53 protein-coding genes (1 of these 53 running past the window's edge) are annotated in these 57671 nt (G+C 51.5%); 32 read left to right on the forward strand and 21 right to left on the reverse strand.

Features of this window, described 5'->3' with window-relative positions; all coding sequences use genetic code 11:
- Window positions 1–140: 140 nt before the first annotated feature.
- From H8K47_RS07990 to H8K47_RS08025, 8 genes are all read left to right on the forward strand, one after another.
- Complete coding sequence (locus H8K47_RS07990) at window positions 141–605, forward strand: RidA family protein (protein WP_186880886.1); 465 nt, start codon at window positions 141–143, stop codon at window positions 603–605.
- Window positions 606–958: 353 nt separating this feature from the next.
- A complete protein-coding gene (locus tag H8K47_RS07995) occupies window positions 959–1294 on the forward strand; it encodes a darcynin family protein (RefSeq protein ID WP_186880887.1) in 336 nt (111 codons plus the stop codon).
- 335 nt (window positions 1295–1629) lie between these two features.
- Window positions 1630–1938 carry a hypothetical protein gene (locus H8K47_RS08000; RefSeq protein ID WP_186880888.1) on the forward strand — a complete coding sequence of 103 codons (309 nt, stop codon included), beginning with the start codon at window positions 1630–1632 and terminating at the stop codon, window positions 1936–1938.
- A 69-nt stretch (window positions 1939–2007) separates the two neighbouring features.
- A complete protein-coding gene (locus H8K47_RS08005; protein WP_186880889.1) occupies window positions 2008–2439 on the forward strand; it encodes a GNAT family N-acetyltransferase in 432 nt (143 codons plus the stop codon).
- Between the two features lie 92 nt (window positions 2440–2531).
- The gene (locus tag H8K47_RS08010; RefSeq protein WP_186880890.1) at window positions 2532–2990 is read left to right on the forward strand and encodes a hypothetical protein; all 459 of its coding nucleotides are present in this window, start codon (window positions 2532–2534) and stop codon (window positions 2988–2990) included.
- A 143-nt stretch (window positions 2991–3133) separates the two neighbouring features.
- Window positions 3134–3571, forward strand: a complete 438-nt coding sequence (locus H8K47_RS08015) for an SRPBCC family protein (RefSeq protein ID WP_186880891.1) — start codon at window positions 3134–3136, stop codon at window positions 3569–3571.
- Window positions 3572–3610: 39 nt separating this feature from the next.
- Window positions 3611–4009: a DUF6678 family protein gene (locus tag H8K47_RS08020; protein ID WP_186880892.1), complete on the forward strand. Its 399-nt coding sequence runs from the start codon at window positions 3611–3613 to the stop codon at window positions 4007–4009.
- Window positions 4010–4128: 119 nt separating this feature from the next.
- Entirely contained in the window at window positions 4129–4449 is a 321-nt protein-coding gene (locus H8K47_RS08025) for a DUF1330 domain-containing protein (RefSeq protein ID WP_186880893.1), read from the forward strand.
- A gap of 71 nt (window positions 4450–4520) precedes the next feature.
- Here the strand turns inward: H8K47_RS08025 and H8K47_RS08030 are convergent, their stop codons facing one another.
- Complete coding sequence (locus H8K47_RS08030) at window positions 4521–4763, reverse strand: hypothetical protein (RefSeq protein ID WP_186880894.1); 243 nt, start codon at window positions 4761–4763, stop codon at window positions 4521–4523.
- A 519-nt stretch (window positions 4764–5282) separates the two neighbouring features.
- On the opposite strand from H8K47_RS08030, the gene H8K47_RS08035 reads away from it, so the two are divergent.
- The 7 genes from H8K47_RS08035 (at window position 5283) to H8K47_RS08065 (ending at window position 14354) form a co-directional block, all read left to right on the forward strand.
- Window positions 5283–5699, forward strand: a complete 417-nt coding sequence (locus H8K47_RS08035; protein WP_186880895.1) for a DUF2946 domain-containing protein — start codon at window positions 5283–5285, stop codon at window positions 5697–5699.
- A 266-nt stretch (window positions 5700–5965) separates the two neighbouring features.
- Entirely contained in the window at window positions 5966–6172 is a 207-nt protein-coding gene (locus tag H8K47_RS08040; RefSeq protein WP_186880896.1) for a hypothetical protein, read from the forward strand.
- A gap of 60 nt (window positions 6173–6232) precedes the next feature.
- Window positions 6233–7204 carry a hypothetical protein gene (locus tag H8K47_RS08045; protein ID WP_186880897.1) on the forward strand — a complete coding sequence of 324 codons (972 nt, stop codon included), beginning with the start codon at window positions 6233–6235 and terminating at the stop codon, window positions 7202–7204.
- A gap of 31 nt (window positions 7205–7235) precedes the next feature.
- Window positions 7236–8192, forward strand: a complete 957-nt coding sequence (locus H8K47_RS08050; RefSeq protein ID WP_186880898.1) for an MbnP family copper-binding protein — start codon at window positions 7236–7238, stop codon at window positions 8190–8192.
- The gene (locus tag H8K47_RS08055; RefSeq protein ID WP_222612752.1) at window positions 8192–9367 is read left to right on the forward strand and encodes a methanobactin export MATE transporter MbnM; all 1176 of its coding nucleotides are present in this window, start codon (window positions 8192–8194) and stop codon (window positions 9365–9367) included. The genes H8K47_RS08050 and H8K47_RS08055 overlap by 1 nt, the downstream gene beginning before the upstream one ends.
- A gap of 50 nt (window positions 9368–9417) precedes the next feature.
- Window positions 9418–10032 carry a Crp/Fnr family transcriptional regulator gene (locus tag H8K47_RS08060; protein WP_186880899.1) on the forward strand — a complete coding sequence of 205 codons (615 nt, stop codon included), beginning with the start codon at window positions 9418–9420 and terminating at the stop codon, window positions 10030–10032.
- A 287-nt stretch (window positions 10033–10319) separates the two neighbouring features.
- Window positions 10320–14354 carry a Pls/PosA family non-ribosomal peptide synthetase gene (locus tag H8K47_RS08065; RefSeq protein ID WP_186880900.1) on the forward strand — a complete coding sequence of 1345 codons (4035 nt, stop codon included), beginning with the start codon at window positions 10320–10322 and terminating at the stop codon, window positions 14352–14354.
- A 153-nt stretch (window positions 14355–14507) separates the two neighbouring features.
- Here H8K47_RS08065 and H8K47_RS08070 read toward each other — a convergent pair whose 3' ends face one another.
- From H8K47_RS08070 to smc, 5 genes are all read right to left on the reverse strand, one after another.
- Complete coding sequence (locus H8K47_RS08070) at window positions 14508–14735, reverse strand: hypothetical protein (protein ID WP_186880901.1); 228 nt, start codon at window positions 14733–14735, stop codon at window positions 14508–14510.
- Window positions 14736–15001: 266 nt separating this feature from the next.
- Window positions 15002–15877, reverse strand: a complete 876-nt coding sequence (gene galU / locus H8K47_RS08075) for a UTP--glucose-1-phosphate uridylyltransferase GalU (protein WP_186880902.1) — start codon at window positions 15875–15877, stop codon at window positions 15002–15004.
- Window position 15878: 1 nt separating this feature from the next.
- Entirely contained in the window at window positions 15879–18263 is a 2385-nt protein-coding gene (ligA, locus tag H8K47_RS08080; RefSeq protein WP_186880903.1) for an NAD-dependent DNA ligase LigA, read from the reverse strand.
- A 5-nt stretch (window positions 18264–18268) separates the two neighbouring features.
- Complete coding sequence (locus tag H8K47_RS08085; protein ID WP_186880904.1) at window positions 18269–19387, reverse strand: cell division protein ZipA C-terminal FtsZ-binding domain-containing protein; 1119 nt, start codon at window positions 19385–19387, stop codon at window positions 18269–18271.
- Window positions 19384–22908, reverse strand: coding sequence for a chromosome segregation protein SMC (gene smc, locus H8K47_RS08090; RefSeq protein WP_186880905.1), 3525 nt, complete (start codon window positions 22906–22908; stop codon window positions 19384–19386). Before smc ends, H8K47_RS08085 begins: the two co-directional genes overlap by 4 nt.
- Before the next feature lie 359 nt (window positions 22909–23267).
- Between smc and dapC the strand changes: the two genes are divergently transcribed.
- The 8 genes from dapC to H8K47_RS08130 all read left to right on the forward strand — a co-directional run bounded on the left by dapC (window position 23268) and on the right by H8K47_RS08130 (window position 33029).
- A complete protein-coding gene (gene dapC / locus H8K47_RS08095) occupies window positions 23268–24491 on the forward strand; it encodes a succinyldiaminopimelate transaminase (protein WP_186881056.1) in 1224 nt (407 codons plus the stop codon).
- A 202-nt stretch (window positions 24492–24693) separates the two neighbouring features.
- Window positions 24694–25521, forward strand: coding sequence for a 2,3,4,5-tetrahydropyridine-2,6-dicarboxylate N-succinyltransferase (gene dapD / locus H8K47_RS08100; RefSeq protein ID WP_186880906.1), 828 nt, complete (start codon window positions 24694–24696; stop codon window positions 25519–25521).
- 172 nt (window positions 25522–25693) lie between these two features.
- Window positions 25694–26836, forward strand: a complete 1143-nt coding sequence (locus H8K47_RS08105) for a PilT/PilU family type 4a pilus ATPase (protein ID WP_230405265.1) — start codon at window positions 25694–25696, stop codon at window positions 26834–26836.
- Window positions 26837–26891: 55 nt separating this feature from the next.
- Window positions 26892–27278: an arsenate reductase gene (locus H8K47_RS08110; protein ID WP_186880907.1), complete on the forward strand. Its 387-nt coding sequence runs from the start codon at window positions 26892–26894 to the stop codon at window positions 27276–27278.
- A 5-nt stretch (window positions 27279–27283) separates the two neighbouring features.
- Window positions 27284–28411, forward strand: a complete 1128-nt coding sequence (gene dapE, locus H8K47_RS08115; protein WP_186880908.1) for a succinyl-diaminopimelate desuccinylase — start codon at window positions 27284–27286, stop codon at window positions 28409–28411.
- Between the two features lie 79 nt (window positions 28412–28490).
- Window positions 28491–29393: a 50S ribosomal protein L3 N(5)-glutamine methyltransferase gene (gene prmB, locus H8K47_RS08120; protein WP_186880909.1), complete on the forward strand. Its 903-nt coding sequence runs from the start codon at window positions 28491–28493 to the stop codon at window positions 29391–29393.
- 229 nt (window positions 29394–29622) lie between these two features.
- Entirely contained in the window at window positions 29623–31605 is a 1983-nt protein-coding gene (locus tag H8K47_RS08125) for an ATP-binding cassette domain-containing protein (RefSeq protein WP_186880910.1), read from the forward strand.
- A gap of 152 nt (window positions 31606–31757) precedes the next feature.
- Entirely contained in the window at window positions 31758–33029 is a 1272-nt protein-coding gene (locus H8K47_RS08130; RefSeq protein ID WP_186880911.1) for an O-acetylhomoserine aminocarboxypropyltransferase/cysteine synthase family protein, read from the forward strand.
- Between the two features lie 81 nt (window positions 33030–33110).
- Here the strand turns inward: H8K47_RS08130 and H8K47_RS08135 are convergent, their stop codons facing one another.
- The gene (locus H8K47_RS08135) at window positions 33111–33926 is read right to left on the reverse strand and encodes a M90 family metallopeptidase (RefSeq protein ID WP_222612753.1); all 816 of its coding nucleotides are present in this window, start codon (window positions 33924–33926) and stop codon (window positions 33111–33113) included.
- Window positions 33927–34199: 273 nt separating this feature from the next.
- Between H8K47_RS08135 and H8K47_RS08140 the strand changes: the two genes are divergently transcribed.
- Window positions 34200–34616 carry an OsmC family protein gene (locus H8K47_RS08140; protein WP_186880912.1) on the forward strand — a complete coding sequence of 139 codons (417 nt, stop codon included), beginning with the start codon at window positions 34200–34202 and terminating at the stop codon, window positions 34614–34616.
- 29 nt (window positions 34617–34645) lie between these two features.
- Complete coding sequence (locus tag H8K47_RS08145; RefSeq protein WP_186880913.1) at window positions 34646–35545, forward strand: pirin family protein; 900 nt, start codon at window positions 34646–34648, stop codon at window positions 35543–35545.
- A 90-nt stretch (window positions 35546–35635) separates the two neighbouring features.
- Here H8K47_RS08145 and H8K47_RS08150 read toward each other — a convergent pair whose 3' ends face one another.
- Together H8K47_RS08150 and H8K47_RS08155 are read right to left on the reverse strand one after the other, a co-directional pair.
- On the reverse strand, window positions 35636–36274 hold the full coding sequence (locus H8K47_RS08150; RefSeq protein WP_186880914.1) for an NAD(P)H-dependent oxidoreductase: 639 nt from the start codon (window positions 36272–36274) through the stop codon (window positions 35636–35638).
- A gap of 297 nt (window positions 36275–36571) precedes the next feature.
- Window positions 36572–37219: a hypothetical protein gene (locus H8K47_RS08155; RefSeq protein WP_186880915.1), complete on the reverse strand. Its 648-nt coding sequence runs from the start codon at window positions 37217–37219 to the stop codon at window positions 36572–36574.
- A gap of 166 nt (window positions 37220–37385) precedes the next feature.
- On the opposite strand from H8K47_RS08155, the gene H8K47_RS08160 reads away from it, so the two are divergent.
- Window positions 37386–37553 carry a hypothetical protein gene (locus H8K47_RS08160; protein ID WP_186880916.1) on the forward strand — a complete coding sequence of 56 codons (168 nt, stop codon included), beginning with the start codon at window positions 37386–37388 and terminating at the stop codon, window positions 37551–37553.
- Window positions 37554–37568: 15 nt separating this feature from the next.
- Here the strand turns inward: H8K47_RS08160 and H8K47_RS08165 are convergent, their stop codons facing one another.
- Window positions 37569–39593 carry an ATP-dependent DNA helicase gene (locus H8K47_RS08165; RefSeq protein WP_186881059.1) on the reverse strand — a complete coding sequence of 675 codons (2025 nt, stop codon included), beginning with the start codon at window positions 39591–39593 and terminating at the stop codon, window positions 37569–37571.
- Between the two features lie 46 nt (window positions 39594–39639).
- Window positions 39640–39840 (reverse strand): YdcH family protein, encoded by a 201-nt coding sequence (locus H8K47_RS08170; RefSeq protein WP_186880917.1) that lies wholly within the window; start codon window positions 39838–39840, stop codon window positions 39640–39642.
- Between the two features lie 83 nt (window positions 39841–39923).
- Here H8K47_RS08170 and H8K47_RS08175 point away from each other — a divergent pair, with 83 nt between their 5' ends.
- Complete coding sequence (locus H8K47_RS08175; RefSeq protein ID WP_186880918.1) at window positions 39924–40724, forward strand: PP2C family protein-serine/threonine phosphatase; 801 nt, start codon at window positions 39924–39926, stop codon at window positions 40722–40724.
- Between the two features lie 150 nt (window positions 40725–40874).
- On the opposite strand, the gene H8K47_RS08180 is transcribed toward H8K47_RS08175, so the two are convergent.
- Both H8K47_RS08180 and H8K47_RS08185 read right to left on the reverse strand, forming a co-directional pair.
- Entirely contained in the window at window positions 40875–42776 is a 1902-nt protein-coding gene (locus H8K47_RS08180; protein WP_456243331.1) for a type IV pilus assembly protein FimV, read from the reverse strand.
- Between the two features lie 253 nt (window positions 42777–43029).
- A complete protein-coding gene (locus H8K47_RS08185; protein WP_186880920.1) occupies window positions 43030–43788 on the reverse strand; it encodes an RNA methyltransferase in 759 nt (252 codons plus the stop codon).
- Between the two features lie 165 nt (window positions 43789–43953).
- On the opposite strand from H8K47_RS08185, the gene H8K47_RS08190 reads away from it, so the two are divergent.
- The 3 genes from H8K47_RS08190 (at window position 43954) to mutS (ending at window position 49325) form a co-directional block, all read left to right on the forward strand.
- Window positions 43954–44748, forward strand: coding sequence for an inositol monophosphatase family protein (locus H8K47_RS08190; protein ID WP_186881060.1), 795 nt, complete (start codon window positions 43954–43956; stop codon window positions 44746–44748).
- Window positions 44749–44873: 125 nt separating this feature from the next.
- Window positions 44874–46253 (forward strand): DEAD/DEAH box helicase, encoded by a 1380-nt coding sequence (locus tag H8K47_RS08195; protein WP_186880921.1) that lies wholly within the window; start codon window positions 44874–44876, stop codon window positions 46251–46253.
- A 441-nt stretch (window positions 46254–46694) separates the two neighbouring features.
- Window positions 46695–49325 (forward strand): DNA mismatch repair protein MutS, encoded by a 2631-nt coding sequence (mutS, locus tag H8K47_RS08200; RefSeq protein ID WP_230410172.1) that lies wholly within the window; start codon window positions 46695–46697, stop codon window positions 49323–49325.
- A gap of 126 nt (window positions 49326–49451) precedes the next feature.
- Here mutS and H8K47_RS08205 read toward each other — a convergent pair whose 3' ends face one another.
- The gene (locus tag H8K47_RS08205) at window positions 49452–49988 is read right to left on the reverse strand and encodes an FKBP-type peptidyl-prolyl cis-trans isomerase (protein ID WP_186880922.1); all 537 of its coding nucleotides are present in this window, start codon (window positions 49986–49988) and stop codon (window positions 49452–49454) included.
- A 78-nt stretch (window positions 49989–50066) separates the two neighbouring features.
- Here H8K47_RS08205 and H8K47_RS08210 point away from each other — a divergent pair, with 78 nt between their 5' ends.
- The gene (locus tag H8K47_RS08210; protein ID WP_186880923.1) at window positions 50067–51203 is read left to right on the forward strand and encodes a cupin domain-containing protein; all 1137 of its coding nucleotides are present in this window, start codon (window positions 50067–50069) and stop codon (window positions 51201–51203) included.
- A 305-nt stretch (window positions 51204–51508) separates the two neighbouring features.
- Window positions 51509–51736, forward strand: a complete 228-nt coding sequence (locus tag H8K47_RS18335) for a hypothetical protein (protein WP_230405161.1) — start codon at window positions 51509–51511, stop codon at window positions 51734–51736.
- 161 nt (window positions 51737–51897) lie between these two features.
- Here the strand turns inward: H8K47_RS18335 and bamC are convergent, their stop codons facing one another.
- The 7 genes from bamC to H8K47_RS08250 form a co-directional block, all read right to left on the reverse strand.
- Window positions 51898–53064: an outer membrane protein assembly factor BamC gene (bamC, locus tag H8K47_RS08220; RefSeq protein ID WP_186880925.1), complete on the reverse strand. Its 1167-nt coding sequence runs from the start codon at window positions 53062–53064 to the stop codon at window positions 51898–51900.
- A 76-nt stretch (window positions 53065–53140) separates the two neighbouring features.
- The gene (gene dapA, locus H8K47_RS08225) at window positions 53141–54025 is read right to left on the reverse strand and encodes a 4-hydroxy-tetrahydrodipicolinate synthase (RefSeq protein WP_186880926.1); all 885 of its coding nucleotides are present in this window, start codon (window positions 54023–54025) and stop codon (window positions 53141–53143) included.
- A 94-nt stretch (window positions 54026–54119) separates the two neighbouring features.
- A complete protein-coding gene (locus H8K47_RS08230) occupies window positions 54120–54701 on the reverse strand; it encodes a class I SAM-dependent methyltransferase (protein WP_230410173.1) in 582 nt (193 codons plus the stop codon).
- Between the two features lie 3 nt (window positions 54702–54704).
- Window positions 54705–55361 carry a site-2 protease family protein gene (locus tag H8K47_RS08235; RefSeq protein ID WP_186880927.1) on the reverse strand — a complete coding sequence of 219 codons (657 nt, stop codon included), beginning with the start codon at window positions 55359–55361 and terminating at the stop codon, window positions 54705–54707.
- Window positions 55362–55395: 34 nt separating this feature from the next.
- Window positions 55396–56019 (reverse strand): L-threonylcarbamoyladenylate synthase, encoded by a 624-nt coding sequence (locus H8K47_RS08240; protein WP_186880928.1) that lies wholly within the window; start codon window positions 56017–56019, stop codon window positions 55396–55398.
- Between the two features lie 160 nt (window positions 56020–56179).
- Window positions 56180–57034 carry a 3',5'-nucleoside bisphosphate phosphatase gene (locus H8K47_RS08245; RefSeq protein WP_186880929.1) on the reverse strand — a complete coding sequence of 285 codons (855 nt, stop codon included), beginning with the start codon at window positions 57032–57034 and terminating at the stop codon, window positions 56180–56182.
- Between the two features lie 82 nt (window positions 57035–57116).
- Window positions 57117–57671, reverse strand: partial view of a TonB-dependent receptor plug domain-containing protein gene (locus tag H8K47_RS08250; RefSeq protein WP_186880930.1) — the 3' portion only. Its footprint extends 1677 nt past the window's final position; the window shows 555 of its 2232 coding nt (coding positions 1678–2232); its start codon lies off the right edge, out of view; its stop codon occupies window positions 57117–57119.

Below are 57671 nucleotides of genomic sequence, written 5' to 3' on the forward strand. Positions count from 1 at the left end.
TGTGCCGCCGACGCCGTCTTGGCGTATTGATTCCATCGTCCATCATGTACAAGTGTCCACTTATTAAGTGGACACGATCATCTACGCTTACGCACTTAACTTCAAGATGACTTCACCGGATGCTTACGAAAGGCACAGCCATGAATGCGGAACAACGACTCATCGCCCTTGGCATTCATCTTTCAGTCGGAAGTGGCCCTGCAGGAAATTATGCAACGGCTGTCCAATCAGGCAAGCTTCTCTTTCTTTCTGGCAAAGCCCCTCCTCCGGTCAATGGCGAGCCACCGAAGGGCCGCCTCGGAAGTGACTATTCAGCAACAGAAGGCTATGAACTCGCACGCTCCGCTTGCATTGATTTGCTGGCCACGCTCAAGAAAACACTTGGCTCTCTGGACAAAGTCGCCCGCATCGTGGAACTTCACGGGTCGCTCTGCACCACGCCAGAATTTGAAGACCATGCGAAGGTCTTAGACGGCGCTTCAGATCTATTGGTGGAAGTTTTTGGCCCTTCGGGCTTGCACGCTCGCTCGGTCATCGGCGTCTACTCGCTACGAAATGGCGTCCCACTAACGCTCAAAGCGACCATTGAGGTGGAGACTGAGTAGTCATGCAAGCGCCCAACCCCTCGTCAGTCAAGGGGACGTCCCGCACGCGGCTCTCATCTTACGTCAAATGTTAGGCACATCGTATTGATTGAGTGAGTTGTTAGACCTTCAGTCAACACACTAGCCGGAATCTTTCACACCAGACTCGCCTCAGTTTTGACGCAGGCAAAGTACTGACCCTTTGTTTCTTTATTGCCAATTTCATCGACCCACTTTACAATCAGTCATCAATTCTTATCAGGGTCAGCGTGCGTTATGTCTCAACTCTCAACAAACAGCCTAACGCGTCGCTGAAGCGGATCTTCTGCGACGCACGCTGAACTTAAACGTTAGGCATTCATCGGAGCAATCACTTGAACCAGCACCCATTCACAATCTTTGTCCATCTCAAAGCAGATATCAGTTGGCTGGCGCTAAACCGCCAGGAACGGAAGGAATTCACACAGACCAAGGTTTTCCCTATTTTAAAAAACTATCCTGACATCCGTCATGCACACTTTGACGCTGAAGCCTTCAGCGGTATTACCTCAGACATTGAAATGTTTACCTGTGATGACATTCGTCGTTTCTATTCCTTCTTCGAAGAATTCCGTGATTCCGAATTGATCTCCAAAGGATTTTTTTCAATCGTGAATATCTTTCCAACCATCGCTGATGGATATGTCGAATTTGAAGCAGCAAAAACCTAACACTACGGTGTAGCGAGGCTGGCTAAAAAGCGGGCTTGGTTTGCCCCACCAGCCAGCCCCTTTACCCTGAACGTTTGGAATATCGTAGTGATTGAGTGTGTTTTGAGACCCAAAGTCAAAGCACTACCCGGATTTTGCGCATCAAGCTCACCTTAGTTTTGATACAAGCAAACGCCGATAGTCTGTTTTTTATTGTCAATTTAATCACCAAAATTTATAATTGGCCATCATTTTTTGATAAAGCCCTATGCTTTATATTCCATCGTTTGACCACCGATGAGGCATCGTTGCAGCGAATCGCTTGCTGCGTCCGCTAAACTGATAAGCTGGCACATATGAAGAACATCCTGATTATCGACGGCGCAGACAACTGCGTGTACGACATCTTCGCCGCCACGGATAGCGAGTTCGACCTTATTTTTCCGACGGGACAGGACATTGCCTTCATCGACGAAGTCATGACGCGCGGTCCGAGAGCTGAATTGAATGCAGCCTTCAATCGGATTTGGCAGCGTCCGATACGGAAGGAAGAAGCGATGGGAATTCGTGGCACCCTCTTCTACGAGTTAGAGCACAAGAAGCCGTATTATCCAACCCGACGCGATGAGGATGCGAGGAATCCAGATGGCACTCGGCTGCGTTAATTGGGCACACCGACGCGGCGCCTGACAGCGCCCTTTAATTTGGGCATTAAATTTTACAAGGAACACCCAATGTCATTAGTCTGGTCATCCTCAATCGACAATCTCGACTGGGCAGAGCTTGCCGCGCTGTATCGTGCCGCACCGCTAGGAAACAAGACGCCTGAAGGGCTGAGAACTGCGTTCACGAACAGTATGTTCAAATGCTTCGTCTACGAGGATGGTAAGCTGGTGGGTGTTGGCCGCGCCCTGGCGGATGGGGTTGATTGTTCGTATATTTGCGACGTCGCGCTGCTGCCTAGTCATCAGGGACTGGGTCTGGGTAAGCAAATCGTCGCTAAGCTGGTCAGCTTATCCAGTGGTCACAAAAAAATGATTCTGTACGCAGTGCCGGGTAAAGAGCCGTTCTACCAGAAATTCGGTTTCAGACGCATGAGTACCGCGATGGCAATCTTTGAAAATCAAGGCGACGCCCTGGAGCGAGGGTACCTGAATGAAACCTGAGTCAGCGCTCAGGCGAAATCCCTTTATTCACTGGACAATTTACCGTAAAACCGGGTGTTGCCACTTCGCTCAACAACAAGCCTGGCAAACTAATGTACATACAGACACTGATTCCGGACCCTGGTTCGCCATGGTTCTTCATTTTCTTCTTAGCCATGTGGTTCGCGATCACCGGACTCCTGAGCACGTTATCGGGTTGGCGCAGCATGGCCACCCACTGGCGGGCGCGGGGGCAAAATTCAGGCAATACCTATCGCTTCGTATCGGGAACAATGGGCGCCAAGTCATTTCCGGTCGGGTACGGCAGTTGCCTGACGATCACGGTATCGGAACAAGGTCTGGGCCTTGCGGTTCTCCTCCCTTTCCGCTTCATGAGCCCGCCGATTTTCATTCCGTGGTCGCAAATCACCAGTGTCACTGAAGGGAAAACATTGTTCATCCGCCATGTACTGATTCAGCCACACAACCACTGGACACGCATCAAATTGCACGGCCAAGTCGTCGAGCAGATACTGAGTTCGAGTTCTGGACACTTAGGAAATGCGGCATAAGTTTTAGTATGGCCGTCTCTGATTGCAGCAAGTTTAACGGTGGCGCAACTCGATGTACGCGCATCGATCTGGATCAAGTAAGTATAAAGTTTATGTAAAATCCCAAGCCAGTCACGCCACTTTACTCCTTTCTGAAAGCTAACATGCAGGTTGAACACCGAATCACAGTCAATGCATCCCCCGGGACAGTCTTCCAGATTTATGAGGATGTCCAACATTGGCATACCTGGGACCCGGACACCAGGCAAGCCTATATTGAAGGGCCATTTCGCGTCGGTAGCCGAGGTCGAATCACGCCTCCTAAGGGAATGACAGTTCCTATGCTTCTTACTCAAGTTGAGCCTGGTAAGTGTTTCACGGTTGAATCAAAGATTCCCTTATTTCGTATGCTATTCGAGCATGAGCTCGTTCCCGTAAACGGAGCGACAGAGGTCATACACAGAGTTACTTTCTCAGGTTTTCTGTCCGTGGTTCTAGGTCCTATGCTCTCTAAGCAACTTAACTCAGGCCTTCCTGTCACACTGCGCAATCTAAAGACGCTCGCTGAGGCAGCGCGTGCTGACCCTGTCGTCCATCAATAAGGGTCTGCACGGTGAAGCTGCGCCACGTCAGACACGATTATGTACGACGAAGATAAACACAAGCGCGCTGTCAAGGCAGCGTTGACAAAACGAGGTCTGGGCTCGCTCATGAATGACACAAAATGGCGCGAGCTGCTTGCTGAGATAAACAAGCTGCCCTTTCCACCGCCTTACCAAAGAAAGGACCTGCTGCATGCTGAGCCCGCTCCAGCCAGCTTTGACTCAGATGTTTGCTACCACGGGGATTGGGATGAAGGAACGCGTCCTCTGTTTTCTGTCGAATGGATACGAATCCGTCCCAGGTATCTAAACCATGTCGCGAACTTGCTGCCAAAAGTTACGATTAGTTGTGAGGCTGAACTTGAGCGAGCATTGCAGTCGATTGGACAGGCTTATGAAAAAGTAGATGATTCAATCTGGATTTATGCTTATCGATGACGTAATGGTCGGCCTCTGATCTGAGCTTTCGGTCAATCGGATTCGCCTTACCGTATGTAAGCTACGGAGAATATTTTTGTTGCCTCCCACGTTCAAGCAACTCACTTTAGGAGATATCTATGTCACAGCCTATGTTGGTCCTCGTGCAGTTCAACGTAAAGGATTTCCCCAAATACGTCGAGCACTACGCCTCATTGATGAGTGCAGTCGCAGGCAAATTCGGTGGTCAGTTTCTTGCTGCCACGCGGGATGTCATTGTCAAAGAGGGTCAGACTAGCGGAAATTTCACGGCCATCATTCGCTTTCCGTCCAAAGAAGCGGCGAATGACATGTATGAGTCTGCGGAATACGCACCATTGAAAGCGAGACGTATTGGCGAACTGACCGATGGCGGCAATCTCATTTTCATACCTGGCCTAGAGCTACCTCAGACAAAATAAGTTGAGCCGAGTATGAGAAATGACCAAGGCTTTGGATTTGAATTGCAAATGATGTTTGCCCGCCCTCCCCATCACGAAAAGCTCAAATCCAGGCCTATCATCCTGCAAAAAAAATAGGTCGCGAACCCCAGCGCCAGCAGGCTTAGCACGAAGATGACGGTGACTTTGCGGCCCGCACGCAGTATGGCGCGCTTCTCATCTGCCCACTCCTTCTCTTTTGTTCCTTGATCGTAATGCCACTTGATGGCGAAGTACATGCCCGTGCCGAGCACGAGTAATTTGAACGTCACGAGGACGATAGGGGTCCATTCCATTTGCGTATTTCCAAACTGGGTTAACACTAAATTCTATAGGCGCAAGCGCTACGAACGCGACATCAGCAGTAGTATTTTCTGCCCATTCTATTTGCTCAGGCGTGTGGCCTGAATCTGCATTCACTCCGCCAGAACATATGCATGGCATTCGGCACAAATAAGAGAAAAACCGGGCACGACAGCCATGCCAGCATGATATCGCTACACGGTCTGAGGCATACTACTTGAAAGCACTATCGATACATAGTGACAAAATGTCCCAGCCAAAATACATACCAGGAGACGATACGCCCATCTGGTTGCCGCGCTTAGCCGTGCATGGCGGGCCGCGTTTTTTACAGATTGCGGATGCCATACTGTTGCAAGGCCTACGCGAGGAATCACGCACTCTCGTCAAGCGCGACTCCCTATCCAATCCGGCCAAATGTAAATAGACACAGATCAACTTAGAATCAAAAATTCAACCAATCTGCGCAGCATATCCCCAAGCATGACTGACTATTCGATATAATTCAGACCATGCATCCCTCATTTTTTCTCCGTCAACTGATTTCCTGGATAGCTTGCTTTGCCTTGCTGTTCAATGGATTTGCGCCCGCACTGGCGGCTGCTTTTCCTAGGAAGCAAGCAGATGGCTTGTGGGTGGAAATTTGCAGTGCCAACGGCAATAAAGCGCTCAAGCTGATTGCGGTTAGCACGGATGCGGATCAGAAGACGCAGACAGATCAAGTGCAGAGTTCGCCGAGTAAAGCGCATAAAGGGCATTGTGCCAACTGTCTGCCGCATGCCGATCATGCCGTGTTGATCAATACCTCGCTCAGCGATATTCAACCTGCCAACATTAGCGCATCGTTCCCGCCACTTTTTTACCATTCCCCCAAACAGCTTTTTTCCTGGGCCAGTGCGCAACCCAGGGCACCGCCTTTCCTGGCCTGAGTCCTTCAGGCTTCTGATTTCACATTGTGTCTTTGCATAAGCTGCTGACAGCGCGGTCTGCTGCTGTCTTTGCGCGCGGCCATACCGGCATTTGTACCCACATTTTCGCTGTGTTCTGCATTTGCACTGCCATGTGAGTCCATGTGAATCACCCTGCCTGCAGGCTACCCTGATCTCCTGATTGTTTCATTTATCGATAGCGCCGTGCATGGTGCTCGCCTGTCTGCAGGCGGCATCCGTCACTGCGATGCCGCACAGAGGGAAATATGTCTGCTTCTTTAAAAAAGTCTGAAGTCTGTTTACTGGCGCTGCGCTGCTTTAACGTGGCGGCGATTTGTGCTTTGGGGGTGTGGCATGCCTATGCCTTGATGAGCGTCTCCAAAGCTGCACAACAAGGTATACACCTGGCGCCGTTGAAGCTGATTCCGGCCGAGGTGCCCAGCCCTGCGTTCAAGGCCCCGACTCGAATCTGAGTATGTATTTTGTTTTGTTCCTATTTCGTTCTTATTTTGTTCCATTAAAAAGAAATATCCATGTCTATTTCGAATTTATACAGCACAGTCAAGCGTCCTGCTTTTCTGATGCTGTCCACACTTACGTTTCTCGCTGCCAGCAATGCGCAGGCATCTTGCGGCAGCAGTTTTTGCCTGGTCAATACCGACTGGTCAGTACAGGGTGCCTGGCTGGAACGCGGTACCCGGCTTGATTTGCGGTTTGAGCAGGTGAATCAAAACCGCTTGATGTCCGGTGCAGACAAAGTCACGCCATCGAATGCCAATGAGGTCGAGCTGGAAACGATCAGCCGGCGCTGGGTGTTCAATCTGGATCATGCGTTTCATGACAACTGGGGCGTATCCCTTGCCCTGCCCTTTATTGATCGTTCCCATGTGCATACCGAAAGCGGTGAAAGGGTCAACTGGACGTATCGTCAGTTAGGTGACGCGCGCGCAGCCTTACGCTACCAATCCGACATACAAGAGTCAGCGAGCGGTAAAAACGCTGTCATGGGTGCGACGCTGGGGCTCAAACTGGCTACCGCGAAAACCAATATCGCGAACAACACCGGCACACCCGCTGAGCGCAGTCTGCAAGCGGGCAGCGGCACCACTGACCTGATCGGCAGCGCCTACTACCGGCGCGTGTTGCCAGATCTGGCAAGCACCTGGTTTGTGCAGCTCAATACGGAAATTCCGCTCAATGAAAAAGATGGCTATCAGCCGGGTGCCACTGTAGGTGTGGATCTGGGGCTGCGTACCGAATGGAAGTATGGCATCTCGCCCATGCTGCAACTGAATTTCCAGCATAAGAAACGCGACTCGGGCGTTAAGGCCGAGCCAGACAATTCTGGTGGCCGCTCTTTCTCGATCAGCCCCGGACTGAGTTACCGCATCAATGCGCGCAGCCATCTCTACGGCTTCGCACAGCTGCCTGCCTACCAATACGTCAATGGCGTGCAACTCGCACCAAAATGGGCATTGACTTTGGGCCTGCAATCGTCTTTTTAATCTTTTTAATTTCTTAATTTAGGCAATCAATATGAAAACAATCCAAACATCACGCCCAGCAGCACTGTCTTTGCTGGCCTTGTCTGCGCTGACATTGCTCAGCGCTTGCGGTGGCTCCAGTGGCAGCACGGCACCTGTGGTGACCTACCCGGCAGTGATGCCGGTGTCGATTAACTTTGAGTTGCTTGCCAATGGCCAACCCGTGAAATGCGGCTCCAGCATCACCGGCTTAGGCAGCAAAGCCAGCACTGCGGAATTGAAAGATGCGCGCTTTTACATCTCCAACGTCAAGCTGATCGATGCCAACGACCAGCTGGTACCTGTCTCCCTGACTGCGAACGACTGGCAAAATGATCAGGTCAGCCTGATCAGCTTTAACGATGGCAGCACCACTGCCTGCGGCGGCACCTTATTGCTGACCAATAACGTGATCAGCGGCACTGTTCCTGGCGCGGCATACAAGGGCATCAGCTATGAAATCGGCGTGCCGGAAACGCTGAACCATACTGACTACGCGACAGCGACTAAACCAATGAATGTGGCGGCGATGGCATGGAGCTGGACCTCGGGCCGCAAGTTCCTCAAGCTGGAATTAAATCCTGTCGGCGGTGTGAATGTCACCCGCGTCAACAATACCACCGTGCCACCGACCACCACCAATAGCGTGTCTTCAACCTGGAATCTGCATTTAGGCTCAGTCGGCTGCACGACCAATGCAAGTAGTGGCGCCTATAGCTGTACGAATTCGAATCGTATGGTGGTCAAGCTCGCAAACTTTGACGCTGACAAACAAAAAATCTCGCTGGATCTGAATGCCTTGTATGCGGCGAGCGATCTGAGCAGCGACACCAGTGGTGCGGTCGGCTGTATGTCGGGTGGCACGGATCAGGAATGCAAAGGAATATTTGACAGCTTTAAAATTGATCTGAGCACCGGCAACCCAACGACCGCCGGTGTGCAATCAGTCTTTGTAGTTCGCAATAAATAATGGCAGCCATCGTCAGCCGTTCCATGCTGTCTGGACTCACGCTATTGGCAAGCACTGTGATGCTGTTGGCCTGTGGTTCAGGTGGCGTTGGTGGAGGTGGCCCCTCCTCAACCCATAGTCATTCAACACCAGTCACCCCGGCGCTGAATGGATTTCCGGCAGCCATCATTCCGGCATCCAATCCCTATACCGAGGAAAAAATGCAGCTCGGGCGTCAGTTGTTCTATGACACCCGGCTGTCCGGTAATGGCAGCCAGTCTTGTGCCTCTTGCCATCAGCAAGACAAAGCATTTACCGATGGCCGGCCGCTGGCGATCGGTTCAACCGGCGAAACCCATCCGCGCAATTCGCAAGGTCTGGCCAATGTGGTGTACCACGCGACGCTGACCTGGGCGAATCCGGCACTGACTGAGCTGGAACGGCAGATGGAAGTACCGATGTTTGGCGAACATCCGGTAGAAATGGGGATCAATGACCAGAATAAAAACACCGTGTTGTCGCGCTTCCGGCAAGACCCGGCAGTGATGAAGCAGTTTCAGGCAGCGTTTCCCAAAGATGCAGATCCCGTCAGTTTTGCCAATATCATTGCAGCGATTGCGAGTTTTGAACGGGCGCTGGTATCTAGCGATTCGCGCTATGACCAGTTCCTGCAGAAAAAAGCGACGCTGAGCGCATCCGAATTACGCGGCATGAATCTGTTCATGGGAGAAAAGGCCGAGTGCTTCCATTGTCATGGCAGTTTTAACTTCAATGATCAGGTGAAATTCCAGGGGCTATCGCAAGTTGACACGCCTTTCCACAACACAGGGCTATATAACATTGATGGTAAAGGCGGCTTTCCCTTCCCTAACCGCGGCTTATTTGAAAGCACTTTACGGGCGCAGGATATGGGTGCATTCCGCGCCCCCAGCTTACGGAATGTGGCCGTGACTGCGCCGTATATGCATGATGGCTCCATCGCGACACTGAAGGATGTGCTGGATTTTTATGCGGCTGGTGGGCGGCATATCACTAGCGGCATTTACGCCGGAGATGGCAGGACGAATCCGTATAAAAGCGATTTGATTACCAGAATTAACCTGAGCGAGCAGGATAAATCGGATCTGATCGATTTCCTCGGCACGCTGACGGATGAGAAGTTTCTCAAAAATCCAAGATTCTCGAATCCAAACTGAAGCCTGAACACCATCAATTCCGGGGCCAGTCCCCGGGTTCTGGAGTATGCATGAATTTCCCTATTTGCAATCATACAGCCATCTTTCTGGCGGCACGGACAGAAATGACAGAACAGCAGGCGGCAAAGCTCTGGTGTGTAAAAAGTGGCGCGATCCGGATTGATACCCTTGCGCCCGAAGCTACGACCGCCAAGCCCAGCTTTCTGAGGCTGGCATTGAAAGGAGACCTGCTCGGTGTTGAGCGTCTGGCGGCGGTGCCGGATCAGCTAAGACTCACTGCAATTACCCCAAGCTGTCTGAGTCCGGTGAATTTGGCCGAAGAACAGCAATGGCAGCAATGCGTATTGCAGGCGCTGCTCAGCGCGCACCAGCGCCATCGTGAAGCGATAGCCTTACGTTGCGGCACGGTCGAGGAAAGGGTGCGCCGCTTACTGCAGTTACTGGCGGATGCAGAGCAAGATCAGGCTGGCACCGATTTAGCATGTACCTTGCCCAGTCTGGGAAATATGGCGGACATCCTGCTATCCACCCGTGAAACTATTTGCCGTGCATTGACGCATTTACGAGATACGCATTTACTGGAGGATCAAAATCCATCCCACATGAAAAGACGCAGGCTGGAAAACCGCTCTCACCTGATCCGTAATATACAAGCGCTGCAATAAACCTCTTTCCTACATCCGAATTTTTACTTTTTGGGTTCAACGCAGACATCCCCAGCGCCTCTAATGTAGCTACGCTGGGGATTTTATCGATTTATGTTGAATTTCTGAACTGAATGTGACGTTTTACTACATTCCAAGCTTATCAGGATGATAAACTTGCCGACAAGCTCAATTCGCGGCTCTGGCAGCGTATTCAGTATTGGAATCAGCTCCTCTCCAGTAGTAAAAGAAACAAAATCTGTTGAGAAAAGCCGGTTCTGTGATGGTGGTTCCCAAATTTAAAATTTATGTCTTTATCCAGTAGTCCGAACACAGTTAATCCGATTTTATCCGGCGATATCCGCCCGGATCTGCTCCGCCAGGAAGTACTGGCAGATATCCTTGAAGCAACGGCCAAAGCAAGGCCAGAGCAAATCGCGCTGATTTGCGGCGACCTGAGCCTGAGCTATGCCGAGTTCAATGCGCGCGCTGATCTGGTCGCTCATCACTTATTACAAGCGGGTGTCGTTCCCGGGCAAATTCTGGGTTTGTGGTTACCCCGTGGAATAGATCTGCTGGTAATGCAGGCCGGAATCGCCAAGACGGGTGCTGCCTGGTTACCCTTTGATGCCGATACACCACTGGAGCGGGTCTTGGTTTGCCTGCAAGATGCACAGGCATTTGGTTTATTGAGCACCCCGGCTATAGCGCAGTCCTTGACTGACGCCAGTTTGACGACCTGGGATGCCGCTGACTTGTTAGCCCCGGTACAGACTACCCTACAAAGGCGACAGGGATGCGCGCCCAATGATCCGGCCTATGTGATTTATACCTCAGGTTCTACCGGGAAGCCGAAAGGCATCCTGGTCAATCAAGGCAGTATTTGTCATTTCTTACGCAGTGAAAATGCAGTACTAGGCATACAAGCCAACGATAAGGTGTACCAGGGCTTTTCCGTTGCGTTTGACATGTCCTTCGAAGAAATCTGGATCAGTTATCTGGTTGGCGCCAGCTTGTGGATAGCACCCAAGGAAATCACTGGCGACCCCGACGCGTTGCCGCTGGCGCTGGCCGCAAACCAGATTACGGTATTGCATGCGGTCCCTACCCTGCTCGCCTTATTTACCCAAGATGTACCCAGCCTGCGCTTAATCAATCTGGGTGGTGAAATGTGCCCGGAATCGCTGGTGGCGAAATGGAGTCGCACTGGCCGCCAGATGTTTAACACCTACGGCCCGACCGAGGCCACGGTCTCTGCCAGCCTGGCTCAGTTGTATCCAGACCAGCCTGTTACGATAGGCAAGCCGCTGCCTAACTATTCCATGATGGTGATTTCCACCGAACTAGAACAAGGCCTGCGTTTATTGGATATAGGTGAAACCGGTGAACTATGTATTTCCGGACCTGGTGTTGCATGCGGTTATCTGGGCCGCCCTGATCTGACGACGGAAAAATTCCTGAGCAATCCCTGGTCGCAATCTGAGCACGATCAGCGCCTGTATCGTACCGGCGACCTGGCAGTTATTCAGAACGACGGCAGTATTCAATGCCTGGGCCGCGCCGATGATCAGGTGAAGATACGCGGATTCCGCGTTGAACTGGGTGAAATCGAAACCCTGCTCGCGCAACAGTCAGGTGTAGGGACTGTGGCGGTCGTACTGAGAAAAGATCAGGATATGGATCAGATCGTCGCCTTCATCGTGCGCGAAACTGCACATGTCGACGATGAAGATGATACTGCCTTTGTGATCCGTTTGCGTCAGCAACTGGCAAGCAGCCTGCCACCCTATATGCTGCCTGCGCGTTTCGAATTACTGGATGCCGTGGTGCGTCTGACCTCAGGCAAGATAGACCGCAACCATTTAAAACGTCTGGAACTGAGCGCAGCTGTCGCGACTGGTGAATCAGACCTTCCTGAAAATCCGGCTGAAGCATGTCTGTTCCCGGCTCTGGCCCGTTTGTTTCCCGGCCAAGCCATCTTGCGCTCAGCAGATTTTTTCCGCGATCTGGGCGGTCACTCCTTATTGGCGGCACGTCTGGTGTCGGCCATACGACAAGATCCACGCTTTGCCTATTTTAAGATTGCCGATATTTATCAGTTACGCCGTGTCGGCGCGATTGCTGACGTACTGGCCGCGTCTATGCAACAGCCAGCCAGCACCAGTGCACGCGCAGCACGTCGCTTTGCCCCGGACTGGAAACGTTATGCATGCGGAATTGCACAGGCGGCGAGTATCCCCTGGCTAGTCGCTATGCGTATGGTGCAATGGCTGGCACCGTTTTTTGCCTACCATTTCTTTACCGGCGATGCGGATGACTCCATCCCGCGCGCTGTCGCTTTATCTGTTGCCTCCTTTCTGTTACTCACACTGGCAGAATTCGGGATTGCGATTCTGGGCAAACGGCTGATCGCGGGCAATCTGAAGCCGGGTCATTATCCCTTGTGGGGAGTCATATATTTCCGCTGGTGGCTGAGTGACAGACTGATAGAGGCCGCGCCAGTGTATATGCTCAGTGGTTCTTCACTCTACAACTGGTGGCTGCGCGCACTGGGTGCGCGTATAGGTCGCGATGTGATCATAGGTTCAATGACGATACGGGCGCCGGGATTGCTGCACATCGGTGATGGCGTCAGTGTAGGCAATGCCTGTAACTTTGAAAATGCCAGAGTACAAAATGGTGAACTCATCCTGGGTAAGATAGAACTGGGCAAAGATGCCTGTGTTGGTTCTTATGCGGTATTGGAAGGAAATGTGAGTCTGGCCGAAGCGGCCCATCTGGAAGGCCAGTCAGCACTGGCTGAAGGGCAGCATATTCCGGCTTTTCGTGTCTGGGCTGGTTCCCCGGCGCGCGATACCGGTGCATTTATGCCTGACCCTGAGTCGCCACGGCCTGCGCTGAGTTCCTTGCGTGCCGCATTGGAAGCGTGCTTTTTCATCTGCGGCTCGCTGTTTATCTGCGCTTTGTTTTTTATGCCAGTCTTCCCTAGTTTTGTCACGATAGACTGGTTAGACAGCATCGATACGCTTTCCTTCCTGAATGGGAATTCGGTTCCGCTGCAATTGCTTAAGTATTTTTTACTCGCTTTCCCGGCGACAGCGGTTTTGATCATCTGTACCGCGTTGTTATCTGCTGGCATACGCTGGAGCGTGCTACCCCGTTTAAAACCGGGTAAGTACGCGATCCATAGTAGAGTCTATCTGGGTAAATGGCTGGTCAATCAAATTCAGGAATCCAGCCTGAATGTATTGCACGGCGTGTATGCGACGGTCTTCGCACCTTTCTGGTACCGGCTGTTAGGTGCCAAAGTTGGCCGTGGTGCAGAAATTTCCACGGCGCTGGGCGTGGTGCCGGATATGCTGACCTTAGGCGATGAGACCTTTATCGCGGATGCAGTATTACTCGGCGATGAGCAAATTGATGGTGGCTGGATGACGATGCATCCTACCGTCATTTCCAAACGCAGTTTTGTTGGCAATGGTGCATACGTTCCTGATGGGACTATCTTGCCGGAAAATGTATTAATAGGTGTGCATACCAGCGTACCCGCCAACGAGCGCTTACAAAGTGGGGATACCTGGCTGGGATCACCTGCTATCCACTTACCGGCGCGCGAGGAAGTCAAAGGCTTTCCTGAGCATCTGACCTACCGGCCTTCAGTGATACGCCGCCTGGGACGTGGTTTAGTCGAAGCATTCCGCATCGTTGCGCCACATGCGCTGGTGATTGCGGTCGGTTATACCATCGTGCTGGATCTGATGCCATTAGCAGGAGAAGACCGCTGGTCCGAAGTTCTGGTCTACCTGATCGGTGCCGGGCTCATGTATGGGATAGGCAGCTTTGCTTTTGTATTGGCACTGAAATGGCTGCTGATCTTCCGCTACAAAAAGGCCAGCGTACCAATGTGGACACCGTTTGTGTGGCTATCGGAAGGCATTACCAATTTGTATGAAGGTATCGCTGTGCCTAACTTTATGCGTTATCTGCGCGGCACCCCCTGGCTGCCTGTTGCCTTTAATCTGCTGGGATGCCGTATCGGACGTGGCGTGTATATGGATACTACCGATGTCACCGAGTTTGACTGCGTGAGCATCGGTGATTACAGCGAAATTAATGCGCTGGCCTGCCCGCAAACACATTTGTTTGAAGACCGGGTCATGAAAATTGATCAGGTCAGCATAGGCAAACGGGTTTATATGGGGCCGCGCAGCTATGTGCTATACAGCGCTGTGGTGGAGGATGATGTCAGCCTGGGTCCACTGACGCTGGTGATGAAGGGTGAATTCATCCCGGCTAACTCCTCATGGGCAGGATGCCCGGCAGCAATACGGACTGCTCAGTAACAACAGACTGAAACAATCAGAAGCTGAAAAGACGTTGACATACCGGGGTGAGCTACGATGCTCACCCTTTTTTTATACACAACTGGTATTGTGTTTGCCAGCATGCGCAACAAAGTAAATACCACACACATACCTTTAGCTTAAGCATGACACTTACCAGTTAGCCTTAGATAAAATCACCAGCCACTTTTTAATGAACAACATTTCCAGGTGACCGGCTTGCACACCGGTAGAGCAATCCAACAGCGGATTCACAGCATAAGAGCGCTGACGAAAATCACGGCAGACGAAAATTTCACGTCGCCCCAAACGGACTAAAAACGCATTTGGTGACAGTTGTAAGCTGAAACGGGTATCAAAAGAAGATTGCAGGTAAGCCATGATAACTCTCCATCGTTTAGACAAAACATGAGGGATAGCAAAGTCAGAACAACACAACTTTGTCTCTGGTGTGTTACGCAACGGAGATACTTTAACACAATTACTGTATGCATATACAGTGTTTTTAAAAATGCTGGTTTTTTGCAACATTCTACGCAGTGAAGCGGCAACACAGCTCAGCTTCAACATTCAAGCCAGACATAAAAAAACCCGGCATGAGCCGGGTTTCCTGATCGCGCAGACCTATGCGCAGATGAGCATGTGCCTTAGCGGATAGACTTCAGATATTCCGCAAACTCTGCGCCGGTTTCCTTGTGCTTCAGGCCCAAAGCCACACTGGCCTTCAGATAACCCAGTTTAGAGCCGCAGTCATAACGGGTGGCAGCTGCACGATATGCATAGACCGGGAAATCTTTGAGCATTGCTGCGATTCCGTCTGTCAGTTGTATCTCACCGCCGGAACCTTTACCCAGTTTTTCAAGATACGAGAAAATCCGGCCAGACAAAATATAACGCCCAACCACGGCCAACGTAGACGGCGCAACGTCCGGCATCGGTTTTTCTATAATGCCATGCACTTTTTCCAGCCTGTCCTGATACGGTGAGCCGCTGACGATCCCGTATTGACGGGTAAATTCACGTGGCACATCCTGCACGGCGATGATACTGCCGCCTTCCTGCTCATACGCCTTGGTCATTTGTGCCATGACCGAGGCCTGCCCCACGTCCGCATCCATCAAATCATCCGCCAGCAACACAGCAAATGGATCGTCTCCTATCACAGGACGTGCGCACAATACCGCATGTCCCAGACCCATTGCCGCAGGCTGGCGAATATAAATGCAGTTAATATTTTTAGGAATCACATTTCTGACCAGATCCAGCAAGGCCTCTTTCCCGGCAGCTTCGAGCTCGCTTTCCAGTTCATACGCTTTGTCGAAATGGTCTTCAATCGCGCGTTTGTTACGGCCAGTGATAAACACCATTTCTGTAATGCCAGCCTCAACCGCTTCTTCAACCGCGTACTGGATCAGTGGTTTATCCACGATGGGCAGCATTTCTTTAGGTTGCGCCTTAGTGGCAGGTAAAAAGCGGCTGCCCAGACCAGCAACGGGGAACACGGCTTTTGTAATTTTTCTCATTTCAGCTCCTGGAACAAAGTTGAAGCAAATCTGCTTCTGTCAAAATCGGTATGCCTAATTCTTGTGCTTTTTCTAGCTTACTGCCGGCCTCTGTGCCTGCTACCAGATAATGGGTTTTTTTCGACACTGAGCCTGACACCTTGCCACCGGCCGCTTCGATCAAGGCCTTGGCCTGATCGCGACTGAGTTCAGCCAGGGTTCCGGTCAGTACGAAAGTCTTGCCACTTAAATGGCCTTCTTCAAGCACCTGCCCTGCCATTTGCTCCAGCAAAGACAAGCGCAATACGTGTAAATCCCGGATATCCTGACGATGCGTGCCCTGCTGTAGCCACTGGCTCAACGATTGTTGCACATCAACTGGCAAGCCCAAGACCGTAAAAGAATCCGTATCGAGTTCCGCCAGTTCTTCCAGACCGATACCACGCTCGGTTAATTGCTTGCAACGGGCCAGTGTGAGTTTAGGAATATCCAGTGCAGCCAGTAACACGGCAGGTTCGAGTTTATCGCGCAATTTGGGATTGACTGCTTTTTCATCGCGAGCTTCAACCTTTGCATCAATTAACGCTTGAATCGCCTGCTGATTCTGCGGCTGTGAAAAAAACTCGGCAAGCGACCAGGCAACGGTGGCACCGATATCCGGCAAAATACGGAAGATACAGGCAGGCACTTGGCGTATCAACGCCAGACTGCCCAGATAATCCGCCAGCGTTTTCGCAGTAGACTCACCAACATGGCGTATGCCCAGTGCAAACAAAAGTCGTTCCAGGGGCGGCTGCTTGCTGGCTGCAATCGCAGCGATCAGGTTTTCCGCCCACTTACTGGCGACCTTACCTTGCAATACGGTTTCCGGCGTCACGCCATCGCGCAAATCCGCCTGGCGCTTCATTTCCAGTAAATCCGACAACTGCAATTGATACAGGTCGGCGATACCTTTAACGATATTCAGATCAACCAGGGTATCGATATAACGCTCACCCAGTCCATCGATGTCCATCATTTTCCTGGAGGCGAAATGACGAATCGCTTCTTTTCTTTGTGCTGAACACGATAGTCCGCCGGTACAACGCGCCACCGCCTCGCCCTCTTCGCGCACCACGTGGGAACCACAGACCGGGCAGGTCTTGAGCATTTCAAATGCGGCCGGTTCAGGTTGTGGACGACGTTCTAACACTACCGCCACCACTTCCGGTATCACATCCCCGGCGCGGCGTACGATCACCGTGTCGCCGATGCGTACATCCTTGCGCCTGACTTCATCTTCATTATGCAGCGTGGCATTGGTGACAGTCACACCACCGACAAAGACCGGGGCCAGTCGCGCCACCGGCGTCAGCGCGCCGGTACGGCCAACCTGGATATCGATACCGCTGACCGTGGTTAAGGCTTCCTGAGCCGGAAACTTATGAGCGATCGCAAAGCGCGGCGCGCGCGAAACAAAGCCCAGCTGCTCCTGCTGTGTAAAGGAATTCACCTTATACACCACGCCATCAATCTCATAACCCAGGCCATCGCGCTTTTGCTGTATGCTGCGATAAAAATCGAGTAAGCCTTGCGCGCCAGCTACCACAGCATTTTCTGCGCATACCGGCAATCCCAGCGCGGCATACCAGGCCAGCAAGTCTCTGTGTGACTCTGGTCGCTCTGCACCGTCCAGTGCACCAATGCCATAAGCAAAAAAGCGCAGTTTACGTTGCGCAGTAATCTTGGAATCCAGCTGACGTAAGCTGCCTGCTGCAGCGTTGCGTGGATTCGCAAATTCCTTGGCACCGGCATCACGCTGACGCTGATTCAGTTTGTCAAAATCCTGTTTGAACATCAGTACTTCGCCACGCACATCCAGCACGGCAGGCGGATTTGCCGTATTCAGCCGCAGAGGAATACTGCGTATGGTACGGATGTTTTCTGTCACATCTTCACCGGTGTAGCCATCGCCACGGGTGGCTGCCCGAGTGAAGAGGCCATCCTCATAACGCAGATTAATCGCCAGGCCATCAAACTTCAGATCGATGGCATACGCGATTTCAGAGGTCTCGGGCATATCCAGACCTTCTTTGACACGCTTATCAAAGGCAAGCACATCTTCATCTTCAAAGCCATTGTTCAGCGACAGCATAGGAACGGCGTGCTGTACCTGAGAGAATTCAGGCAAGGCAGCACCACCTACGCGCTGGGTCGGCGAGTCTGGCGTACGCAACTCCGGATAGTCTTGCTCTAAGCGTTGCAGCTCACTGAATAAGCGATCGTATTCTGCATCCGGTATGGTCGGCGTATCCAACACATAGTAAGCATAACTGTGCCGCTCTAATTCCCGGCGTAAAACAGCTGCACGCCCGGCCACAGTTTCCTGTCCGGCCTCAGGTGCAGCATCGAACAAATCGTTCTGCATCGCGATCAGCTGAATAAACGCTGCGCACGTACCGAGCCGGCGGGAACCTGCGCCTCATCCATTGCGCTATAAAATTCACTGACCTGACCTGCGATCTCGTCCAAGGCTTCTTTAGAAATAGGACGATTACCGTCATCCACCACGATACCACCCAGACGGGTTGCGAGCGATCTGGCACAGGCCGCCATCGCACCGAAGCCATCACGGGCCGGGGCCACGCAAGGTACATCCAGCAACAGCGTCAGGCGAGAGGTCATGGTCTCACTCACGCCTACATTGGTCGACAAGGTGAACAGACTGCCACCATCGCCATCGGGCATCATCAGACGGCCATCCGGACGCTGGTCGAAGCCCATTTTCTCTAATGCGGCGAGCAAGGTATTCAAGGCCCAGGCCGCCCCATTGGCAGCAATACTCACACTCAGCTGGGCATCATGTTCAGACACAAACTGGTGTAATTCCCTGGCATTGCTGATCACGCGATTCATGTCGGGCACATCGGGATGTGCGCTCAGATTGTCGGCAATGGCACGCAGCTTCATCACGAACTCTGAATACTCGAGTTCATTCAAAGGACCGCTACGGCTGACCATCTGTATACCTGCCAACAGCGTCGTATAGGCGCCGCCAGTGGCAATCACATCCTTATCACCGGCTGCTGTGATGCCGATAAAATGAACAGGTTTTTTACCCACGTATTTTAATTCGGCGATTTCAGCCAGTAATTTCTCACCACGCACCGGCGTGTCAAATTCGAGTGGAATCACGCAATCGATTAACTCATCGACAGGCAATTCTTTTGCGCTTACTTTGACTGTCAGCGTTTGCGTTTCAGTGTCTGGCTCAGTACCATTCACATCGCCTGCCGTCACAGCTGTGCTGTCCGACTCCTGTTCAGAGTGTGGCTCGAGTGCGGGTTCCAGCTTCGTATGCTCAGGGCTTAGTTTAGGTTCCTGGCGTACTACCGGAGTATCTGACGGGTTAAGTAAGGCATCATCATCGCCATCACCGAAAGCATTCTCTACGGTTTTCTTCGCCTTATATTCCTGCCACTTATTGAAAGCAAAGACCCCAACCACGAGTACACCGCCACTTGCAAATAAACTTAATTGTAAATCCGTCATGCTGCTTGAACCTCAGTAGCAAAATTGACAGCAGACTCCATGTCCACCGCCACAATTCGAGAAACCCCCTGCTCTTGCATGGTCACGCCTATCAGCTGCTGCGCCATTTCCATCGCAATTTTATTGTGGGAGATAAATAAAAACTGTGTGTTATTCGACATACGTTTCACCATATTACAGAAACGCTCCGTATTCGAGTCATCCAGCGGCGCGTCGACCTCATCGAGCAAACAGAATGGTGCCGGATTCAGCTGGAACATCGCAAACACCAGGGCAGTCGCAGTTAAAGCTTTTTCACCACCGGACAGCAGGTGGATCGTCGCATTTTTCTTGCCTGGCGGCTGCGCCATGACCTGAACACCAGAATCCAGAATTTCATCGCCAGTCATAATCAGCTTGGCCTGACCACCGCCAAACAGAATTGGGAATAACTCAGCAAAGTGGAAATTCACTTTGTCGAACGTCGCCTGCAATAACTCGCGGGTTTCGATGTCGATTTTATGAATTGCATCCTGCAACGTCGTAATCGCTTCGGTCAGATCAGCATGCTGCGCATCGAGGAAAGTTTTTCTCTCGCTGGCCTGAGCCAGTTCCTCCAGCGCCGCCATATTCACCGCACCTAAAGCCGCAATCGCATTGCCCAGTCGCGTGACCTCGCCCTGCAGATAAGAAGGTTTCAGATCATCATGCAGTTTTTCAGCAAGTTTCGCTTCATCGACCTCAAAATTCCTGAGTTGCTCCTGGTACTGTTCCTGCGCCAGGCGTGCCGCCTGCTCTTTGAGCTGCAACTCCATAATCCGGTCACGCTGCGGCTGCAAGCTGCGTTCTATCTGATTTTTATTGTCTTCAAACTGACGCAGCGACTGCGTCAGCTGATCCAGTTCATGACGCGCATTGGCCAGCGCTTTTTCCTGTTCGGTACGGCGGTCCAGCAAATCCTGCAAACCAGCCTGCGCTGCCTGGTCATTCATACTTTCCAGCTCAAGCTGGCCTTGCTCCATGCTGGCAAATAACTGCGCTGACTGCTCCAGTGCAGTCGCAATATTCCTGCGCATTTCTTCCATCTTATTGCGATGGGATTTTTCAGCAAACGCTGCTTCCTGTGCTGCCAGCTCCAGATCACGCACGCGCTGGCGGGCCTGATTCAAACCGTGTTCTTTTTCCAGATAGGCTGTCTGCCCCTGCTCATGCAATTCCTGCATGTCAGCCAGTTCCAGATCCAGCGTCTCAAATTTTTGCTCAGATTCTGCGCGCACCTGCTGCTGCTCAGCTTCCTGCGCCGCTATCTCAGCCAGATCGGTGCCGATCTGTGTCGAGCGCTGGTTAAAGCGTTCCTGTACCTCGGCCAGCTTCATGAATTCAATTTGCAGACTATGGGTACTCTGCGTCAGTGCAGCGACGCGTTGACGTAAATCCTGTAATTGCTGTGCTGCCTGGGTATAGGCTGCCTCTGCCCTGATGGCCGCATTTTTTGTCTCATCCGCCAGCATCTGGCGCGCGCGGCATTGCTTACCGAGATTCTCGATTTCCTGCTGGCGTCCGAGCAAACCATCCTGCTCAGAATCTGAGGCATAAAAACGCACGCTGGTACGTGAAATCACATGTCCCTGGCGCGTCACAAACGAGGCGCCAAACGGTAGTTGAGCGCGATTGGCAAATGCTGAATTCACATCTTCAGCCACATACAACTGATGCAGCCAGTCCTGCAGCAAACTGCGGATACCAGTTTCGTTCAGTTGCAATAGCTCGATAAACGGTTTCAGACCAGGCGCACTGGCTGGTGGTTCTGCCTGTACCTGAGGACTGTACACCGCCAGCTTGGCAGGCGGCGCATCGCTGAAGAATGCTTTCGCCCAGTCCAGATTAGACATTTCCAACGATGCGGTACGCTCACGCAACACTGACTCCAGCGCTGTTTCCCAGCCTGCTTCGATATGTAGCTTTTGCCACAGCTTAGGCAAACTGCCCAGCTCATGTTTGTCCAGCCAGGGTTGTACTTTGCCCTGACTTTGTACTTTTTCCTGCAATTGCTTGAGGGCCAGCAAACGCGCCTCTAACTGTGCCAGTTCAGCTGCATCCTGATTGACCTGCTGCTGTGCCTGCTTGCGCTGTTCATCCAGCGTCGGAAGTCGCTCCTGCGCTTCTTCCAGCTGCATATTGAGCTCTTCCAGCACCTGTTTTTTCTCTTCCAACTGGAAAGAGAGATTATCCAGATGGGTAGAATCGGGCGTCGCCAGTCCCTGTTTTTCCTGCATCAGGCGTTCTTTACGCGCCGCCAGGCTATTGAGGATGTTCGATGCATTGCGCTGATGCGCAGATTCGAGTTCGATCTGCTGCTGCATCTGCATGATCCTGGCACGCGACTCGGTCGATTTCAATTGCGATTCGCGCCAGTCCTGTTCGAGCGCAGGCAAAGTATCTTGCTGTGCCTGCGCCGATTCTGCGGCCTGTTCAGCACGCATGGCTAATTCTTCGACCTGAATCTCGGCTTCAGCTAAATCATCCTGTAAATGATGGCTCTGCGACTGCCATTGATCGCGTTGCGCTTTGAGCGAATGCAGTTGTGACTGCAAACGGCTACGCGATTCGATCACAAATTTGATCTGTGCTTCCAGGCTGCCGATCTCAGCATTGGTTTGGTATAGATGGCCCTGTGCCTGATGCATGCGATCGCCCACGGCATAATGCGCCTGGCGCATTTGCTCGAGTTCGAGCTCCACATGACGCAGTTTCGCAGTTTGTTCTTCCAGATCCAGCTGAGTCTTTTCTATCTCGGCAAAATGGCGCTTTTGTTCATTCGCAGCCTCGTTACGGCGCAACAGCCACAACAGTTTTTGCTTTTCTTCCTGATCTGCCTGCAGCGCATGGAATTTATTGGCCACGATGGCCTGCGCTTCCAGTTTTTCGAGATTGTTATTCAGCTCACGCAGGATGTCTTCAACACGCACCAGATTTTCATGGGTATCGTGAATCCGGTTTTCGGTTTCACGGCGGCGCTCTTTATAACGCGACACCCCGGCAGCTTCCTCAAGAAAAATACGCAATTCTTCAGGGCGGGCTTCGATAATCCGGGAAATCATGCCCTGACCGATAATCGCGTAAGCGCGCGGCCCCAGACCGGTACCCAGGAAGATGTCCTGAATATCACGCCGGCGGACCGCCTGTCCATTGATGTAGTAAGTGGAGGTGCCGTCGCGGGTCAGCGTACGCTTGACTGCGATTTCTGCGTATTGACTCCATTGCCCGGCTGCTTTGCCGAGGCTGTTATCAAATACCAGCTCTACCGACGCGCGGCCAGCCGGTTTGCGGTGCGTGGAACCGTTAAAAATAACGTCCTGCATGGATTCACCACGCAACTCGGATGCTTTGGATTCACCCAGCACCCAACGCACGGCATCAATAATATTTGATTTGCCACAACCGTTCGGCCCCACGACGCCGACCAGTTGCCCAGGCACCTGAAAATGCGTTGGATCAACGAAGGATTTAAATCCCGACAGTTTAATAGAGGTTAATCGCACTTGATGAAATTTTATTATCGTCTGCAGCCCCTCACGGAGCTGCACTTTTATTCGTGAGAACGGATACCCTGAGCCAGACAGGAAAGCATGGCATCATACCATTTGATGCCCGAAATTTTCATAAAAAAGCCTTAAAAAATAGCCAACAAAAACACTATTTTCTGTAAAAAAGCTTAAAAAATCCTAATTTAATTGTGACAAAGCCTTTCTCGGGAGAATCGGGCAAAGGATATAATATGTTAAACCTTGCTTGCGAGAAGAACAAAGCAAATGTGATGTCGGAAAGCATCAGTGACGCCAGCCCATCATCCGCCTGCCTTTTAACTAACTCAGCAGAACCGAAACTGAACTATTCCAACATGACTTTTCACCCCTATCTGACCTGCCTGCAGCCTTATCCTTTCGAAAAATTACGCCAGTTATTCAGCGGTGTTACGCCGAATTCGGCTTATCAAGCGATTAGTCTGGGCATCGGCGAGCCCAAGCATCCCACACCGGCACTGATTGAAGATGCTCTGCGCAATAACTTGGCGGGTCTGGCCAGTTACCCCTTAACCGCCGGATCGGAAGCCTTACGTCGCAGCATCGCCAACTGGATCGCGCGACGTTATGACATCCCGGCGCCTGACTTTGCCACTGAGATTTTGCCGGTCAACGGATCGCGCGAAGCCTTATTTGCGCTCGCGCAGACCGTCGTCAACCCGGCTGCATGCAAAGATGGCAAGCCACTCATCATGTGCCCAAATCCGTTTTATCAGATTTACGAGGGTGCCGCCTATTTGTCCGGCGCTGAGCCTTATTTTGTCAATGCGGATCCGGCCCGCAATTTTGCGCCCGATTACAGCCAGGTGCCTGAGCATATCTGGCAACGGGTACAGTTGCTGTTCGTCTGCTCACCCGGCAATCCTACCGGCGCGGTTTTACAACTGCATGACTGGAAAGAATTGTTTGAACTGTCCGACCGTTACGGCTTTGTGATTGCAGCCGATGAGTGCTATTCCGAAATTTATTTCAAAACTGACGCGCCGCTTGGAGCGATGCAGGCAGCGCGTCAATTGGGACGCGATTACCAACGCCTGATCAGCCTGTCGAGTTTATCCAAGCGCTCGAATGTGCCCGGCATGCGCTCAGGCTTCGTTGCCGGAGATGCAGCAATCATGAAGCAGTTTCTCTTGTATCGGACGTACCACGGCAGCGCAATGAGCCCGATGATACAAGCAGCATCGGTAGTCGCCTGGGATGATGAAATCCACGTACAGGAAAACCGCGACAAATATCGCCAAAAATTCGCACAAATCACACCTATGCTAGAACAGGTATTGGATGTGCAATTGCCGGATGCGGCATTTTACCTGTGGGCGAAAGTCGATCACCTGCAGGGTATCAGCGATACCGAATTTGCACGTCAATTGTATGAACGTTATCACGTCACCGTGCTGCCGGGCAGTTATCTGGCCCGGGAAGCACATGGCATCAATCCGGGCGCTAACCGCATCCGTATGGCTTTAGTGGCAGACGTCGCGGAGTGCCTGGAAGCGGCGCAGCGTATCGTCGCTTTCTGCCATGAGCTAAAAGGACAATAAAGGTCAATCACGGTTGCTCCTGGTCTGTCAGCACCCCACAAAGGTAAAACCAGCCCAGTCCGACGCCATAACACACCAACCACACCAACTAAGATTGAGTCTGCGCCGACTAAGCACTATGATGCGGGAATCGCATCAGCTCAGCTGAGCCCAGGCTTCACTGTTTTTTATTTAATTTCATTCTTTAAAAGCCAACATCACCATGACTCAACAATTACAGCAAATCATTGATCAAGCCTGGGAAGACCGTACCAGTTTTTCACCGAAATCAGCACCTGCCGAAGTGCGTGAAGCAGTCGCACATGTGTTGTCCGAGCTGGATGCAGGCAGCCTGCGCGTCGCGCAAAAAATCGAAGGCCAATGGCATGTTAATCAATGGGTAAAGAAAGCCGTGCTACTGTCCTTCCGACTGGAAGACAATATCTGTATGCCATCCGGCGATCATATGCAGTTCTACGACAAAGTACCGACTAAATTCGCCAATTACACTGCCGAAGACTTTGCTAAGGGCGGTTTCCGCGTGGTGCCGCCTGCAGTCGCTCGTCGCGGCAGCTTTATTGCGAAAAACGTCGTGTTGATGCCTTCCTATGTCAATATCGGCGCCTATGTCGATGAAGGCGCGATGGTAGACACCTGGGCCACCGTTGGTTCCTGCGCTCAGATCGGTAAAAACGTTCACTTATCCGGTGGCGTTGGTATTGGCGGCGTATTAGAACCGATGCAAGCCAATCCAACCATCATCGAGGATAACTGCTTCATCGGTGCGCGTTCCGAAATCGTGGAAGGTGTGATCGTAGAAGAGAATTCCGTGATTTCCATGGGCGTGTACATCGGTCAGTCGACTAAAATTTATGACCGTGCTACTGGCGAAGTCAGCTATGGCCGCGTACCTTCCGGCTCAGTTGTCGTTTCCGGCAGCCTGCCTTCCGCTGATGGCAAATATAGTCTGTACTGTGCAGTGATCGTGAAACGCGTCGATGCACAAACCCGCTCTAAAACCAGTATCAACGAATTATTGCGCGGTGCATAATTCAAGCTTAATGTCCGACTGAATGTCGGACACCTAGCCCGACTCTGTGCCTGGCTTGGTATCAGCGATCAGCGCAACAGGCTGCAACCCGCAGCACATAGCGCTGATACGCAGTCACTTACAATCAATAAGATAAGCAGAACAATTCGTATAACAGGGAAAAGGAAGCATCATGGCAGCAATGGAGCGCTTGTTTCAGCTCATGAAGGAAAAACATGCTTCAGACATGTTTTTCGCAATTAATTCGCCAGTCCATCTCAAGATTAATGGCAATCTGCTGCCTATCAATCAGCAGCGTATGGATCAGGCGAATATCCTCGCCCTGTTAGCCGAGGTCATCGCGCCTGAGCATCTGGAAGTGCTGGAGCGCGAAAATGAACTCAATATCGGTATCGGCGCGCCAGGCATAGGCCGTTTTCGTTTGTCGGCCTTCCGTCAGCGCGGTTCGATTTCTGCCGTGTTCCGTTTCGTCCCTGGCGACATCCCAAAATTGAACAGCCTGAATCTGCCACCGGTGCTGTCAGAACTGATTATGGAAAAGCGTGGCCTGATTCTGGTGGTTGGTGCCACAGGCTCAGGAAAATCGACCACGATTGCATCGATGCTGGATCACAGAAATGAAATCAAATCCGGCCATATCCTGACGTTGGAAGATCCGATTGAATACCTGTTCCGCAGTAAAAAATCCATCGTCAATCAGCGTGAAATCGGCAGTGACTCAGAAAGCCTCAAGACCGCGCTGAAAAACTCCTTACGTCAGGCGCCGGATTGCATCCTGATTGGTGAGATCCGTGATCTGGATACCATGATGGCGGCGATTGCCTATGCGCAGTCCGGCCATCTGGTGCTGGCGACCCTGCATGCCAATAACAGTTATCAGGCGCTAAACCGCATCATCAGCTTCTTCCCCATGGAAAACCGCACTGCCCTGCTGCTGGACCTGGCCTCGTCGGTGCGCGCCATCATTTCACAGCGTCTGATCCGCGCCGTCGATGGCGGCCGCTGCCCGGCAGTCGAAATCATGCTCAATACGCGCTATGTATCTGAACTGATAGAGCAAGGTGATATTTTCCAGATCAAGGAAGCGATCGAGAAGAGTCTGTCACCCGGCTCGCAAACCTTTGAACGCGCGCTGATGACGCTGATTAAAGATGGCCTGATCAGCAAGGAAGAAGGTCTGGCCAATGCCGACTCAGCCAATAATCTGTTATGGCTGCTGAATAACGAAACCTCAACCAATCAGGCACCGGTACCGGAACCTGAGCCGGAAACCAAAGAAGAGGCTTCTTTCACCGAATTCACCCTGAACGTTTAAACCGTGAATGAGTGAACGAACGAATGAGTCAAAGAATTTGCCAATAAGTTAGCCAATGAATAGCAGTCTACGCAAAATCACCCTGTACGGCATTCCGAATTGCGATACCGTCAAAAAATCACGGGTCTGGATGCAGGAGCAGCATCCGGATTTCGTTTTTCACGATTTCAAAAAACAAGGTCTGGAACGCGCCACGATAGAACAATGGCTGGAGCATCTGAGTCTGGATGTGCTGATCAATCGTAAAGGCACCAGCTGGCGCGCACTCAGCGATGAACAAAAGCAGTCTGCCACTGAAACTGAAGCTGCGATAGCGCTGATACTTGGCAATCCCTCGCTGGTCAAGCGTCCTGTGCTGCAAATCAGCGATGCACAAGGCATTGCGCATGTGTCGGTAGGTTTTACACCCGACACGTTTAACACTATTTTTTCCCGGTTCTGAACACCATGAGTAAAACCCTCGCTCTGACTGAGCAATTAATCGCACTTGACTCCGTTACCCCTGAGGATAAAGGCTGTCAGCGCACACTGATTTCATTGCTGGAACCAATGGGTTTTACCTGCGAAACCATACAGTCCGGCGACGTAACTAACTTATGGGCGCGCCGTGGCACCCAGCAGCCCGTGCTGGTATTTGCAGGCCACACCGATGTAGTGCCGACCGGCCCGGTCGCCCAATGGCAATCGGCCCCCTTCACGCCTACCCAGCGTGACGGCAAATTGTATGGCCGTGGTGCGGCCGATATGAAGACCTCGATTGCTGCGTTTGTGGTCGCGACCGAAGAATTCATCACCGCCCATCCGGATCATCAAGGCTCGATTGCCTTTCTGATCACCAGCGACGAAGAGGGACCGGCGACTGACGGCACGGTCGTCGTCTGCAATCAGCTCAAAGAACGTGGCGAGCAGCTCGATTACTGTATCGTCGGCGAACCCACCTCCTCAGCGCAACTTGGCGACACCATTAAAAACGGACGGCGTGGCACCATGTCGGGCAAACTGACGGTGCGCGGTGTGCAAGGCCATATTGCTTACCCGCAACTGGCTAAAAATCCTATTCACCTGTTTGCACCGGCAATGGCGGAGCTGGTGGCAGAAGTCTGGGATGAAGGCAATGACTACTACCTGCCAACTTCATGGCAAATGTCAAATATCCATGCCGGCACCGGTGCCTCGAATGTCATCCCTGGTGAAGCGGTCATTGATTTCAATTTCCGCTTTTCGACGGCCAGTACGGCCGAAGGCCTGCAGCAGCGCGTGCATGCGATCCTGGACAAACACGGTTTGGACTATGCGCTCAAATGGACTATAGGCGGCCACCCCTTCCTGACGCCTAAAGGCAGCCTGAGCGACGCGCTGGCCGCTGCGATACGCGCAGAAACCGGCCTGGAGACTGAATTATCGACCACGGGCGGCACTTCCGATGGCCGTTTCATTGCCAAGATTTGCCCGCAAGTGGTAGAGTTCGGCCCTCCCAACGCCAGCATCCATAAAATCGACGAGCATATCGCGCTGGCAGATATCGAACCTTTAAAGAATATTTACCGACGAACGCTGGAGAATTTGCTGACCTGAGAAAGGTATAGCAGCGCTGTTTTAGCAAATCTGAGATAGCGCCGCAGATATTCAGCACGTTCATCAATCATTAACGACTATGACTACTTCCACATCACCATTTTCCACCCTGCGCGATCTGTTGCGCTATGCAGTCACCCGCTTCAATCAGGAAAAGCTATTTTTCGGGCATGGCAGTGCCAATGCGCTGGATGAGGCAGCCTACCTGTTGCTGCATACCCTGCATCTGCCGCTGGATAAAATTGATCCTTTCCTGGATGCGCGTCTGCTACCGGAAGAAATCAGCAAAGTCATGCAAGTCATCGAACGCCGCGCAGCAGACCGCGTGCCGGCTTCCTACATCACCAATGAAGCCTGGCTCGGCACCTATAATTTCTATGTGGATGAACGCGTGATTGTGCCGCGCTCTTTCATCGCGGAACTGATCCCTGAACATTTCTCACCTTGGGTGAACGATCCTGACAGCATCACGGATATCCTGGAACTGTGTACCGGTTCCGGCTGCCTGCCGATTATGTTGGCCGATATGTTCCAGAATGCGCAGGTCGATGCAGTCGATATTTCCGCTGACGCACTCGAAGTGGCACGCAAAAACGTGGTGACTTATGAGTTGCAAGACCGCGTCAATCTGATCCAGTCTGACCTGTACACGAATGTGCCGGATAAGCAATATGACCTGATCATCACTAACCCGCCGTATGTGAATTCCGGTTCTATGGCGATCTTGCCGCAGGAATACCTGCATGAGCCGCAAATTGCACTGGCTGGTGGCGATGATGGCATGGATCTGGTCAGGAAGATTGTGGCCGGTGCCGCTCAACGCCTGAAAGCGGATGGTATTTTGATGGTGGAAATCGGCAATGAACGCGCGTTTGCAGAAGCGGCTTTCCCTGAACTGAACCTGACCTGGGTCTCTACCAGCGCAGGCGACGACATGGTTTTCCTGATCGAAGCACGTGATTTGCAGGATTTCCAGGCCTGATCACCAGTGCATGTATGCATGCGTTGTCACATGCATACATGCAAAAGGGGCAAAGCTAAATTTGACCGTATTTTTTGGGGTCATCGGCCCGGCTGACGCAGAATGCGCAGCGCCGATGGCCTTGCTGTCACTGATATTTCAGCGATAAGTTCCGCCAGCCCATTGCAGCCTTAGTGTTATACCAGCTGTGGCACTGCGGCTCACAGCCTTACTCCGAATTGAATTCTCTATGATACGTTTGCAACAAGTCATTCTCGCCCGCGGTACCAAACCTTTGTTTGACAGCGTTGACGTGACGCTCAACCCCGGCGATAAAATTGGTCTGATCGGCTCCAATGGCGCGGGTAAGTCCAGCCTGTTCGCGATGCTGCGTGGAGAATTACATCCGGATCAGGGCAGTATAGAATTTCCAGCTAAATGGCAACTGGCGCACGTGGCGCAGGAAACACCGCCGCTGGAACGCAGTGCAATTGACTACGCAATTGATGGCGATGTGACCCTGCGTAAGCTGGAAGCCGAATTAGCCGCGCTGGAAGCCCAGCCGGAAAGCCATGACAATGGCATACAGATCGGCAACCTGTATGGTGCCCTGGCCGATGCGGACGCCTACACGGTACGCTCACGGGCCGAACAATTGCTGATCGGTCTGGGCTTCCGGCTGGATCAGTTAGAACAGTCCGTTGCGAGCTTCTCCGGCGGCTGGCGTATGCGCCTGAACCTGGCGCAGGCACTGATGTGCAAATCGGATTTGTTATTACTCGATGAACCGACCAATCATCTGGATCTGGATGCGATTATCTGGCTTGAAGACTGGCTCAAACGCTATGCGGGTACCCTGATCATCATTTCCCATGACCGCGATTTTCTCGACGGCGTGGTGAATGTGGTGGTACATATTGATGACCGCAAGCTCAAGCGTTATTCGGGTAATTACTCGGCATTTGAACGTCAGCGTGCGGCCCAGCTGGAGCTGGCGCAAGGCATGATAGAAAAGCAGAACCGCAAACGCGCCCATCTGCAATCCTTCATCGACCGTTTTAAAGCCAAAGCGACCAAGGCCAAACAGGCGCAGAGCCGTATCAAAGCACTGGCCAGGATGGAAGAGCTGGCTCCTTTGCGCGCTGCTGCCGAATTTTCATTTGAATTCCGTGAACCCCTGAGCGCACCGAATCCTATGCTGGTGATGGAAGACGTGGATTGCGGCTATCGTACTGAGTCTGCGACTGATCATAGCTTTACTGAGAAAAAGATCGTCGGTGAGGTTAACTTCTCTCTGCAGATCGGTCAGCGTATCGGTTTGCTCGGCGTGAATGGCGCCGGCAAATCCACGCTGATCAAAACCATCGTCGGTGACATTTCACCGCTGGCAGGGACTATGCAAACCGGTAAAGGCCTGTCTATCGGTTATTTCGCCCAGCATCAGGTAGAAATGCTGCGCCACGACGAATCACCGTTGTGGCATCTGGCGCATATCGCACCGGATGTCCGTGAGCAGGAATTGCGTAACTTCCTGGGCGGCTTTAACTTCCCTGGCACGATGGTGACCAGCCCGATCAAACCTTTCTCAGGCGGTGAAAAAGCGCGTCTGGCACTGGCGATGATCGTGTGGCAGCGCCCTAACCTGTTGTTACTCGACGAACCGACCAACCATCTGGATCTGGAAACCCGCGAAGCCCTGACCGAAGCACTGGCGCAATTTGAAGGCACGCTGGTGGTGGTCTCCCATGACCGCCATCTGTTACGCGCCACCACCGATCAGTTCATCATCGTCGCGGATGGCAAACTGATGCCTTTCGACGGCGATCTGGATGACTATAAAAACTGGCTGTTCAAGAGCAAGCTGGAAGCCGCTGCCAACAATGCTTTGCCTGAGAAAAGTAAGGCGAAGGACAGCCTGCCTCAGGTGCAGCCAGTTGCCGTTAAGCTTGACGATAAAGAGCAGCGCAAACGCGATACAGAACAACGCCAGCGCCTGTCTGCGGCACGTAAGCCGATAGAAAACCGCATCAAACGCCTGGAAGAAAATATGGCGAAACTGAATGCGCAAAAAAACAGCATAGTAAGTCAGCTCGAAGACAGCAGCATGTACGATGAAGCGAATAAAGAAAAGCTGAAAGCCTTGTTGCTGGATCAAGCCTATGTCGTGAAAGAGCTGGAACAGCTGGAAATGGAATGGCTGGAACAGCAAGAACAACTGGAAGCGATTAGCTAATCACGCACTGCACGGTCAGCCTACAAGTGGCTGACTGCGATGCCGGATCAAGCCGGTCATATTTTTTTGTCATATAAAAATAGAAAAAGATTCCTTGCCGTAAAAGTGCATGCTTTCTAAGATCAACTGGTTTTCTTGACCCGAGGATGACCATGAAATTAGAAACTATCGCTGTACACGGCGGCTACTCGCCTGATCCCACCACACGTTCTGTTGCGGTACCGATTTATCAGACCGTGGCCTATGCGTTTGACAATACCCAGCATGGTGCAGACCTGTTTGACCTGAAAGTTCAGGGTAATATCTATTCGCGCATCATGAATCCGACCAATGATGTACTGGAAAAACGGGTCGCCGCTTTAGAGGGCGGCATCGCGGCACTCGCTTTAGCCTCGGGCCAGGCCGCGATCACGTATGCGATCCAGACCATCGCCGAAGCCGGTGACAATATCGTATCCGCGTCAACCCTGTATGGCGGCACCTATAATCTGTTCGCGCATACCCTGCCCCAGTTCGGTATCCAGACCCGCTTTGCCGACTATCGCGATCCGGAATCCTTCGCTGCGCTGATCGATGACAGAACCAAGGCGGTGTATGTGGAATCCATCGGCAATCCGCTGGGTAACATCACTGATATCGAAGCGATCGCCGCCGTCGCGCATCGTCATGGCGTACCGCTGATCGTCGATAACACTGTGCCCTCGCCTTATCTGTTGCGTCCTATCGAGTTTGGCGCAGATATCGTGCTGCATTCACTGACCAAATACCTGGGCGGCCATGGCACCACGATAGGTGGCATCATCGTCGATTCCGGTAAATTCCCCTGGGCGCAGCATAAAGCGCGCTTTAAGCGTTTGAATGAACCTGATCCTTCTTACCACGGCGTGGTCTACACCGAAGCACTGGGTGAAGCCGCCTACATAGGCCGTGCACGGGTGGTCCCTTTGCGCAATACCGGTGCCGCCTTATCGCCGTTCAATGCATTTCAGATTTTGCAGGGTATAGAAACCCTGGCCTTGCGACTGGATCGCATCACTGAGAATACCGCCGCCATCGCGCGCTATCTGCAGACACATAGCAAGGTCAGCTGGGTCAATTATGCAGGTCTGCCCGATCATCCTGATCACGCGCTGGCACAGAAATACCTGGGTGGTAAACCATCGGGCATTCTGACTTTTGGCTTGCAAGGCGGGCGTGAAGCCGGGGCGCGCTTCCAGGATGCTTTGCAATTGTTCACGCGTCTGGTGAATATCGGCGATGCCAAATCATTGGCCTGCCATCCGGCCAGTACCACTCACAGACAATTGAATCCAGAAGAATTAGCCAAAGCCGGCGTCAAAGAAGAAACCGTGCGTTTATCAATAGGCATCGAACATATCGACGACCTGATCGCTGATCTGGAACAGGCCCTGCATGCAGTCTAAATACGCAAGCTGACCACCCTCATGCCGCCAAAGCACAATATCCATGCGGGTTCTGGCGGCATTATCCTATCCGGCTTGTAGTCACAGCCAGTCCAACGGATCCACCCGGTAATACTGACGCAGTAATCCGTACAGCTCAGGCTCGGCCTCAGCCAGTGCCTGACTTTTCCTGAAAAAGGCTTCGGTCGCCACAGCGAAAAATTCAGCCGGACTAGTCGCACCGTAAGGATCAAGCACCGTTTCTTGTTGCTGACTGAGTGCGTGCTGCAAGCGTGCATAGGCGCGCTGCATCACGTCAGACCAATGGGCATAGGCGTTTTTCCCGGCCAAGACCGGCGCACCATTGGTGCTGCCACTCTCGCTATCGAGCTGATGCGCAAACTCGTGTAAGACCACGTCCTGACCGGCCAGGGATACTGCCTGTTCTTGTGTACGCGGCACAATCTGATCCCAAGCCAGAATCACGCGCCCATCGCTCCAGGATTCACCGCTTAAGCCCTGATTGGTATGAGTCACCACGCCGCCATCCAGCATCTGACTGCGCGGCGCCACAAACACCCCCGGATATAGCAGTATGTGGCTCAAATCCGGATAGACCTCCGTTTCTCGGTTCAGCAACAACAGACAAGCGCGCCCAGCGATCGTGACGCGCATCTCATCCGTCACCTGCAAACCATCACAACCGACGAATTTTTTCTGAAACAGGAATTGACGTATACGCCGCTTAAGCTGCATCTGTAAGTCGGTGGGCATCCTGCTGTAACCGGGCAGATTCCTGCGTAAGATTTTTGAATACGGCAAAGGAAATGCCTTGCCTAATACATGATGCAAGCGCCATTTCGGAACCAGTACCAGAGCGCCAATCACGCTCAATAACATGCCTACTATCCACCACACATCGCCTCCTGAGGCTGTATCAGACCAAGGCCAGATAGGCACCTTCGCTGAAAACTCAATACCCAATAGTCATTCGTTCTGCAAGCGTGAATTCTGCGATCGCGCTGGTCAATGCCTTGCAAACCGGGTTTGCAAGGTAATCAGATGGCCAGACACATCGTCTTACTTGTGAATTGAAATTGTGGCACCATCTCAACTACCTGTGCTAATTAGTCATCAGCTTGCCAGTCAGCACAGTAGCGCACCGCCCTTTTTCTATTTTTTGGAGTCAGCATGTCAGGCATACCTACCGTCACCGCCAGCTTAGGCAACGCCCCTTACCTCGTTCATCTGAGCGATGATCTGGGCCATCAATGGCAAGCCGATGAGCCTGTAGAAATCGGTGGCGCCAACACTGCACCGTCACCCGACCGTCTGCTTCTGGGGAGCCTGGGTTCCTGCACCGCGATTACGGTACAAATGGTTGCTGCACGCAGACAGATACCACTGACTGGCATACAAGTGAAGCTGTCCCTGAATCCTGACGGCAAGCCGGAAGCTGGCACTGACATTGTGCGTGTGATCGAGTTACAAGGTGAGCTGAGTCAGGAACAACGCGAACAGTTACTGAAAATCGCCAACGCCTGTCCGGTTCACAAAATCCTGACCGGTGAAGTCCGTATCGCCACCTCGCTCACAGAGCCAGCCTAAGCCAATTTGCCAAACCAACGGATACTCCAATGACGACCGACAGCCCCACCCTGCGCACGCTCACGGCGCGCACCTCTGTGATCGGTGAAGACACCACCATACGGCGTGCGCTGCCGCATCGTGAACAAAAAACCATCGGTGCCTGGTGCTTTCTCGATCATGTTGGCCCAGCCCAGTTCGCCGCTGGTAAAGGCATGCATGTCGGCGCGCATCCGCACATAGGATTACAAACCTTTACCTGGATGATAGAAGGTGAGCTCTATCACCGTGACTCGGCAGGACACCAACAAATCGTTCGGCCAGGTCAGGTCAATCTGATGACGGCGGGCCACGGCATCGTACATACCGAAGATAGTGTGCAGGATGGCGCACACCTGCATGCTGCTCAGCTGTGGATCGCTTTGCCGGACCACGAACGTCAACGTGCGCCGGGCTTCCGGAATTATCCTGAACTTCCCATTGTTGAGCGAGATGGATACCGGATTACCGTCCTGGCTGGCAGTTTGCTTGACCATACCTCGCCGGTCGAAGTATTTACTCCTCTATGCGGTGCGGATTTTACCAGCACCGCTGCGGCCCACACAGAGCTGCGGCTGGAAGCCAGCTTTGAATATGGCGTACTGGTCTTGCAAGGTAGAGCGACGGTGAATGGTACTGCGCTGGAACCGGGTCATCTGGCCTACCTGCCGCCTGGCAGTGGCAGCCTGAACTTAGGCTGTGACGCGGCCTGCCGGGTGCTGTTGATCGGTGGCGAACCGTTGCAGGAAGAGTTACTGTTGTGGTGGAATTTTGTCGGACGTAAGCAGGCTGAGCTGGAACAGGCATTGCAGGACTGGAATCAGCAAAACGCACGATTCCCTGCTGTGCCTGGCTCATCATCCGCAAGGCTGGAAGCACCTGCGCTGGCCGGGATGAAATTAAAAATCTGAATCTGCGCTGGTTGAACGCAAAACAGCTGCGTCTGCCTGGAGCAGAACGCAGCTGTTTTTTTGTACCGGCTAATTATCAGCTTATCCGTTTTATTTGATTTCGCGGATAAAGTTTTCTTTAGTGCGACGGACTTTTTTCAGATTCACCAGCCAATCCTTGTCTTCTTCGCGATAGCCAAGTGGCAGGATCACGACACTACGCAAGCCCTGAGCGCGCAAGTCCAGAATTTCGTCCAGCTTATCCGGATCAAAGCCTTCCATCGGGGTTGCATCAACCTGCTCTTCTGCTGCCGCAATGAGTGCGGTGCCAAGGCCAATGTAAGCCTGACGCGCAGCGTGCTGGAAGTTCACTTCTGCATCGCGTGCCGGGTACAGGTTCAGCAGCATATTGCGGTAGTTTTCCCAGCCTTCATTTTTAAAACCACGCACTTCATTGGTCAGATCAAACATCGTGTTGATGCGGTCTGCTGTGTAGTTATCCCATGCAGCGAACACCAGCAAATGCGAACCTTCTGTGATCTGCGCCTGATTCCAGCCGATCGCCTTGATCTTTTCGCGGATTTCCGCATTGGTCACAACCAGCACTTCATAAGGCTGCAGGCCGCTGGAAGTTGCGGTCAAACGGATAGATTCCAGAATGCGGTCCAGCTTGTCCTGAGGAACAGCTTTAGCCGGATTCATTTTTTTGGCAGCATAACGCCATTGCAGTTTTTGAATTAAATCACTCATGATGACCTTCCGAAGTTAATGTGAATACGCTGTTCAGTAGCTTTAGCAATGCAGCATGCTCGTTCAATCAGGCCTGCTGACTATGCGCAGACTGGAGTGTGGCCAGCGGCACAGCAGCAGAATACGGATTGCAATGATGCAAGGATCGAATGCACTCACTCTGCACTTATCCCGCTATCATCGAACAATTACTAAAAAATAATTGCTACTGATAAGGCCTACTATAACAGGCTTCGGAAAAGTTTGCAGACGACCGGTCTAATTCTAATTTTTTATATCGATATCTGAGAATGATGGTCAGTCTGCCACGGCTCTGCCCAACAACAAGATACCGGGCATCAGTTCGGTCCCGCTGTGTCCCAGATAGTTGCGTGTCGCAGAAGGAAAACACCATGCGACAAAATCCGCATTACAGGCTTGCAAGCCCAGAGCCAGATTTTGCAGTTCAGTTTCGAACTGGTTTCCTTCAGGATTGCAGCTGGCACGCAAAAAAACGGGCAGAAAGGCAAGGCCAGTGGCCGACAGCGGCGCATCGCCTCGCGTCATCGAGGCAGCGGCCACGGCCTGATCCAGTACGCGCTCAGCCTGCTTAGCCGCCAACGGGGACCGTATCGCCAAAAATTCTTGTTTAGCTTCAATCAGCTCGCCATATTCACCACCAGATAACCAGCAATCGCAATGTCCAGCCCAGACTTCTTGTAGCGGCCCATGCGTTTTGCTGCTCACGACCTGGTATTCCTCGAGTGCAAAGCGCCCTGCCCGCAGCGCAGCCTGAGCCAGTAAACCCACATTGGTACGCTCGGTATAGCAGTAGGCCGCACTACCCAGCTGGTTGGCAAATTCCAGCTGCAGCCCAACCCAGGCCGACAGAATATCCGCCCAATGTGCACGCCGCTCTGCTTCAGCGATCTTGAAACCGACTATATCTTTTATCTCATTCATCATCGGTACTCCGACTCCGCTAGCTTGTTCACATTCGCAGTGTCCTATACGTGTTAAACATTGCAAATTTGCTTTTATATTGCGTAAGTTTGACTAGGCTAAACCTTAGGAAGCGACAACGCAGCAGCTACATCCTTAGCGCATTTCGCAAACCAGACAGGAAATTATCATGGAAAACCAATCGACCACAGCGAGGCAAGATAAGCCCACCGGACCTGTAACTTCAGCACAGGAACATCCGAAAAAAACAGCACTTGAAGATATCCGGCGCCAATTAGGCTGGGGACTGATCGCTGCCCACCGGCGCGATCAGCAAACTGGTCATGATCAGTGCTAAAGTCTGTGCATTCACTCAGACTTTAGCAGATGGCTGCACTGAACTTTCTATACTCAGCCGCTCAAAAAAAGCCACTACATCTGCCTCAAGCCGGGTGCGCGCAAAACCTGGCAGGCTTTGCCAGATTCGTTTACCGTAAGGCTTGGAAATCAGGCGCGGATCGCAAATCATCAACACGCCACGATCGGCCTCGTCGCGTATCAGGCGGCCAGCGCCCTGCTTCAGATTAATGATCGCCTCCGGCAACTGATGATGCACAAAGCCATTCATCCCCTTTTTCTCCATCGCAGTGATACGTGCTGCGAGCACCGGATCATCCGGCGGAGAGAACGGCAACTTATCGATAATCACCAGCGACAAGGCCTCACCGCGTACGTCCACACCTTCCCAGAAACTTTGACTGCCAATTAATACGCCATTGCCTGAATTTCTGAAGCGTTCCAGCAACTCCGTTCTGCCTGCATCACCTTGCACGAACAAGGGGAAATTCAATCCACGCTGCTCAAATTCTTCTCTCAGGCGTTCCGCACTGAAGCGCACTGCTTTCAGCGTGGTACATAACAGGAAGGTACGGCCCTTAGCCGCGGTAATGACAGGCAAGGCAGCATTAATCACGGCATCTGCATAGTCACGTGAATTCGGGTCGGGCATGCCATCCGGCACATACAAATAACCCTGCTCCTGATAATTAAACGGGCTGGGCCAGGTAAAAGCAGGCTCATTCCACAAGCCCATCTGCGACACGTAATGCGTGAAGTCGTTTTTCACCGCCATGGTGGCTGAGGTGAATATCCAGGCGCGCGGCACTCCTTCGCGCTGTTTGTTGAAAATCGGCGCTATCGATAAAGGCGTACGATGCAATTGCAGAGACACAGAGAACGCCTCTACCCACAACACATAATCACCCGCTTTCGCGGCATCTTTCGGTTCCGCATTCCAGTTATCGATCTGATCCTGCAGCATAATCGCACGTGCGCGGCATTGCTCCAGCGTTTCAGCACGTTCCGCCTGCTTTTCCAGCACTGCAATCATGTCGCTCATGCTGTCTTTTAAGGTATCCAGTGCCTCAAAAAACGGACTAGAAGTGGCAATCTGATCGATGGACAGGCGCACGATATCCTGCGGAAATGCGAGGCGCAGGTCACGTGCTGCTTTTTCTACCGATGCCACCAGTTTGGACCATTCCGCTCCATCGCGTGCATGTGACAAGCCTTCTGCATGCACATCACGGCATAATTCCAGCACCTGCGACGTTGACACCGTATCGCCGAAAAATAAGGTTGCAGTTTCCGGTAACTGATGCGCCTCATCGAAAATCACCGTATTCGCTGAAGGCAGTAACTCGGCTACACCGGTATCCTTAAGCGCCACATCCGCGAAAAACAAATGATGGTTAACCACTACTACATCGGCCTGCTGTGCTTCTTTCCTGGCTTTCATGACAAAGCAGTCCTGATAATACTGACACTCAGTCCCCATACAGGTATCTTTGGTGGAAGTGACCAGACTCCAGACGCTGGCGGTCTCGGGTACCCGTGACAGCTCAGACTTATCACCAGTCATAGTGGTCTTAATAAAGCGCGAAATATCGCGCAAATAGCCGACATCCTCACGACTGGTCAGGCGGCCATTTTGCTGGGTGCGCTCCAAATGGTAGTGGCACAGATAATTTGAACGTCCTTTAAGCAAAGCCACCGACACGGGCGCCTTCAGGATTTTTTTGATCGTTGGTATATCACGCAGAAACAGTTGATCCTGCAGATTTTTAGTCCCGGTTGAAACGATGACTTTACCGCCCCACAGCAGCGCAGGAGCCAGATAGGCATAAGTTTTACCGGTGCCGGTACCCGCTTCAGCCAGTAAGGTTTTTTGTCCGGCGATTGCATCTGAAATCGCTTTTGCCATTTCAGTCTGCGCCTGGCGTGGACGATAGCCAGGCAAGGCGGCACTCAAGGGCCCGTTAACACCAAAAATATGCTCTATGTCCTGATGGTGCAAACCATCTTTAGTATCAGTAGATAAAGGAGGGGTATCAGTCAAAATAGACAATCAATTTCAATCAAGGGGAAGCAGTTTGCCAGAAAAATCAGGCAGGCACATCAGGAGTCAGTTGCATTTTCAGTAAAGTTATGTGATCTTTGAGCTGCAACTTCCGTTTTTTCAGGCGGCGCAATTGTAATTCATCGTGTGCAGGATCTGCAGTCAGTGCATTTATGACCACATCCAGATCACGATGTTCTACTTCCAGCTCAATTATTCGTTGACGTACTTGTTCAGGATGGCTCATAGCCTTCAGCTTAAAGTAAAATAGTGTGAAATTTTGGATCGCCAAATAAACTGGCTTTCCGCTAGTGTAATCTACCGAGACGTATGAGCCAATATAAGATAGAAGCTGGCACCGGACAACATATCGGTGACCGACAAGAACAACAGGACCGGGTCGCCTTATTTGCGGCACCGCGTGCGCCCGGCTATATGATGGCAGTGGTAGCTGACGGCATGGGCGGCAAGAGCGGTGGCGCCCTTGCTGCAGAGCAGGTAATCCGTACCGCCAAACAACTGTTTGATGAATTTTACACCGGCAGCAATGTTGAATCTTTACTGGAAAACATACTTCAGGAAGCCCATACCGTCATTAAGCTGACTGCAGTTTCCTCTGAAAAAGAGCCCCACAGTACATTCGCCGCATTGGTCATCACACCACAAAAAGAAGCAATTTGGGCACATGCGGGTGATTCGCGCCTGTACCGCTTTAGCGGCCCTAACTTTGCCGAGAAAACCCGTGATCATTCCTACGTAGAAAAGCTGGTGGATGAAGGCAAGATACGGCCAGATGAAGCGAAAACACACAGATTATCCAATATCCTTGTGAACGTACTGGGCTCCAGTAACACAGCCCCGTTTATCACGTTTGGCAAATATCAGAACCTGACCGCAGGTGATAGCTTCCTTTTGTGCACAGACGGGCTCTGGCATTATTTTGACGATGCAGAATTGTCAGCAGCGGTAGCTGCCAATACGCCGAGACAAGCATCTGAGCTGTTGATACGTAAGGCGCGCGACAGAGGCGCACCTAAAGGCGACAACTGCACTTTTGCTATCGTTAAGCTGGTAGAACCACCGCCTGAGGTCAAAAACTACACAGTACAAAAAATGCGGCGGGCAGTCTGAGCCTGAAAATTGAGAGACAAGCGCGCAAATTTAGCGCCTGAGACTTCAACAAATCATGTTCAGCCATAAAAAAACGGGAAGCCTGGCTTCCCGTTTTTACATCCAAGTCAGATTCCCAGGCAACGACGTGCGCATTGGGCTAAACCCGGACTATTCTGGTTTCCGGAAATCGATCAACTCAAAATTGATGATATTACTATCATCTTCTGTTGCCAATACCGGTGTCGCCGGATCTGAACGTCCCACCACTTTGTCCCAGCCGTGACCAGGCGCTTCGATTGTACGATTACGCTCCAGCTCATTGGCGATGCTAATTAACAGCAGAATGTCGCGATACACAGGCAACTCAAAACCCATACGCTTTCCATCGCGATCATCCACCAGCAAACTCTGCAAGAATGGCAAAGCTTCATTGGTATTCCACATCGTGCAGATTTTCTTCATCAGATGCTCAAAATCATCCAATGTGCGAGAAGGCAGACTGGCTGGGTCCACTTCAAATTCAGGAATGTTTGCGTTAAAAAACACCACGAATCTGTCCCGCAAGTGATCGTATTTCTCTTTCTGGCCAACCACACGGTACAGGTCAAGCAAATACAACCAAGGCACCGGCGAGTCAGGCTGATCAATATCTGCCTGAGGCTCCAGAATTTCAATGGCACGTTCCGGATCATTGACCGACATCCAGAACTCAGCTTCTTGTGTTACATCCGAAATTTCTTCTACTTTTACCGTATGATTTCTGGTCGAGAAAAAATTAAAAGTGCTGCTATTCGTGTCTTCCAGCGAAGGCGTGAAATTTTTGCCAAAAACAGAATGTGCTTCCAGTTTTCCGGTATTTTTAAGCATAGGGTCTTGCGTACTGGACAGTACCGGACGCGCGGCTGATGGTACCGTACGTGCCAACAACTGCGACTCAGGCGCTTCAGCGTTGCCAGTCTGGGTGTAGGTCGCTTGCACGCTGTCAACCAACTCTTCAATATTTTTCTTTGTTTCAGGCTCTGGCTTACCTGCTTTTTGCTCCCACCAGCTCGCCGCATGTTTCTTATGCAATCTGCGTATATAGGCGAACAGCACGCCCGCCAGAGCAAGCGCCAGCACGAGCCCACCGGACAGAATAATGAGCCAGGTTTTGGAGACAGAATTCTCTCTGAGCTCATCAAACAAAGATTTGTCGAGTTGTATTTGTTTTTTTAACTGCAGCGTTTCCTGCTGCAGACTTTGTATTTTCAGCTTTTCCGCTTTTTCTGCTTTTTCTGTACTATCTGCTGGGACTTTTTCCAGCAGTTGCCGGGCTGGTGTTTCGCCTCTTAGCATTGCGGCGAATTGTGCTTGCGCCTGACGCAATTCCTCAATGTCCTGTGCGCCGGTTTTACTATTAGCAGCACCATTGGACAAGGTCTGGGCCATTTTCATGCCCTGGCTAGGCAATTCGTTGCTATCGCTCAGTTTTAATGCATCTTTTACAGGCTTTTCAATTGACTGAGCCGCACTATTTTTTGCTACCAACGGGGCTGCTGGTGTTGCTGCAACTTCACGTGCCTTTCGCTGAGGCCGAACAATTTCAGAGCCTGAATCCGGCAAGCCCCCGTCTGCACGTTTAGGAGTACGTGTTTTTCCAGCCGAGACCGCCACGCCCTCCTGTGCCCTTACTACAGAGGTGTTAACTTTCGCGGTACTAACAGGGCCTTGCAAATCAGTCAGGCCTTCCGGGGCAGCACTGATTTGTGGCGGATCGAGCAATATCAGGTATTCACGGTGCAGTTGCACTTCGCACTGGATATTGAGCAAAATTTTGATGGCTGGCTCGGAAATATTTTTGCGGCTTTGTAGCAACAAAAACGTGTTACCACCCCGCTGAGCCAATTGCAAATTTACAGCTGACAACAACACACCCTCGGTCGACTCGACCGAACCATGGATGCAGGACATATCGACAGAAGGACCGTCAGCACCGGTTAACTCAACTTGTGCCTTCAATATCTGTCCAAGGTAGGACTGAGAACGGACCGCACCTAATCCCAATGCATATGCCTGCCCAGTAGCACCCACGGCTAACGCGGAGGCGCATACCAGAAAAAGTGTGGATCTGCGAAACGGTAAAATGATAATTTCCCCAAAATGTCTTAAATATTGCAAGCCAATAAGAAGATTGGCATCAGATGCTAGCGTTATAACAAAACCAAGTCATGCTGAAAATATCAAATCGGAAATTTTTTACTCAAAAGCAATAAATAAAGTTAAATTCTTTTTTACACGTATCTCGTTCAGGTGTTTTTTGAATTCGCTTAACTCAACCTTGCCGTTATAGATTCTTTAGGTCAAGAATTTTCTTTGAGATACCGCGCAAAATGTTCACCTCTTCCGTTTCCAGTTGCGTGCGCGAGAACAAACGCTTCAATCTGGGCATTAATTTTTTAGGGCTGGCGGGATTCAGGAAGCCTATCGAGACCAAGGCATGTTCCAGATGCTGATACATACCTTCAATTTCCTCCGCATTCGCCAATTGCCCCTGAAAGCCAATTTTCCCAGAATTTTGTACTTCACTTTGAGCAGCCATCCTGCATTCATAAGCAATTAACTGTATGGCCTGAGCCAGGTTTAAGGATGAGTACCCGGGATTCGCGGGAATATTGACCAATACCTGGCTGTTCGCCACGACTTCATTGGGTAAGCCGAAGCGTTCATTACCAAAAACGATGGCCACCTTACCACTCAGTTTTTGCTGAAAATCTGCCGCCAGTTCACGCGGAGACTGTACCGGTGGGGAAAACTCCCGTAGTCTGGCGCTGACTGACGCTACCAGTTCACAGCCTTGTAATGCAGCAGCAACCGTATCCACGATCTGTGCCTGTTCCAGAATATCCTGCGCGCCACTCGCAAACGCAATGGCATCAGGATGACTCAATGCATCGGCAAATCTGGGGTTGACCAGCACCAAATGCTTGAATCCCATGGTTTTCATGGCACGTGCAGCAGCACCAATATTGCCCGGATGACTGGTTTCCACCAGCACAAAACGTAAGCGCTCAAAAAGAGATGTGTCAGTTTCTGTCAAGTTCATTTAAAATAGCGTTTATCTTCGTTAATTATATTCAGTAGAGCAAAACAGCCTGCTGCCAGATTGACGCTTGCTCTTTACCATTTTCATTATTGCAAACTACCGGCTTTGCTGTTTGGCAAATGCCTGCAGATTTGCCGTCATTTTATCGGAATAATTATGCATCCTATGCTCAATACGGCTATCAAAGCCGCTCGCCGCGGTGCGGCAGTCATCAATCGTGCGTCTTTCGACCTTGATCGCGTCAGTGTTACTGAAAAACATTTCAATGATTTTGTGACCGACGTTGATAAGTCCGCCGAAGCAGCCATCGTTGAAGTCCTTAAGAGCGCCTACCCAGAACACGCTATCCTGGCGGAAGAATCGGGTGCATCCGCTAATCTGCATGATGAAAATGAGTATGTCTGGATTATCGACCCTTTAGACGGGACGACTAACTTTATCCACGGCTTCCCTCAATATTGCGTATCGATTGCGCTGCAACACAAAGGCGTGATTACTCAGGCCGTCGTGTACGACCCTACCCGCAATGAAATGTTCACTGCCACCAAAGGCTCCGGTGCCTACCTGAACGAAAAACGTATCCGTGTTACCCGTTGCGACAAACTGGCTGACGCCCTGATCGGTACAGGTTTTCCTTCCCGCGATCTGTCCGGCCTCGACGAATACCTGCAAATGTTCAAAGTCATGACCGGCAAATGCCAAGGCCTGCGCCGCCCAGGCTCCGCTGCGCTGGATCTGGCTTATGTGGCAGTGGGCCGTCTCGACGGTTTCTTTGAAAAAGGTCTGGCACCTTGGGATATCGCTGCAGGTTCGTTGCTAATCACTGAAGCAGGCGGCATCGTTTCTGATTTCCGTGGAGAATCCGATTACCTGTACAAGGGTGATGTGATGGCAGGTACGCCGCGCGTATTTGGTCAAATGGTCAATGTATTGCAGCCATTTGCAGGCAGTGCTAAATAAGTGCCGGGCTAGTTCAGTATTTCGCTTTTTTTTAAGCATATGTTCCATTGTGCTTCGTCATCCGGCGAAGCACAGGTTTTACCGGGTTGATATAGTTCACCCGTGATTTCAGATTGTACAATCTCATGCCCTCATTTCACGAACTCGGCTTGTCCGAGGACATCGTTCGCGCAGTCAGCGAACAAGGTTACACCTCCCCTACTCCTATCCAGCAGCAAGCGATTCCAGCCGTCATTCAAGGCGGGGATTTGTTAGCAGGGGCACAAACCGGTACCGGCAAGACTGCGGGTTTTACTTTGCCGGTATTGCAAAGATTGCTGAGTCAGCCTAATGGCCCCAGCGACAAAACTTCACGCCGCCCTATTCGCGTACTGGTACTGACACCAACCCGAGAACTCGCCGCCCAGGTGCAGGAAAGCGTTGCCCTTTACAGTAAATATTTGCCTTTGAATTCCGGCGTTATTTTCGGCGGCGTCGGCATCAACCCGCAAATTAAGCTGCTCAAGCAAGGTGTAGACGTACTGGTCGCAACACCGGGCCGCCTGCTGGATCATCATCAGCAAGGCACGATAGATCTGCGTCATATCGAAATTCTGATTCTGGACGAGGCAGACCGCATGCTGGACATGGGCTTCATCCATGACATCAAAAAAGTATTGGCGATCCTGCCCCCAAAACGCCAGAACCTGCTGTTTTCTGCGACCTTCTCCGACGACATCAAAGCGTTGGCTGATCGCCTGCTGAATAGTCCGGCTATGATAGAAGTCGCGCGCCGCAACTCCACTGTAGAAGTCATTGCGCAAAAAATCCATCCGGTAGACCGCGATAAAAAGCATCCTTTACTGGCGCATCTGATTAAGTCACAGCAATGGTCGCAGGTATTGGTGTTCACCCGTACCAAGCATGGTGCCAACCGTCTGGTCGAGCAGTTAGGCAAAGAAGGCATTACGGCCATGGCAATCCACGGCAATAAGAGCCAGTCCGCGCGCACCAAAGCCTTATCGGAATTCAAGGATGGCAGTTTGTCTGTCTTAGTTGCTACCGACATCGCAGCGCGCGGTATTGACATTGACCAATTGCCTCACGTGGTCAATTACGATTTGCCGAACGTACCGGAAGACTATGTGCATCGCATAGGCCGTACTGGCCGCGCTGGCGCAAGCGGTGAGGCAGTCTCGCTGGTGTGCGTGGACGAGTTCAAACTGTTGGCGGATATTGAGAAATTCATCAAGCGTCAAATTCCGCAGGAAATCATCGACGGCTTCATTCCCGACCCGAATGCCAAAGCCCAACCTATCCAATTACGCAGCTTTGAAGGCCGCAATCATCCCGGCAATGGTCAGCGCAAAGCCCGTCCGGTAGGTAGCAACAAACCTCAGGCAGCCAAGGCACCAGCACGCCACGAGACAACTGGTCGCCCACAGCAGCCTAAGCCACGCAATGGCAATCTGTTAGGCGGTAAATCTGCAGGCCCGCGCAGATCCGGTAGCCGTGGCAACGGCTAAACCAAGCCAAATTACGCAGTAAGCACATCAGCACAAACAATACGCTGAATTGCTTGCTGCGTTTTTCTATCAGGCTTCACACCGTGTCCTGAGTAATTTCGATTCATATTTCATGCTTAAGCATCTGCGATGCGAATCACCGCCCGCGATCGCACGCCATCTTCAAGCTGCGCCACCTGCAGCCCAAATGCATACCTGGTGAGCGAGACCTCTTGCTATCCCTCTATCCTTCAACGTCATCCTCTATAATGTTAGCTTTTATGGCGGAACTTTTGCCCGACAGCTTACGACTCACCGCAGTATCTCTGCTGAATTCAAACGTTTCGACACATAGCGGCCAACAAACGATATACGAAGTGATCATCAGGCTAAAGTAACACAACAGCATGCCTGCTCATTTCTGGCAACCAGACAACATCATCCCAATAACAATAAAGATTTATGAGTAACGACAATTCCAAACATACGCCGATGATGCAGCAATATCTGCGCATCAAGGCGGACCATCCGGATACGCTGGTGTTTTATCGCATGGGCGATTTTTATGAACTGTTTTTTGGCGATGCAGAGAAAGTATCGCGTCTGCTGGGCATCACCCTGACCCAGCGTGGCAGCTCAGGTGGCGAGCCTATCAAAATGGCAGGCGTCCCTTTTCATTCGCTGGAACCCTATCTGGCCAAGCTGGTTAAGATGGGCGAATCTGCGGCGATTTGTGAGCAGATCGGTGATCCGGCCACCAGCAAAGGGCCGGTAGAGCGCAAAGTCATGCGCGTCGTCACGCCTGGCACCCTGACCGATACTGATCTGTTACCTGAAAAATCAGAGCGACCACTGCTGGCGCTGTGCCTGACGCAACAAAGAAAAACTATTACCGTCGGCCTATCCTGGTTGTCCTTAGCCAGTGGCGCCTTGAAACTGATGGAGTTTTCCAGTGATGAAAAATCGCTGCCGCAGCGCTTACAACATGAGCTGGAACGTATTGCTCCGGCGGAGATTCTGATTTCAGCCGGCACGCTGATGCTGGATGAACATAGACAAGCCCTGCCCGGTAAATTTTCGGAAGTCGCAGACTGGCATTTCGATATCAAGCAAGGACAAAAAGCACTACAGGATCAGTTGGGCACATCAACACTGACTGGTTTTGGCGTAGAAAACATGTCTGCTGCACTGGGCGCGTCCGGTGCCTTGTTACGCTACGCAGAAAGCACACAAGGCCGCGGCTTAAAGCATGTCAATGCACTCAGCGTGGAAAATGAAGACGAATTCATCGGTCTTGATACTGCTACCCGGCGCAATCTGGAACTGACTGAGACCTTGCGTGGCCAGGAAGCACCAACCTTGTTCTCATTGCTGGATCATTGCAAAACGTCTATGGGATCACGTCTGTTGCGTCACTGGTTGCATCATGCGAAGCGTGATCAGCGCGTGGCACGCTCACGCCATCAGGCGATCAGGGCAATCATGAGCGCCGATTCGACCGAAGGCCTGTCCAGCGCGCTCAATGCAATTCCTGACATAGAACGCATTACCACCCGTATCGCCTTGCAAACTGCACGGCCGCGTGACTTGTCCGCATTGCGCGATGGGATGCAACATCTGCCCAGTCTGCGCAATTATGTGAGCCTGTGTGTCGCCGATAACCAGACCAGTCTGCTGACGCAGATATTGCAGGATTTGCAGACCCCTGCAGAATGCCTGGATTTACTGGAACGCAGTCTGTTACCACTGCCAGCCACCATGGTGCGTGATGGTGGCGTGATTGCCAAAGGCTACGATGCAGAACTCGATGAACTGCGAGCACTCTCGGAAAATGCCGGGCAATTTCTGGTTGATCTGGAAGCGTCAGAGCGTGAACGTACCGGGATCGCCAATCTGCGGGTCGAGTACAACCGGGTACATGGCTTTTACATCGAAGTCACGAATGGGCAAGCGGATAAAGTGCCGGACAACTACCGACGCCGTCAAACCCTGAAAAATGCTGAACGCTATATCACGCCAGAATTAAAAGCCTTTGAAGACAAGGCGCTGTCTGCGCAAGAGCGCGCACTGGTCAGGGAAAAAATTCTCTACGAGCAGTTATTGCAGGATTGTTTACCGCATATCGCACAGCTGCAGACCATCGCTCATGCGGTCGCCAGTCTCGATACCCTGGTCAGCCTGGCAGCACATGCCAGCAAGAATAACTGGTGTGCGCCTGAACTGATTGATGCGCCCAGCCTCAACATCAGCCAGGGCCGCCATCCGGTTGTCGAAAATCAGATTGAACGCTTTATCGCGAATGACTGCAAACTGGATGCGGATAAAAAATTATTACTGATTACCGGCCCGAATATGGGTGGTAAATCGACCTTTATGCGCCAGGTTGCCCTGATCACCCTGCTCGCATATGTGGGCAGCTATGTGCCAGCGCACAGCGCGACGATAGGCCCTATCGACAGGATTTTCACACGTATTGGTGCAGCCGATGACTTAGCCGGCGGACGATCCACCTTCATGGTAGAGATGACAGAATCGGCAGCCATCCTGCACGGCGCCACAGAAAACTCCCTGGTACTGATGGATGAAGTTGGTCGCGGTACGTCGACCTTTGACGGGTTGGCGCTGGCTTGGGCAATTTCTAAACATCTGATACAAAGCTCCAGAAGCTTTACTCTGTTTGCAACGCACTATTTTGAATTGACGCAGCTGCCAGACACCCATCCGAGTGCGGAAAATGTACATCTGTCGGCGGTGGAGCATAAGGAGAACATTGTGTTCTTACATGCGGTGCAGGCCGGACCGGCGTCGCAGAGCTATGGCTTGCAAGTCGCGCAGTTAGCTGGCATACCGCAGTCAGTGATACGCTCGGCACGTAAGCATCTGGCGGATCTGGAAGCACACTCCTTGCAAAGTACACCACAATTTGATTTATTCTCCGGCGTCAGCAGCGCGCCTGAGGCAGCAGCAGAGCCGGCCATCAGCGAGGAAGAGCAACAGGCGCTGGATGCCTTGAAAAAGGTCGATCCGGACAACTTGTCCCCGCGTGAAGCACTGGACGCACTGTATGAATTGAAACAACTGCTGGGAAAATAAGGCCTTCCTTTACTTTACGAACACAGCGCCCCCCAAAAAAAAGCCGCAGATTTAAGATCCGCGGCTTTTTTTCATCGCCCCTGCGCTCACCTTCCCATGCAGGTAAATCCTGAAGGGATGCATTGTTCAGTGAATATGATGGGTGCGGTATTCATCGCTATCGTCACCGTCTTCATCGTCATGGTGATGGCCGTGTGCGCCGTGAACATGACCGTGTGCCACTTCGACGTCAGACGCCGCGCGTACATCGTCCACCGTCAGGCTGAAACGCAAGGCCACACCCGCCAGCGGATGATTGCCATCCAGCACCACTTTATCTTCAGCGATATCGGTAACGGTAAAGATATGGCTTTCACCCTCATCGGACTCTTCCGGCATGCCTTCAAATTGCATACCAACTTCGAGTGGGCTAGGAAAACGGTCACGTGGCTCAACTTTAACCAGTTGCGCGTCATAGTCACCAAACGCATCTTCCGGCTCCAGTTGAATCTCAGTGGAGTAGCCGGTTTCCTTGCCTTCCAGGGCTGCTTCGATCTTCGGGAAGATATTGTCATATCCGCCATGCAGATACACCATAGGCTCCTGACCTTCTTCGATCAGATTGCCTTGCGCATCCGACAAAGTGTAGCGGGCGGTAACAACTGAGTTTTTGACAATCTTCATACGATATCCTTTAAAAATATATGCAAGCGCGATTATACCCGTCTGGAACTGCAGCGCAGGCGCGCCTATAATGCGCACATGAAAAAATTTACGACACCCCTGACGCTGCTAGGCGGCATTTCCCCAGAACAATTCCTGTCGGAATACTGGCATAAAAAACCTTTGCTGATACGGCAGGCCATTCCTGGCTTTCAACCCATACTATCGCCACAGGCATTGTTTGATCTCGCCGCCCGCGATGATGTGGAGTCAAGACAGATCAGCTTCTTCAACCAACATTGGGAAATGAAGCGCGGCCCGATAGAAGCGCCGCCGCTTAAACAAAAGAAAGACTGGACCCTGCTGGTGCAAGGCGTCAACCTGCACAACGCAGATGCCGATGCTTTACTGCGCCAATTCCGCTTCATCTCAGACACCCGCCTGGATGATCTGATGATCAGCTATGCTGCAGACGGCGGTGGCGTAGGTCCCCATTTTGACTCTTATGATGTATTCCTGCTGCAGGCATACGGGCAGCGCCAATGGAAAATCAGCGCTCAGAAAGACTTAAGCCTGGTCGAAGGCATGCCATTAAAAATTCTGTCTAACTTTACAGCTGAAGAAGAATTTGTGCTGGAACCCGGCGATATGCTGTATCTGCCACCCCATTATGCGCACGATGGCATTGCGATCGGTGAGTGTATGACGTATTCGGTCGGTTTCAGAGCCCCGTCTTACCAGGAGCTTGGCGAATCCTTCCTTAACTTTATGTCGGATACACTGGAAATACAAGGTCGCTATGCAGATCCAGACTTGAAACCAACGGCCAAACCGGCAGAAATCAGCAGTGATTTTCTGCAAAAAGTATCCGACGAAATTGCAAAAATACGCTTCAAAGAAGATGACATTGCGATTTTCCTCGGTGAGTATCTGACTGAACCTAAGCAAACCGTATTTTTTGAGTCTCCAGCGAAGCCACTGACACCGAAAAAATTTGCCCAGTCTGCAGAAAAAAAAGGCGTGCGACTATCACTGAAAAGTACCATGCTGTACAAAGGTAAGCATGTGTTTATCAATGGCGAATCCTTTGCAGTGGGCAAGGAAGACAAGTTGCTGCTTAATAAATTTGCCAATCAGCGTTACCTTGATGCTGAGGATATTGCCAACGCGTCCGCCGATGTGATGGAAGCCTTCTGCATGTGGTACGAGGATGGCTGGCTGGAGTTAGGTAAATAAGGCGCCCCCAACCTCTTCATGCTTGATACTGCATGCATTTTATTAAATGAAATCCAACAAAAGTAGCAAATAAGGATTAGATGTTTTCTTCGATGCAAAAAAACATGAATTTGCGATCAATTTCACATCAATCCCTATTCCATTGCAGGAAAAATCATTATAATCACGGGTTAGGAAACTTTCGATGAAGTGCATCATTAAAAATGGTGCTCTGCAGCGAATAAGCCTATAGAGCGATAATTACCGGTAATTATTCATCGCATAATTTTGATCTTATTTTTGATCTATTTATTGAAAGTACAAACATGAAAAAATCTCTCTTGCTCGTATCCCTGATGGCAATCGCTTTGGCAGCTTGCGGCAAAAAAGAAGAAGCAGCATCTGCTCCAGCAGCATCCGTAGTTGCTCCAGCTCCAGCATCCGCAACTGATGCTCCAGCAGCAGCTCCAGCTCCAGCAGCAGCTTCTGACGCAGCTGCAGCGTCTGGCGCAGCTCCAGCAGCTTCCGCTACAGCAGCTCCAGCTTCTAAGTAATTTTTTACTGAAGCAAAAAGCCGGCATATGCCGGCTTTTTTTCGCCTGAAATTCCGGTTGGCGCGCATACAGCAAGTTATCTCGATCAACGATATCCGGCTCATTTCAGGCAAAAAAAACGGCCAATTCAATTGGCCGTTTTTTCTTACCTAGCTGTCTGACTACTTGAGCTGATCATTCAACAATTGCAGAATTTTCAGAGATACCGGTGAAGTATCAATCTTACCTTCATTGTTGTGCACGCTGATATGGCTGACTTCACCATTCGGACCCGCATTTTTCACCAGGATACGGTAGCGTTGCGCTTCTTTTGCCGCGTCACTGCTGCCAAACGAGAACAATCTGGAGAAGAAGCCATCGCTGGCGCCCTTGGTTTTCGCGTCGATATCCTGATCGATGTAGCGCACAAAGTACACGCCCTGTGAGCGATCACGGTCTTCTACAGTGAAACCAACTCTGTCCAGCGCCAGGCCAACACGACGCCAGGAACGGTCAAAGCTTTCATCGACCTCGACATAATTCTGCTCACCATTTTTGAGCAACTTCGAATGTGATTTTTCTTCAGTGGCAGTTTTCACTGCAGCCTTCGCTGTTTCTGCATCCGATCCCAGGCGCACCATCAGACGCGACAAAAATTCCGCTTCCAGGCCAGGATCAGCAGCACGTGGCGTCCAGACAGTGCCATCCTTTTGCGCACCGGTCACAACTTCCTGCGCGCCACGATGGCTGATGTAAATTTCCAGCTTGCCATCGGCAGTGCGCTCCAGACGGGTACGGAATTTATCACGTTCACCGGTTGAATACAGAGAGTCAATCACGCGACCCAAGGTATTGCGGATGATATCCTGAGGGATTTTTGCGCGATTCTCAGCCCAGTCGGTTTCCATCACACCGGCTTCCTGATTTTCTATCACGATCAGAAAACCTAATTCTTGCCAAAAATCTTTCAATTGTGGCCAGACATCTTCAGGTTTCAACGAGACCACCAGCCAGCGCTGCGAACCATCCCGCACGATACGCATATCTTTGATCTGGCCCGGCGCCACAGTTGCTGCAGTTGCGTTGGATTGGGCTTTAGCGCCCTTTTCCAGATTGTAGCCAGAAGCGGTCGCTGAGCTTTTATTCGCATCAGGGATCGCAAAGCGGCTATCGCGACGTATCTGAGTCAGGTCGGGTGGAACTTCCAATGACACCGTATTTGCTTTACCTGCGCTTTTGTAATCAATCTTATTTGGCTCAATCAAATTGCTAATAGAGCTACAACCCGTCAATCCAACAAGCGCTACAGCGCCGATGATGCCATTTTTAGCAACCAAGCTTTTTGCCATGTGAAAGTCCCTACTCATTATTTTTCAGTTAAAACTACGCGCTGCAAACTGGTACTTGCTGCGTTCTTTGTGGTGCTTATTGTAATACACCTGCCTCGCGTAATGCAGCACGAAGTGTCTCATGATATTGCTCAGACATAGACACTAAAGGCAAGCGCAAGCCTGCAGGTATCAAGCCCATCTCGGTCATTGCCCATTTCACGGGCAAAGGATTAGGTTCGATAAATAATTTATTATGCAAAGCCATCAGCTTGTTATTGATACTGCGGGCTTTCGCGATATCGCCTGCCATCGCAGCAGCACATAATTCATGCATCGCTTTTGGCGCCACGTTGGCGGTCACAGAAATATTGCCTTTACCACCGCAGAACATCAATGCCATCGCCGATGCATCATCTCCTGAATAGACGGCAAAAGATTCCGGTGCCAGACGAATCAGGTCGATACCACGCGCCAGATTACCAGTCGCATCTTTCACGCCGATGATACCTGGCACTTGGGCAAGACGGAGTATCGTTTCATTCGACATGTCGGCGACTGTACGGCCTGGCACATTGTAGAGAATGACAGGAATATCAACCGATTCTGCAATCTTCTTAAAGTGCTGGTACATACCTTCCTGGGTAGGACGGTTGTAATACGGTACCACTTGCAAAGATGCATCGGCACCCGCTTCTTTAGCAAATCGGGTCAAAGCAATCGCTTCGGCAGTGGAATTACCACCGGAGCCAGCAATGATAGGAATACGTTTATTGGTGTGCTCAACGGCGACACGAATCAATTCGCAATGCTCTTCGACTGAAACTGTCGGCGATTCACCAGTGGTTCCAACGATCACAATACCATCGGTACCTTGCTCGATGTGCCAGTCAATCAGCTTACGCAGGCATGGCAAATCGAGACTGCCATCAGCATGCATAGGGGTTACGATCGCAACCAGACTTCCGTGAATCTTTGTCATGTTAGTGCCAGAAAAAAATAAAACCCTGATTGTAGCGGAAGCCACGTTAATCAGGTGGTAAATCGCTGGAATTCAGACTCAAACCAGCCCTTAATCAAGCCAGGCGATTCAACTGCTTCGCCCCGCCCTGCCTGCGCGCACAAATACGCTGTATCTGCGCCGGCTTCGGTACATCCACATAGCCGGATTCATAGGCAATCACATCCATTACTATTTCAGGACAGGATGCGATTAAGCGCAATAACTCACCCTCATTCAGTAAAAATTCAGGCCTTGAAGGTTTGCCGAATTGCGCATTCCCCGCAGCAAAAGTCTCGTAAAGCATCACACCGCCGGGTGCTAACAGCTTCAGCAAACGCGGGAACAAAGGCCGGTGCAGATAATTGCACACAATTATTGCAGCAAAAGAGGCGTCCTCAAACGGCAATACTGCATGCCCTTCATTTTCCAAATCTACAGCAAGAGTGCGAACGCCAGCCTGTTTCAATTGCTCAAATGCAGCCGTATCTCTGTCCACGCCAAACAATTCTAAACCTAAGCCCAACAAGGGATACAAATTGCGGCCGTGACCACATGCCACGTCCAACACCCGTCCAGTCTGAATCAAGCGACGATGCCTCATCACCCAGGATGACGCCGCACTGGCAAAGCCATCCATGTGAGTACACAGCATCATCACTCAAAACAAAAAGGTAAACGGGATCAACAAAATTTGCAATAAAGCACTACCAAGTGCCATCACAGGCACCATCCAGTACTGCAGCATTTTCAAAATAGCAAGACCCATGACGATGAAAAAGCCATAGGGCTCAATTTGTGCAAACTTCATTGCCATTTGATGTGGAAGCAAACTGATCATTAACTGACCACCTGCCAGTGGCGGTACAGGAATCAGATGAAACGCAAACATCGCCAGGTTAGTGAGCACACCAGCGGATGCCATTTGTATGAAAAAACTCTCATCCACACGGAGTACACGCAACAAAATAGCGAGCAAAGCCCAGGCAAAAGCCATGATGAAGTTTGCCAATGGGCCGGATATGGAAACCCAGGCTAAGTCTTTTTTAGGATTACGTAATTGCGAATAATTGATAGGCATAGGTTTGGCATAGCCAAACAAAAATGCGCCATTCGTTGCCAGATATAGCACCACAGGAATGACGATCGTTCCCAACGGATCGATATGTACCATGGGATTCAAACTGAGTCGCCCAGCAGCCTGACCAGTAGTATCACCAAAATGCCGCGCCGTATAGCCACGAGCAGCTTCATATAGCGTAATCGCGAATACAACTGGCAGCGCGAAAATCAGTACGGTTTGAATTAAGTCATTCATAAATTACTTCAAAAATAAAACGGTAAGCCTTGAATTACAGGCCAAAAAGCGCAGGATCACCACCACCCAGTCGTATCAGCTCGGGCTCTGCAGCGGTCATATCGATGACTGTGGTCGGTGACAAACTACAGGCGCCGCCATCTATAACCAAATCGAGCTGTTTTTCCAGGCGTTCGCGGATTTCTTCGGCATCATTCAATGCCGCATCCTCACCCGGCAAAATTAATGTCGTCGCCAGCAAAGCCTGCCCTAATTCTTCTAATAATGCATGGGTGATTTGATGTTCAGGCACACGCAGGCCGATGGTTTTACGTGAGGGGTGGCTGAGGCGACGCGGGACTTCTTTAGTCGCCTCCAGAATAAACGTATAAGGCCCCGGGGTTGCTGCCTTCAGTAAGCGGTATTGTTTATTGTCGACCTTGGCATACAAAGCGATTTCCGACAGATCACGACATAGCAAAGTCAGGTGATGCTTTTCATCGACACCGCGAATACGACGCAAGCGGGATACCGCATCTTTATCATCCAGATGACAAACCAGGGCATAACAAGAATCCGTGGGAATCGCCACGATACCCCCCTGGCCAACAATCTGCACTGCTTGCTTAATCAACCTGAGCTGAGGATTTTCAGGATGAATTTGAAAAAATTGACTCATAAAATAGTAAGGCTGGTGATGATCGCCAGGCACCTCGTCCTGAAAACGAAAAGACGGTAGACGAAGCTGCGTAGTGTTTTACCAGCCATGATTAAATAGACATAAGCTGAGTAATGTACCAGATTCCCCTAGCTCGGGGGAATGTTATCAAGCACTGGAATCAGTCAAAGCGCCAATGCGCCCACACGGGCACAGAATCACGCGGTAAGGCTTGTAATTGTCCGATATCAACCTCGAAATCCTCAGGCGAATGAAAATCCGAACCACGTGAACTCAGAAAGCCATAACGTGCTGCGATTCCCGCGTATTCAGCATACTGATCCACAGTATGACTACCGGTGACGGTTTCAATCGCAACGCCGCCGAAGGCCTTGAACTCACGGAAGAAACAGTCAAAGGCCAATGGCGTCAGCTCATAACGGCCAGGATGCGCGATGACAGCCACCCCGCCAGCTTCGCGTATCCAGCTGACAGCATCTTTGAGACTGGCCCAACGATGCGGCACATAGCCCGGCTTGCCTTCGGTCAGGAAATGTTTGAATGCATCAGAAACCGTGCTGGCAGCACCGATTTCCGCCAAATAACGCGCAAAGTGTGAGCGCGAAATTAAATCGGGGTTGCCGACATATTTCAACGCACCTTCATAGACACCAGCGATTCCGGCACGCTGCTGCAGGTCCTGCGCCATATCGCGCGCACGGCGCTCGCGCCCTGAACGGGTATTTGCCAGACCGGCCAGCAGTTGCGGGTTAGTTTCGTCGACTTGCAAACCAACGATATGCACCGTCTTGCCGGCCCAGGTTACGGATACCTCTACTCCGGCGACAAATGGCAGACGCAGGTCAGCTGCAGCCACTCTGGCCTCGGCCACACCGCTGACTTCGTCATGATCTGTCAGTGCCCATAACTCAACTCCGTTTCGTTTTGCGCGTATGGCCAGGTCAGATGGCGTCAGAACACCATCCGACACCGTGGAGTGAGAATGCAGATCAGCGTTTAACAAGATGGCGGACATAAATCAAATCATCAAAATCATTTAAGGGAAGATTGTACTCCCCTCGCCATCATTGCGCTGCAACAAGCCTAAACTGGCCTGATCAAATCTTCATTTCAAGACGCAGCGTCCAGGTGGTATAAGTCGTCGCCAGCGTTTTATCATTACGATAAATACCTCCGGTCGTGACCGTATTGGCACTGTAAGAGTCAGCTGGACTCAGATTATTGGCTGACAAACGCAATTGCAGGTTAGGACTCCACTTCCATAATGCGTAGGCATCGAACTGGCGTTTTTTGCCGGTATCCACGATCTGGGTTGTACTGGACTGAATTTCATAAGCAGGTGTCCAGTTGACACTGCCGCCCAGCGTCAGCGGCAATCCTGCGACGCGGTAATCCATTCCCAGATTGGCGGTTTGCTTAGGTTGTTGATCCAGCCGGTTATTCGGTCCCGGTATATCATCCACACTAGACCAGAAACGGCTGTAATTGGCGCGAAAATCTATCGCAGGGCCTTCCGGTAAAAATTCCTGCAACTGGAATTTTGTATCGAACTCCATACCTTTGGTGATCGCGTGCCCAACATTAACCGGCGAGGATACCCAGCGCGCGCCACTGCCGTTGTCGACCAATACGGTACGTCTGCGTATCAGGTC

This window comes from Cognatundibacterium rugosum, from assembly GCF_014284365.1.
Classification (GTDB): Bacteria; Pseudomonadota; Gammaproteobacteria; order Burkholderiales; family Burkholderiaceae_D; genus Undibacterium; species Undibacterium rugosum.

Bases quoted from the DNA above. Each gene is read 5' to 3' on its own strand.
- H8K47_RS08065 (WP_186880900.1), top strand. From the start codon at position 10,320: ATGTCTTTATCCAGTAGTCCGAACACAGTTAATCCGATTTTATCCGGC.
- H8K47_RS08000 (WP_186880888.1), top strand. From the start codon at position 1,630: ATGAAGAACATCCTGATTATCGACGGCGCAGACAACTGCGTGTACGAC.
- H8K47_RS08235 (WP_186880927.1), bottom strand. From the start codon at position 55,361: ATGAATGACTTAATTCAAACCGTACTGATTTTCGCGCTGCCAGTTGTA.
- H8K47_RS08105 (WP_230405265.1), top strand. From the start codon at position 25,694: ATGGCAGCAATGGAGCGCTTGTTTCAGCTCATGAAGGAAAAACATGCT.
- H8K47_RS08060 (WP_186880899.1), top strand. From the start codon at position 9,418: ATGAATTTCCCTATTTGCAATCATACAGCCATCTTTCTGGCGGCACGG.
- H8K47_RS08245 (WP_186880929.1), bottom strand. From the start codon at position 57,034: ATGTCCGCCATCTTGTTAAACGCTGATCTGCATTCTCACTCCACGGTG.
- H8K47_RS08205 (WP_186880922.1), bottom strand. From the start codon at position 49,988: ATGAAGATTGTCAAAAACTCAGTTGTTACCGCCCGCTACACTTTGTCG.
- mutS (WP_230410172.1), top strand. From the start codon at position 46,695: ATGAGTAACGACAATTCCAAACATACGCCGATGATGCAGCAATATCTG.
- H8K47_RS18335 (WP_230405161.1), top strand. From the start codon at position 51,509: ATGAAAAAATCTCTCTTGCTCGTATCCCTGATGGCAATCGCTTTGGCA.
- H8K47_RS08020 (WP_186880892.1), top strand. From the start codon at position 3,611: ATGTACGACGAAGATAAACACAAGCGCGCTGTCAAGGCAGCGTTGACA.
- H8K47_RS08030 (WP_186880894.1), bottom strand. From the start codon at position 4,763: ATGGAATGGACCCCTATCGTCCTCGTGACGTTCAAATTACTCGTGCTC.
- H8K47_RS08185 (WP_186880920.1), bottom strand. From the start codon at position 43,788: ATGAACTTGACAGAAACTGACACATCTCTTTTTGAGCGCTTACGTTTT.
- H8K47_RS08175 (WP_186880918.1), top strand. From the start codon at position 39,924: ATGAGCCAATATAAGATAGAAGCTGGCACCGGACAACATATCGGTGAC.
- H8K47_RS08125 (WP_186880910.1), top strand. From the start codon at position 29,623: ATGATACGTTTGCAACAAGTCATTCTCGCCCGCGGTACCAAACCTTTG.
- H8K47_RS08070 (WP_186880901.1), bottom strand. From the start codon at position 14,735: ATGGCTTACCTGCAATCTTCTTTTGATACCCGTTTCAGCTTACAACTG.
- dapC (WP_186881056.1), top strand. From the start codon at position 23,268: ATGACTTTTCACCCCTATCTGACCTGCCTGCAGCCTTATCCTTTCGAA.
- H8K47_RS08025 (WP_186880893.1), top strand. From the start codon at position 4,129: ATGTCACAGCCTATGTTGGTCCTCGTGCAGTTCAACGTAAAGGATTTC.
- H8K47_RS08140 (WP_186880912.1), top strand. From the start codon at position 34,200: ATGTCAGGCATACCTACCGTCACCGCCAGCTTAGGCAACGCCCCTTAC.
- dapA (WP_186880926.1), bottom strand. From the start codon at position 54,025: ATGACAAAGATTCACGGAAGTCTGGTTGCGATCGTAACCCCTATGCAT.
- H8K47_RS08040 (WP_186880896.1), top strand. From the start codon at position 5,966: ATGTCTGCTTCTTTAAAAAAGTCTGAAGTCTGTTTACTGGCGCTGCGC.
- H8K47_RS08045 (WP_186880897.1), top strand. From the start codon at position 6,233: ATGTCTATTTCGAATTTATACAGCACAGTCAAGCGTCCTGCTTTTCTG.
- H8K47_RS08110 (WP_186880907.1), top strand. From the start codon at position 26,892: ATGAATAGCAGTCTACGCAAAATCACCCTGTACGGCATTCCGAATTGC.
- dapD (WP_186880906.1), top strand. From the start codon at position 24,694: ATGACTCAACAATTACAGCAAATCATTGATCAAGCCTGGGAAGACCGT.
- H8K47_RS08240 (WP_186880928.1), bottom strand. From the start codon at position 56,019: ATGAGTCAATTTTTTCAAATTCATCCTGAAAATCCTCAGCTCAGGTTG.
- H8K47_RS08230 (WP_230410173.1), bottom strand. From the start codon at position 54,701: ATGATGCTGTGTACTCACATGGATGGCTTTGCCAGTGCGGCGTCATCC.
- H8K47_RS08015 (WP_186880891.1), top strand. From the start codon at position 3,134: ATGCAGGTTGAACACCGAATCACAGTCAATGCATCCCCCGGGACAGTC.
- galU (WP_186880902.1), bottom strand. From the start codon at position 15,877: ATGAGAAAAATTACAAAAGCCGTGTTCCCCGTTGCTGGTCTGGGCAGC.
- H8K47_RS08210 (WP_186880923.1), top strand. From the start codon at position 50,067: ATGAAAAAATTTACGACACCCCTGACGCTGCTAGGCGGCATTTCCCCA.
- H8K47_RS08035 (WP_186880895.1), top strand. From the start codon at position 5,283: ATGCATCCCTCATTTTTTCTCCGTCAACTGATTTCCTGGATAGCTTGC.
- bamC (WP_186880925.1), bottom strand. From the start codon at position 53,064: ATGGCAAAAAGCTTGGTTGCTAAAAATGGCATCATCGGCGCTGTAGCG.
- ligA (WP_186880903.1), bottom strand. From the start codon at position 18,263: ATGCAGAACGATTTGTTCGATGCTGCACCTGAGGCCGGACAGGAAACT.
- prmB (WP_186880909.1), top strand. From the start codon at position 28,491: ATGACTACTTCCACATCACCATTTTCCACCCTGCGCGATCTGTTGCGC.
- H8K47_RS08005 (WP_186880889.1), top strand. From the start codon at position 2,008: ATGTCATTAGTCTGGTCATCCTCAATCGACAATCTCGACTGGGCAGAG.
- H8K47_RS08190 (WP_186881060.1), top strand. From the start codon at position 43,954: ATGCTCAATACGGCTATCAAAGCCGCTCGCCGCGGTGCGGCAGTCATC.
- H8K47_RS08160 (WP_186880916.1), top strand. From the start codon at position 37,386: ATGGAAAACCAATCGACCACAGCGAGGCAAGATAAGCCCACCGGACCT.
- H8K47_RS08155 (WP_186880915.1), bottom strand. From the start codon at position 37,219: ATGATGAATGAGATAAAAGATATAGTCGGTTTCAAGATCGCTGAAGCA.
- H8K47_RS08145 (WP_186880913.1), top strand. From the start codon at position 34,646: ATGACGACCGACAGCCCCACCCTGCGCACGCTCACGGCGCGCACCTCT.
- H8K47_RS08195 (WP_186880921.1), top strand. From the start codon at position 44,874: ATGCCCTCATTTCACGAACTCGGCTTGTCCGAGGACATCGTTCGCGCA.
- H8K47_RS08085 (WP_186880904.1), bottom strand. From the start codon at position 19,387: ATGACGGATTTACAATTAAGTTTATTTGCAAGTGGCGGTGTACTCGTG.
- H8K47_RS08150 (WP_186880914.1), bottom strand. From the start codon at position 36,274: ATGAGTGATTTAATTCAAAAACTGCAATGGCGTTATGCTGCCAAAAAA.
- H8K47_RS08170 (WP_186880917.1), bottom strand. From the start codon at position 39,840: ATGAGCCATCCTGAACAAGTACGTCAACGAATAATTGAGCTGGAAGTA.
- H8K47_RS08055 (WP_222612752.1), top strand. From the start codon at position 8,192: ATGGCAGCCATCGTCAGCCGTTCCATGCTGTCTGGACTCACGCTATTG.
- H8K47_RS08010 (WP_186880890.1), top strand. From the start codon at position 2,532: ATGTACATACAGACACTGATTCCGGACCCTGGTTCGCCATGGTTCTTC.
- H8K47_RS07990 (WP_186880886.1), top strand. From the start codon at position 141: ATGAATGCGGAACAACGACTCATCGCCCTTGGCATTCATCTTTCAGTC.
- H8K47_RS08050 (WP_186880898.1), top strand. From the start codon at position 7,236: ATGAAAACAATCCAAACATCACGCCCAGCAGCACTGTCTTTGCTGGCC.
- dapE (WP_186880908.1), top strand. From the start codon at position 27,284: ATGAGTAAAACCCTCGCTCTGACTGAGCAATTAATCGCACTTGACTCC.
- H8K47_RS08130 (WP_186880911.1), top strand. From the start codon at position 31,758: ATGAAATTAGAAACTATCGCTGTACACGGCGGCTACTCGCCTGATCCC.